Below are 57671 nucleotides of genomic sequence, written 5' to 3' on the forward strand. Positions count from 1 at the left end.
CAGAAATTCAGCAGCTCCTTGGAATACTCGAAGTTGTTCTCGAGCATGAAGCGGCCATCCCACTCCGTGGTATCGGAACATGCCCCTTCGTGGAAGATTGCCTCGATGGGCGGCAGATGCGCCTGTTCGCCGCGCAGGGCAGCCCTGACCCGAGACAGGAAGTCGTCCTTGTCGAGATAGTCGCCGAGGGTGCAGTCGGCGAGATTGATGAACTTGGTGCCGTCGCGAAGATCGTCGACCACCAAGATATCGTCATGGCCTCGTTCATTGAGAGCCTTGACCAGATTCGAGCCGATGAAGCCGGCTCCGCCTGTCACTACGATCATGGGATTCCTCTTACTCCGGGCCTGCGCCTATAACCGATCTGCCTGTGATTGTATACTTGACGGCTCGTGAATTCATGGCCAACGGTGCTTTCGCAATGACACAGTCGACGCCAGACGTGACAACCTTTCAGGGCCTGATACTGGCCCTGCAGCAGTACTGGGCCGAACAGGGCTGCGTGGTTCTCCAGCCCCTGGACATGGAGGTCGGGGCCGGGACCTTCCATACGGCCACCTTCCTGCGCTCCATCGGCCCCGAGACCTGGAACGCCGCCTACGTGCAGCCGTCCCGTCGGCCTACCGATGGTCGCTATGGAGAGAATCCCAACCGCCTGCAGCATTACTATCAGTTCCAGGTGGTCATGAAGCCTTCTCCGGCGGACCTGCAGGACCTCTATCTTGGCTCCCTGAAGTGTCTCGGCATCGATCCCCTGGTCCATGACATCCGCTTCGTCGAAGACAACTGGGAGTCCCCTACCCTGGGCGCCTGGGGGCTTGGCTGGGAGGTCTGGCTCAACGGCATGGAGGTGACGCAGTTCACCTACTTCCAGCAGGCCGGCGGGCTGGAGTGCTACCCCGTTACCGGCGAGCTGACCTATGGCCTCGAACGTATCGCCATGTACGTACAGGACGTCGACAGTGTCTACGACCTGGTGTGGACGGTCGCGCCGGACGGCACCAAGGTCACCTACGGGGATGTCTTCCTGCAGAACGAGCGCGAGCAGTCCGCCTACAATTTCGAGCATGCCGACGTTCCGGCCCTCTTCGAGGCGTTCGATCATCAGGAGCGCGAGTGCGCCAAGCTGCTCGACGCCAGCCTGCCCCTGCCCGCCTATGAGCAGACCCTGAAGGCATCGCATACCTTCAACCTGCTCGATGCCCGGCATGCCATTTCCGTGACCGAGCGGCAGCGCTACATCCTCCGCGTACGCACCATGGCCCGCAACGTGGCCCATGCCTACTATGAATCTCGCAAGGCCGCCGGCTTCCCGCTGGCTTCCGAGGCCCTGCGCCAAGAACTGCTGGCGAACGAGTCGCCTGCCGAACAGGGAGACGCTTGAGATGGCTGCCGATACCTTTCTGCTCGAACTGGGCGTCGAGGAACTCCCGCCAGGCGCGATCGACACCCTGTCCGACGCCCTGGCCGACGGGATTCGACAAGGCCTGGACGATGCCGATATCGAACATGGCGACATTCGGGCCTATGCCAGTCCGCGGCGCCTGGCCGTTCAGGTCGCCTCGCTGGCCGACAAGCAGCCGGATCGCGAAGTCGAACGCCGCGGCCCCTCCTTGGCTGCCGCCTTCAAGGACGGCGAGCCGACCAAGGCCGCCGAGGGCTTCGCCCGCTCCTGTGGCGTCAGCATCGAGTCGCTGATCCATCTCGAAACGGACAAGGGAACCTGGCTGGGCTATCGCGAACGGCAGCCGGGAGAGGCAACCACGACCCTGCTGCCCGCCATCGTCGAGAAATCCATCGACTCCCTGCCGGTGCCCAAGAACATGCGCTGGGGCGCCTCGAGAGTCGAGTTCTCTCGCCCCGCTCACTGGCTCGTCATGCTCTTCGGTGAACACGTCGTCGATGCCTCCGCCCTGGGACTCCAGGCTGGCCGCACCACCCGTGGGCATCGTTTTCACGCGCCGGATCCCATCGAGCTCGGTCACGCCGACGACTATCTGAGCGCCATGGAGAACGCCTGGGTGCTGGCGGATCGCGAGCAACGTCGCGAACGCATTCGTGAACAGGTCCTCGCCGAAGCCGAAGTCCAGGCCGCCACCGCGGTGATCGACGAGGAACTGTTGACCGAAGTCAGTGGCCTGGTCGAGTGGCCTGTCGCGCTGACCGGCAGCTTCGACGAACGCTTCCTGGAAGTCCCCGCCGAGTGTCTCATCTCCTCGATGAAGGCCAACCAGAAATACTTCCACCTGCTGGATGACGACGGCCAGCTCAGGCCCCAGTTCATCACCATTGCCAATATCGACAGCCAGGCGCCCGACCTGGTCATTCAGGGCAACGAAAAAGTCATTCGGCCGCGCCTGGCCGACGCGGCCTTCTTCTACGATACCGACCGGCAGCGTCCGCTGGCCGAGCGCACGGCGGAGCTAGCCAGCGTCGTCTTCCAGCAGCAGCTCGGCACCCTGGCCGACAAGGCCCACCGCAGCGCGGCCGTGGCGGCCTTCATCGCCGGTCGCATCGATGGCGACGTGGCCTATGCCCGGCGCGCCAGCGAACTGGCCAAGTGTGATCTCGTGACCGAGATGGTGCAGGAATTCCCCGAACTCCAGGGCACCATGGGACGCTACTACGCTACCCACGATGGCGAGGCTGCCGAGGTGGCCCATGCTCTGGAGGAGCAGTATCTGCCGCGCTTTGCCGGTGACGAGGTACCCAGCACACGTACCGGTCTGGCCCTGGCCCTTGCTGACCGTCTGGACACCCTGACCGGCATCTTCGGCATCGGCCAACGGCCCAGCGGCACCAAGGACCCCTTTGCCCTGCGTCGTGCCTCCATCGGGGTACTCAACATCCTGATCAAGGGCGAGCTGGATCTGGACCTTCGCGAGCTCCTCGAACTGGCCGCTGCCCAGCATCAGGAGCTGCCCTATTCCGAGGGTCTGGTCGACGAGGTCCTGGCCTATATGCTGGATCGTTTCCGGGCCTGGGGCCGCGATGAAGGCATCGAGGCTGAGGTCTACCTCGCCGTACGCGCCCGCCCGGTAACCAAGCCTCTGGATTTTGCTCGTCGCCTGCAAGCCGTGCACGCGTTCGCCAGTCGCGAGGAAGCCGCCGCCCTGGCCGCCGCCAACAAGCGGGTTTCCAACATCCTCGCCAAGCAGGATGTCGAGACGTCCCTCGAGATCGATGCCTCTCTGCTTGCCGAGGAAGCCGAGCGTGAACTCGCCGAGGCACTGTCCCACTGCCGGGAGAAGGTGGCCCCGCTTTTCGCTGAAGCCCGCTACAGCGATGCTCTGGATGTCCTCGCCAGTCTGCGTGAGCCCGTGGATCGCTTTTTCGATCAAGTGATGGTCATGGCCGATGATGAAGCGGTAAAACGTAACCGCCTGGCCCTGCTGGCCAATCTTCAGGCCTTGTTCCTCGAGGTTGCGGATATCGCGGAACTACAGCACTGACCGGGCGATTCACCGTGAAAGTCCGGTAAACGGCAAAGGGGCCTGTTTCACGTGAAACAGGCCCCTTCTCGTTCTGGACGTTACTCGGCCACGCGCCTCCCCCTTCACGACACGTGCCCGTATTGTTTCACGTGAAACATCTCTGTCTGGGTCACCAACCGGATCGAGAGTGCGCTGCCTCGCCGCGGTTACCTGAGAAAAGAGAGCAAGTAGCGCTTCAACAGCCGTGCATCCAGTTTCAGCTTTCCATTGACGATGGCATCTCGCAATGTGCTACGAAACCTTTTGCCCTGCTTCATGCGGTAAAGCGACTGGAGCACCGACCTTGTATCCGCCTCCAACAGCTTCTTGGCCTGCTCCTGTGTCAGCCTATTCATCAGAATTGGATTCATCTTGACGGCTTCGATGAAGCGTTCCCCCTGACGAATGATTCGTTCATGATCGTGCCGAGCGCGATGTTCCTCCACGTCTCGAACCATACAGCACGGCCCCGTGGCATAGCGTCCGTCTTCTCTTGCCAGCGCCCTCAGGAAAAACTCGACGTCTTCCTTCTTGCGCAGCTCCTCGTTGAACCCGCCTGACACCGTGAAGGCACTGCGCTTCATGAGAAAGCTGTTCGTATGCAGCCATCCCATGTCGTCAATGTATTCGCTGAGGGTAAGCGGGGCTGAATATTCCTTCTTTCCGGGAAGAAGGGAGCGGTGGGTAACGGTATCAATCGGATCGCTGAAGATGAGTCCCTCGAAGTCGGGGTCATCCTGGGCCACCTGCATTCGATTGGCCACGGCAGACTCGACGAGAAGATCATCGGAATCCAGGAAGCCGACATAGGCTGCATCGCTGAGCGCTACGCCATGATTCCTCGCAGCCGACTGTCCCTGGTTGCTCGCCAACTGGTGAAGCGATACCCGGGGCTCTGCCCTATAGTGCTCTTCCAGCTGCGCATAACTACCATCGGTGGAGACATCATCGACGACAATGCAGTGCGTGTTGAGCCAGGTTTGCGAAAGCACGGAATCGATGGCCTCGCAGACGCGGGGCCATCGATTAAAACAGGGGATGACGATAGCAACAGTGGGCTGGTGGTTACGCATGGATCGTTTACCGCGCCTTTCGTTAGATGCTGTGTTTGCAAACCTTGCCCGAAACTAGCGCTCAATCCTGACTCGAGAAGATTCGCCCGTACTGTTCCCGTGAATGAGAAGATCGCTCGTTGCACTTTGAGCGACATCACCATGAAACGCTCCCTCCCCTTGGCGCCCCTGCCCTGCACCTCGCACAAGGAGGTCAGGAGCCTGTCAGAGGGCTTCGAACTTAGGCAGCACCGTCTCCTTGAGGAATTGCTGATAGTGGCGTGGCTCGATGGTTACGGGCACCTCGTCCATGCGCCTGAGGGCTTCGGCGAGGCCGTCTTCGTCGTCCGGGGCGACGAGAAAGTCAGCCAGCTCATGGGTTAGGATTTCCCGCGGCCCACTGGGGCAGTCCGTGCTGATCACCGGCGTATGCAGCAACAGCGACTCGATCAGCACCCGCGGCAAGCCTTCGGCATCGGAGGTCAAGACCATGGCCTTCGCCTCACGGATGAAGGGATAGGGATTGCGATGATAGCCCAGCCAGATGACACGGTCCTCCAGGCCAAGCGATGCGATCTGGCGACGAACCGCTTCCTCGTGCTCTGGCTTGCCCTTGCCCATGATAGCCAGTGGTGTCGTTATATCGCTTTTCGCATAGGCACGCAGCAAGCGATCATGGCGCTTGCGAGGCTCGATGGCCGCAACACACAGCAAATAGTCGCTCTCGGGAACGGACGCCGGCTCCTCGGCCATGGCAACGAAAGGTTCCCGCTCGTAAGGATTGTAGATGGGCACGATCTTCTCGGCCTTCAGTCCGACGACCTTTTCGAGATTGTCCTTCACACCCTGAGAGACGGCGATGACCTGGCGGTCATGATAAAAGCGGCGAACCTTGTCGTAGGCTCTCTTGAGCCGCTTCGGGTCGCTGAACTTGGCCGACACGTCCGACTTGATCCAGAAATAGAGATTGGAAATGTCGAGGTGACGCGTGATCCTGTCACAGGAACAGGAGATCACGACATCCGGCTGCCAGGATTTCAAAGCACGCTTTATTCGAGACGCCTGCCACTTCTCGGTCAACACTGTGGTGGTGGCCTTGGTAAAGCGTGTCACCACGGCCAGGTTCTCGATCACCAAGCCCTCCGGCAAGCGATGCTCGATTCGCTCGCGCAGCGTGAACACCTTGACCTCGTGGCCGCGCTGGCGCAATTGGTCGGCGGTATAGAGCAGCGACTTCTCGGCACCGCCACCGTAGAGATCCCCGATGACGAAGGCAAAACGCTTTTTGGGCATGGCTGTCGATTGGCTCATGAATGTGATTCCGAAAGTGGACGAATATTGGGAACATCCCCGATGGCGAGCCTGTCGGACATGGAGCAGCAAATTCTAGCATGCTCGGTCAGCGGCTAGCGCTAGGGTACAATGCTACCTTCTCACCCCGAAAACGGATGCCAGTGTCACATCCAGGAAGCGCCAGCATAGGAGCATGCGTCACAACATGAAGCTACTGATCACGGGCATGGCCGGCTTCATCGGCCATGCCGTCGCCAAGCGTCTTTCGACGCAGTCATCATACGATATCGTTGGTGTCGACAACCTCAGCGACTACTACGACGTATCCCTCAAGAAGGCGCGCCTGGACGATCTCGCCGCGTCGGGAAACATCCGCTTCGAACGACTCGATCTGGCCGATCGTGAGGCGGTGGCCGCCCTGTTCGAGACGGAAGGCTTCGATAGCGTCATCCACCTGGCAGCACAGCCCGGGGTGCGCTATTCGCTCGAGAACCCTCATGCCTACGCCGATGCCAACCTCGTGGGACATCTCAATGTACTGGAAGGCTGTCGCCATGGCCGAGTCGAGCATCTAGTCTATGCGTCCTCCAGTTCCGTATACGGCGCCAACGACAAGACGCCTTTCGCCACGTCGGATAACGTCGATCATCCCATCAGCCTGTATGCAGCCACCAAGAAAGCCAACGAGCTGATGGCCCATACCTATTCTCATCTCTACGACCTCCCCACCACCGGATTGCGCTTCTTTACGGTGTATGGGCCTTGGGGACGTCCCGACATGGCCATGTTCAAGTTCACGCAAGCCGTGCTCGAGGGCAGGCCGATACAGGTCTATAACCATGGCGAGATGTACCGGGACTTCACCTATATCGACGACATTGTCGAGGGCATCGTTCGTATTCTGGAGATCGTGCCCCAGCGTGATGGGCAAACCCTGCCTTCCTCGCCGGAGGCGAGTGACGCGCCCTACAGGCTCTACAACATAGGCCATGGCAGCCCAGTCGCTTTGATGGACTTCGTGCGTGCCGTGGAGACGGCGACCGGTCGTGAGGCCGTATGCGACTTCCAGCCCATGCAGCCAGGCGATGTCCCTCGCACCTGGGCGGATACCGAAGCGTTTTTCACGGCCACCGGCTATCGTCCACGGGTCAAAGTGGACGAAGGGGTCTCTCGTTTCGTCGAATGGTATCGGGAGTTTTACGGCGTATAAGGCCGGCCTTGGTCCATCCTTCAATGTCATGGCGCGTCCATGTTTCACGTGAAACATGGCGCTACCTGATGCCTCCCTCCACCAGAGGTACTACCAGCCCATGTCTGCCAAACTCGTCATCCTGGATCGAGACGGTGTCATCAACCAGGATTCCGATAACTATGTGAAATCCTTGGATGAGTGGATCCCCTACCCCTCCTCCATCAAGGCAATTGCTCGCTTGTCCCAAGCCGGCTGGACGGTCGCCGTAGCCACCAACCAGTCCGGCATCGCGCGTGGCTACTACGACGAAGGCGAACTCGCGAGGATGCATGAAGCCATGGTGGCCATGATCGAGGGGGCAGGAGGCAAGATTGCCTGCATCACCTACTGCCCGCATGGCCCGAAAGATGGCTGCCACTGCCGCAAGCCACTGCCAGGAATGCTCCACGAGATTCGCCAGATGCTGGACCTTGCCTCTTTGGAAGGGAGCTGGATGGTCGGCGACAGCCTGAGAGATATCCAGGCGGGCGATGCGGCCGGTTGCCAATCGGCCCTAGTGCTGACCGGCAAGGGGAAACGCACTCTGGACAAGCACCCAGAAATCTCGGCTTCGAATGTGAAAGTCTTCGAGAACCTGGCCACCTTTGCTGACTGGTTGCTCGACACTCCCCCGGCAACAAGCTGAGTTCATCCCTCTCCCGTGACGACGGGGAGAACCGAGCCACCCTTGTGCTCTCATCATTGATGTTTCACGTGAAACGCATCTGAACAGGCAACTGCCACCTGGAGCACAACACCGCGAGGTACAGAGATGATGAGCACATATGAAAAGGGCTGCATCGATTCTCTCGATGCAGCCCTTTTTTCAGCCGGCCCCAAGCAATGTTTCACGTGAAACATCCCGAGGCGAGCCTATTGGCTAGATATCCAGGTTGGCCACCAGCGCATTCCGCTCGATAAAGTCGCGACGCGGCTCGACCTCGTCACCCATCAGGGTATTGAACATCATGTCAGCCGCCACTGCGTCCTCGATGGATACTCGCAGCATACGACGAGTATTCGGGTCCATGGTGGTTTCCCACAACTGCTCGGGATTCATCTCACCAAGCCCCTTGTAGCGCTGGATCGACAGGCCACGCTGCGCTTCATTCATCAACCATTCCAGCGCATCGTAGAAACTGCCAACCGACTTCTTGCGCTCACCGCGAGCGACGTAGGCCCCCTCTTCGAGTAGACCATCCAAAGTTTCACCAAGCCCGGCAATGGCTCGATAATCCGCACTGGTAAAGAAGTCGACCCCCCAGACATAATCCGAAGTGACGCCGTGTGCGACCAGGGACACAGCGGGCAGATAAAGGCCTCTCTCACTGTCTTCTTCCAGGCGGAATGTATAGCGAGGACCGCCCTCGTAAGAGACGATGGCATTCATCTCCGCTTGCAGGTATTCGATCCAGTTCTGCATGGTCACACGATCACGCAGGCTCTCCTCGCCTTCCAGCTTGGCTGCATGGACGATCTTGCGCAGCACGACGTCGGGATAGACGCGCGACAGACGATCGATCCGGTTCATGACGTCGCGATACTGATTGACCAGGCTTTCCAAGCCCGCGCCCTCGATGCCGGGCGCGTCGCTGTTGACATGCAAGCGAGCCCCATCGAGCGCCGTCGCAGTCAAATAGTCGGTCAGAGCCTGTTCATCCTTTAGATAGCTTTCCTGCTTGCCACGCTTGATCTTGTAAAGCGGTGGTTGCGCGATGAAGACATGCCCGCGCTCGATCAACTGCGACATCTGACGGAAGAAAAAGGTCAACAACAATGTACGGATGTGCGAGCCATCGACATCAGCGTCGGTCATGATGATAATCGAGTGGTAACGCAGCTTGTCGGGGTCGAACTCTTCCCGACCGATTCCACAACCCAGGGCGGTGATCAGAGTCCCGACCTCAGCAGATGACAGCATCTTGTCGAAGCGCGCTTTCTCCACATTGAGAATCTTGCCCTTGAGAGGCAGGATCGCCTGGGTACGGCGATCACGGCCCTGCTTGGCGCTACCACCTGCCGAATCGCCCTCGACCAGATAAAGTTCCGACAGACTGGGGTCCTTCTCCTGGCAGTCAGCCAGCTTGCCGGGCAATCCGGCGATATCCAGAGCGCCCTTGCGGCGTGTCATGTCACGCGCCTTGCGCGCTGCCTCGCGCGCCCGTGCCGCATCCAGCATCTTGTTGACGATGGCCTTGGCTTCGTTCGGACGTTCAACCAGGTATTCCGAGAACTGGCGCCCCATCTCTTGTTCCACCGCGGTCTTCACCTCGGAGGACACCAGCTTGTCCTTGGTCTGCGAAGAGAACTTGGGATCCGGGACCTTGACCGAGATGATGGCCGTAAGGCCCTCTCTGGCATCATCGCCCGACGTATTGACCTTGGCCTTCTTCAACAAGCCTTCGGCCTCGATATAGTGGTTGAGCGTCCGGGTCAGCGAGGCACGGAATCCGGCCAGGTGAGTCCCTCCATCGCCCTGTGGAATATTGTTGGTGTAACAAAAGATATTCTCGGCGAAGGTGTCGTTCCACTGCATTGCTACTTCGACACCGACGCCATCCTCGCGCTCGACGTTGAAGTGAAAGACCGGGTTGAGCACCGTCTTGTTGGTGTTCAAGTGGTCAACGAAGGCTTTCAGTCCTCCCTCGTAGTGGAAGAGCTCCTCCTTGCCGGTACGCTCGTCGGTCAAGCGGATCGCCACACCGGAGTTCAGGAACGACAACTCGCGTAAGCGCTTGGCAAGGACATCATAATGGAACTCGATGTTCTGGAAGGTCTCGGGCGACGGGCGAAAGTGTACGCGACTCCCGGTCTGCTCGGTGGTACCGACCACCGCCAGAGGTGCCACGGCCTCACCATGCCGATAGATCTGCTCGTGCACCTTCCCTTGCCGCCAGATCGTCAACTTCAGCTCTTCGGAAAGCGCGTTGACCACCGAGACACCGACACCATGCAGGCCGCCGGAAACCTTGTAGGAATTGTCATCGAACTTGCCACCGGCGTGAAGCACCGTCATGATGACCTCGGCCGCCGACACCCCTTCCTCTTCGTGGATCTCGGTGGGAATGCCACGCCCGTTGTCACGAACCGTGATCGATTCATCCGGGTGGATCACCACGCCAATCTCGCTGCAGTGTCCGGCCAGGGCTTCATCGATGGAGTTGTCCACCAGCTCGAACACCATGTGGTGCAGGCCTGTACCGTCATCGGTGTCGCCGATGTACATGCCGGGCCGCTTGCGTACCGCATCCAGGCCCTTGAGAACCTTGATGCTTGATGAGTCGTAAGCTTGCTCGCTCATTGACTACTCCATCATGAAGTCTGTCTATCCATTGGCAGCAGCTGCCCCTGCCCCACCTCTGTATGTTTCACGTGAAACATCGAAACCGGTGTATCCATATCCCACACGTCATTCAAGGCATTCGGATCGACACTGGTGATAAACGCTTGGCAACGCATGTGCGTCAACCATTCGCAGAAGACACGCCGGTGATCGCCATCCAGCTCCGCTGGCAGGTCGTCGATAAGATATATGCAGGAGCGTCCTGTAAGGCGCTCCAGCAAGCGCCCTTGCGCCAACTTGAGTGCACTGACCACCAGCTTCTGCTGTCCTCTCGACAGGATCTCGATCGCCGGACGCCGCCCCAGGCGGATGCCGAGATCCGCACGCTGAGGGCCCTGTTGCGTGAAGCCCATCTGCTGATCGGTCTCCCTGCCCTGCTCGAGAACGTCGGCAAGATCTCGCTTGCGGTCCCATCCTCGGGCATAGCGCAACTGGAGTTCGGGCAAGGCAATCAACCCATCCAGTGTTTCCTGGAACACGGGGAGAAATGCATCGATCCAGGCGCGCCGCAGCTCATCCAACCGAGCGCCCCAATGAGCCAATTCCCGCTCCCAGGCACCCATTGACGCATCGGTCATTCTACCATGTCTGAGGAGAGCATTCCGATGCTTCAACGCTCTTCGAAAACGCTTCCAGGCATCGAGGAAGTCATGTTTCACGTGAAACACTCCCCAGTCGAGAAACTCGCGGCGCCCCGCCGGGGAGCCTTCCAGGAGGCGGAAGGCATCGGGATTGATGAGTTGCAGGGGCAGGGTCTCCACCAGCTGCGACACACGGCTCACCTTTTCTCCTGCCAGGCGCATTTCCAGTTCATCGCTATCCCGGCGTCGGCGCACGCCTATCGGCAAGGGAGGCTCTCCTGACAAACGCCCATGCAGGATCACGCCGTCCTCTTCATGGGCGATGGCGTGACGCAACTGTCGCGTACGGAAGGAGCGCCCCATGCCTAGCACGTGAATCCCTTCCAGCAAGCTGGTCTTGCCGGTACCGTTATCACCGATGAACAGATTGATTCGGGGACCAGGAGACAGCTCCAGGGCCTGGAGGTTGCGCAGGCCCTGGAAAGCGAGACGATCGAGAGGCATCGAGGACAGGATCCTATTGCCGATGCTCATGGGAAGCCGAACATCGGCACGGGAAAGTCGAAGGTCGTCTTAAAGGCGCATGGGCATGACGACATAAAGCGCATCGCCACCACCCGGTTCCTCGAGCAGAGCACTGCTGTTGGGGTCGGCCAGGGTCAACTGCACGCGATCCTCGTCCAGCACGCTGAGAACATCGACCAGGTAACCGACATTGAAGCCGATCTCCATGGCCGGCCCAGCGTATTCGACGCCAACGTTCTCCTCGGCTTCTTCCTGCTCGGGATTGTTGGCCATGACGCGCAGATTGCCTTCTTCGAGATTGAGGCGTACGCCACGATACTTTTCGTTGGAGAGGATCGCAGTGCGCGACAGCACCTGGCGCAGTTCGGTCCGCTCGGCGATGAGTACCTTGTCCCCGCCCTTGGGCACCACGCGCTCGTAATCGGGGAACTTCCCGTCGACCAGCTTGGAGGTGAAAGTGAAATCCCCGGTGTGGGCACGGATATGCGTCGAGCCCAGCGTCAGGCTCACGGGATCATCGCCGTCATCGAGCAGACGAACGAGCTCCATGATCCCCTTGCGCGGCACGATCAATTTCTGAGCGGGATCCACCTGGATCTCGGCAGAACGCGATGCAACCGCCAGCCGGTGCCCATCGGTGGCCACGGCCCTGACCAGATTGGTGCCGAATTCCAGCAGCATGCCATTGAGGTAATAGCGCACATCCTGCTGAGCCATGGCGAAGGACGTCGCGTCGATGAGGCGCTTCAACGTCCCCCTCGGCAGGCTCAGCTCGACACTGCTCTGGCCATCCTCGATATTAGGGAACTCCGCCACCGGCAGGGTCGAAAGCGTGAAACGGGAACGCCCACTGCGCAGCACCGCTCGATTATCCTCGAGGGCAAGCTGGATCTCGGCCTGGTCCGGCAGTGACTTGCAGATATCCATCAGCTTTCGCGCCGGCACGGTGGCCGAGCCTGCATCGTCCACCTGACTGGCCACGGTGCGACCGATCAGCTCGACTTCCAGATCGGTGCCAGTCAGCGACACTTGATCCTGCTCGACCTGGATCAAGACGTTCGACAGCACCGGCAAGGTCTGACGCCGCTCCACCACGCCGGCGACCAGTGTCAGCGGGCGCAACAGCGCTTCTCGGGAAATGGAAAATTTCATGTCGACTCCACTTCTTGTCCTGGAGGGGTTGTGAGGCCGGCGAGCCGACCGGTCGATCGAGTCATTGGGTGAACTCAGCTCGTCAATAGACGTAGCAGGTTCTTGTAATCCTCGCGAATATCCGCGTTTTCATCCTGTAACGCCTGTACCTTGCGACATGCATGCAACACCGTGGTGTGGTCCCGGCCTCCGAAGGCATCGCCGATTTCGGGAAGGCTGTGATTGGTCAGTTCCTTGGCCAGCGCCATCGCTACCTGGCGAGGCCGAGCCACGGAGCGCGAACGGCGCTTCGACAATAGATCCGACAGCTTGATCTTGTAGTACTCGGCCACCGTTCGCTGGATGTTATCCACGCCAACCTGCTTGTCCTGCAAGGCCAGCAGATCCTTGAGCGACTCGCGGATAAAGTCCTGGGTGATTGCCTTGCCCATGAAGTGGGAGTCGGCGATGACCTTCTTCAACGCCCCCTCGAGCTCGCGGACGTTGGAACGAATCTTCTGGGCAATGAAGAAGGCTGCATCATGCGGCAGATTGACCTTGGCCTGGTCGGCCTTCTTCATCAGGATCGCTACCCGGGTCTCGAGCTCCGGAGGCTCGATCGCCACGGTCAGCCCCCAACCGAAGCGCGACTTGAGACGCTCCTCTACCCCGCTGATTTCCTTGGGATAACGATCCGAGGTCAGGATCATTTGCTGACCACCTTCAAGCAAGGCATTGAAGGTATGGAAGAATTCTTCCTGGGAACGCTCCTTGCCGGCGAAGAACTGGATATCGTCGATCAGCAAGGCATCGACACTGCGGTAGAAGCGCTTGAAATCGTTGATGGCGTTGAGTTGCAGCGCCTTCACCATATCGGCGACGAAACGCTCGGAATGCAGATACACCACCCGAGCGTTCTCGCGACGCACATCCAGGGCGTTGCCGACGGCATGCATCAGGTGAGTCTTGCCCAGGCCGACCCCACCATAGAGAAACAACGGATTATAAGCGCCTCCGGGGTTCTCGGAGACCTGCCGCGAAGCAGCCCGTGCCAATTGGTTGGACTTGCCCTCGACGAAGGTTTCGAAGGTGAAATTATGATTCAGGCCACTGTTGTGTTTGAGGCTGCCCTCGACCTGTACCTGGCGTTCGCCCGAGGAACGACGCGATGCCTCCCCTTCTTCCCTCAACTGGTCGATCTCGGATTCATCCGCCACATCGCCCCGTGGTGGCGTGTGCACGGCAGGCGCTCGAGGCGCCGCCGAGACCGGATCGCCGAGTTCCCGCGGCTGGGGAGCAGGAGCCGCTCGGCGACTGCCCACGGTCAGCACCACCTTTGGGGGCTTGGCAGGCGCCAACTCGCGCATCAGCTCACTGATGCGCTTGGCATACTTGTCACTGACCCAATCGCGCACGAACCGGTTAGGCGCCAACAGGCGCAACTGGTTGGACTCTCCCTCCTCCTCCGCCTGCAATGGGCGGATCCAGGTGTTGAACTGCTGGGAGCTCAATTCATCCTGCAGGGTAGCCAGACACTGTTGCCAGAGAGCGAGCGACACGCAACCTCACCAATCATAGTTTCAAGAACGACCGCACATTGTATCGTCCAGCCCTCGGGTTATCCACATGAAGCCGCGTTTCGATGAACTTTGTGGAAAACCTCTTCCCCCACGTCAGGAAATGACGGGGAGCGATATGGGGATGCATCAGCACTGTGGACAATTGCAGCTTCCATGCAACGGAAAGCCACAGTGGATACACCATCACCCCCAAGGATGTCCACACCACGATCAATACCGTATCCATTTGATATAAAAAATATAAATATACTTATCCACAAAATTTCTCCCCAGCTATAATAACAACCTCATCAATCTATCGTTCTAAATAATAATGATTGAGGCATGAGCCCCTCGCGTCGTGCGTTGCCCGTGAGTCAAGAGGGAATTGCGCCGAGGCCGCGAAATCACTACAATTCCCGGTCTTGAGCCGAATCTCCCCGGGTTTCCGATGGAAACCGGGTGCCTCTGAAATTATCGATCCGTTCCAAAAACCACGTGGGAATAAACAGTTATGAAACGCACTTTCCAGCCCAGCGTTCTCAAGCGCAAGCGCGCACACGGCTTCCGCGCTCGCATGGCCACCAAGAATGGTCGTGCCGTCCTGGCGCGCCGTCGCGCCAAGGGCCGCAAGCGCTTGAGCGCCTGATCGCGAGCGCGTGTCCTATCAGGGCTTTCCTCGGCGGCTGCGCCTGCTGACCGCCGAGGACTATCGACGTGTCTTCGATACGGCAGCTTTCAAGCTTCACGGCAAGGGGTTGATGGCCCTGGCCTCGCCCAACGCATTGGGTCACCCTCGACTCGGCCTCATCTTCAGCAAGAAGAACGTTCGTCGGGCCGTTGATCGCAATCGCCTCAAGCGAATCACGCGCGAATCCGTTCGGCTTCGCCAGCATCGACTCCCCGCCGTGGATATCGTTTTGCTCGCCCGGCGTGGCGTACAGGAGCTGGACAATGAGGTTGTCCATCGCCAATTGCATGGCATGTGGCGACGCCTGGAGCGCGAAGCGCAAAAATCGACGGGCGGCTCCACCAGCCCCTCGACAGACCGCCGATGACCGATGCGGCGCCTCGCCGCCGTCATCGCCCGGAGCTTGCATGCGCCTGATTTCGCCTCTTGCCGCGGAGCTTGACGCCGCCCCCTCGAAAGCGGACGCTCCGCTGACGAATGCCAGCCTGCCCTTGGCAGGCTTTCGCGTATGTCGGGAGAGCACCTCACGCCGCGCCATCGGAATGTTCACCACCCATCGGGCAGACCCCTCATGGACGTAAAACGACTACTCCTGCTGATTCCCCTGGCGATACTCGCCTACCTGATCGTCGTGCAGTGGAATCAGGACTACGGCCAGGCGACCCAAGCGCCGGAGGCCCCGGCCATCACCGACGACTCGCCAGCTTCGTCCCGGGAGACTGGGGAGGCTGACAGTGGCAACCTGTCGGTGCCGTCCGGCGGCACCGGCAACGCCGAGATGGGCAGCGAAATGCCCGGCAGCAAAGCCACCGCTAGCAGCCGTGACCTGGTGGCCGTCACCACTGACGTGCTCGATGTTCGCATCGATCCGCAAGGCGGCGACATCGTGTATGCGGCGCTTCCGCAGCATAAATACGCCGAGAACTCCGACCAGCCGTTCGTGCTGCTTTCCGATAACAGTACGCGCAGCTATGTGGCTCGCTCCGGCCTTCAGCTGGAAGGCCATCAGGGGCGCATCGCCTTCTCCCCCGAGCAGACCGAATACCGGCTGGCCGAAGGGGACGATCAGGTACAGGTGGATCTCCGCGCCACCGTCAATGGCGTGGATGTCATCAAGCGCTTCACCTTCGATCGCGACAGTTACGCCGTGAATGTCGCCTACCTGCTGGACAATCCCAGCGAGACACCGGTAACCGCGCGTTTCGTCGGCCAGCTGGTGCGCGACAACAGCAGCGATCCCTCGAGCGGTCCGAAGATGGGCATGAGCTCCTTCCTGGGGGCCGCCTTTTCCACGCCAGAAGACCGTTACTTGAAGGTCGACTTCGAAGACATCCGCGATGGCAAGTTCAACAATCGCGATGTCGAAGGCGGCTGGGTCGCCATGATCCAACACTACTTCACTTCTGCCTGGGCACCCCCGCAGAACCAGCAGAACCTCTACTACACCGCGACCGACTCGCAGAATCGCAATGTGGCGGCGTTTGCCGGCCCGACCCAGACCCTGGGCGCCCAAAGCGAAGCCACTCTGGCAGCCACGCTCTACATCGGCCCCAAGATCCAGGATCGACTGGAGGCGGTCGCCCCGAACCTTGAACTGACCGTCGACTTCGGGTGGCTATGGTTCATTGCCAACCCGCTGTTCTGGCTGCTCGATCACATCCACGACCTGATCGGCAACTGGGGCTGGTCCATCGTCATCCTGACGCTGCTGGTCAAGACCGCGCTCCTGCCGCTTTCCGCCAAGGCCTACAAGTCCATGGCGCGCATGCGCAAGCTGGGCCCTGAGATGCAGCGTCTCAAGGAACAGTACGGCGACGATCGCCAGAAGATGTCCCAGGAGATGATGAAGTTCTACCAGAAGGAAAAGATCAATCCTCTGGGCGGCTGCCTGCCCATTCTGGTACAGATGCCGGTCTTCATCGCCCTGTACTGGATGTTGCTCGAGTCGGTGGAGTTGCGCCACGCGCCCTTCATGTTCTGGATCACTGACCTGTCGGTGAAGGATCCCTACTTCGTGCTGCCTATCCTGATGGGCGCCTCGATGTTCGTGCAGCAACTACTCAATCCGACACCGCCGGACCCGACCCAGGCGAAGATCATGAAGCTGTTGCCGGTGGTCTTCACGTTCTTCTTCCTGTGGTTCCCGGCCGGGCTGGTGATCTACTGGGTGGTGAACAACATCACCTCCATCGCCCAGCAGTACTTCATCACCCGCAAGATCGAGGCCGACCCCAATGTCGGCAAGGGCATGAAGACCAAGTAGGCTCCTCCGCCCTTTCGTTTCGCCAGACCCCCGCCCTTGCGGGGGTCTGGCGTTTGAGCCCTCCGCCACCGACAATGATGTCGACCCATTCGAGGAATCACCGATGGCCGAACGCCTTTATGCTCAGGACACCATCACCGCTCTGGCGACACCGCCCGGACAAGGCGGCGTCGGCATCATCCGCGTATCGGGCCCTGCCAGCCGTTCGATTGCCGAAAGCGTACTGGGGCACTGCCCTCCCCCCCGAAAGGCCTTCCATGGTCCATTCCGGGGCGAGAACGGCATGCTCGACGAGGGTATCGCGCTGTTCTTCGAAGGCCCTCATTCCTTCACCGGTGAGGACATCCTCGAGCTGCAAGGACATGGCGGTCCAGTCATCATGGACCTGCTGCTGGAGCGCTGCGTGCGCCTGGGAGCAAGACTCGCCAGGCCCGGCGAGTTTTCCGAACGAGCCTTTCTCAACGACAAGCTGGATCTGGCCCAGGCCGAAGCCATCGCTGACCTGATCGAGGCAAGTTCCCGAGGGGCGGCAGAGAACGCCTTGCGCTCGTTGCAGGGGGAATTCTCGAAACGTGTCGAGGCGCTGGTGCAAGAGCTCATCGAGCTGCGCATGTACGTCGAGGCAGCCATCGACTTTCCCGAGGAAGAAATCGACTTCCTCGCCGATGGGCATGTGGCCGGCAAGCTCGCAGCGATTCGCACGAGACTGGCGGACGTCCGGGAAAGCGCCGGCCAGGGCGCACTGATGCGCGAAGGCATGAGCGTGGTGATCGCCGGGCGGCCCAATGCCGGAAAGTCAAGCCTGCTCAATGCCCTCACCGAGCAGGACACCGCCATCGTCACCGAGATCGAAGGCACGACCCGTGACGTATTGCGCGAGCATATCCACCTGGACGGCATGCCGCTGCACGTGATCGATACCGCCGGATTGCGCGACACGCCGGACGCGGTGGAGCAGATCGGCGTGGCCAGGGCCTGGTCGGAAATCGAGAAGGCCGACCGCGTGCTGCTGATGGTGGATGCCACGACCACCGATGCCGTGGACCCCATGCGCATCTGGCCCGAGTTCGTCCAGCGGCTCGCCGATCCGAATCGCCTCACGCTGGTGCGCAACAAGGTCGATACTAGCCAGGAAGCGCCGGGAATCGACTTATCCACAGCCACCCCCATCGTGCGCCTCTCGGCGAAGACCGGTCAGGGTGTGGATAACCTGAAGGAACACTTGAAGCACATAATGGGGTTCTCGGCGACCACCGAGGGGCGCTTTTCGGCGCGACGCCGCCATCTGGATGCCTTGGATCGCGCTGCCACGGCCCTGCAGAACGGCGACGCTCAGCTCTCCGGCCATGGTGCCGGCGAACTGCTCGCCGAAGACCTGAGAGACGCACAGCAAGCCTTGGGGGAAATCACCGGCGAATTCAGCGCCGATGACCTGTTGGGCGAGATATTCGGCAGCTTCTGCATCGGGAAGTAACCGGCGAGCCAATGATCGGCTGGGCGCGCTCGACCATGATGACGCCGACAACCGGTTCGCGGGAGTCCAGGCAATCGCTCATTGATGTATCGCGCGATTGCCGGATGACCGGTTTCACTCCGGAACCCACCAGTCGCCCCGGTAGTGGCTGTCATCGCCCAGCAAGGGCATCAAGCGCGCCATGGCATCCTCCAGACGCCGGTCCAGCCCCCAAGGCGGGTTGATCACCAGCATGCCGCTGCCGTACATCCCTCGTTCCCGCTGGGGCGAAGCCACCCTCAGCTCGCTGCGCCAGATCTTGCGCAGCCCACCGGCCTTGAGCCCCTCGAGAAGCGTCTCGTGCCGTCCCGCGGGCAGCAACGGATACCACACCAGCATCACCCCATGTCGTGCCTTGCGCATGGCTTTGAGCAACGTATCGGCGACATCGCCATATTCCGCCTTGCGCTCGTAGCTCGGATCGACCAGAACGCACAGGCGTGGCGTTGCCACCGGCAAGGCGTCGATCAACCCCGACAGGCCATCGCCGTGTACATGGCGCACCCTGTCGGGCAGCTGCTGCCTGCTCAGGTGATCGTGTTCTCCGGGGTGCAGTTCGAACAACCGAAGCGCATCCTGCTCTCGCAATCGCTGCGCCAGCCACCAGGGCGAACCAGGATAGTGGTCGAGCGCCTTCGGGTTCCGCTGACTCTGGGCGGCAGCCAACCCCTCGAGCCAATCTCCCAGCAGTGGATCTTCGACAAGGCGTTCTCGCGTCTTCCAGAGCCTTTCCGCCCCATCATGATACTCCCCTAGCCGAGCGGTCTCCTCAGCGTCGAGGGGATAACGACCACGACCGGCATGAGTATCTATGTACGTAACAGAAGACTCTTTACGTAACAAATGGTCGACGACGGCAAAAAGCACTAAATGCTTGTGAACGTCGGCGAAATTGCCCGCATGGTAGGCGTGCTGATAGGAAAGCATGGTCCTGAATCCCAAAGTGGGCAAGAAGTGATGGACAAGTAAAGGCCCGCCTCCCCAGGGGGCAGGCGGGCCAACGCAAGGTTCAAGTTCGCGATCAGTTCTGCGTGATGGGCGTCAGAGTCATCTCGACACGGCGATTCTGTGCGCGGCCGGCTTCGGTGTCGTTGCTGGCCACCGGCTGGTTCTCGCCATACCCCTGCATGTTGAGTCGACTGGCCGATACCCCGGACTGGCTCAGATATTGCCCCACTGATTGTGCACGACGCTCGGAAAGACGCTGGTTGTAGCTGGCATCCCCGGTGCTGTCGGTATGGCCAGCGATGTTGATCCGGGTATCCGTGTATTGGTTCAGCACGTTGGAGACATCGTTCAGGGCACTGGTGGCTGCCGGCGTCAGATCGCTGGAATCGAAACCGAAGGTGACGCTGCTCGGCATGTTGAGAACGATGTCGTTGCCCTGACGTTCCACTCCGATGCCGGTGCCTTCCATGCTGCGACGCAGTTGCTCTTCCTGGCGATCCATGTAGGCGCCGATCCCGCCACCGGCGGCAGCCCCCGCGGCAGCACCGATCAGGGCACGGTCGCGTCGACTGGTACTGCCATCACCGGTCAAGGCACCGGCAGCGGCCCCGATCGCCGCACCGATGGCAGCACCGGTTCCCGTCTGGTTGCGCTGCGTCTGGCCGCTGTACGGATCCGTGGTGGTGCAACCCACCAGCAGTGCGGCGGCCGACAGAGCCACGAGCGGACGAAGAGGTTTCATCATGGGATAACTCCTTGTGAAAGGGATGGCGTCCTTCATGTATCGGCTTCACTGATGAGAGCCAACAACTCGTTCAAGAATAATAGACCTCGAGGCGAGGCTTGAAGCCTTCCGGGATCTTCCACCAAAAGTCCTTTTTCCCGAGCTTGTGCCAGACGCGACGCCATGACCTCCGGCGTATACCCAGTATGGGCACGCCAGGTCGCCAGGGAAACGCCATCGACGAGCCGCAGCGCGTTCATGGCGAATTCCAGGGGAAGCTCATCGGGTTCCACCGTGGCACGACCAGCGACGAAGCCGCGAGGATCCCGGCGACGCCTCAGATACGCCTCCGGCTGACGCGCCTTCCAGCGTCGCTCGATTGCCAGCCCATTGTCGGTCCAGGTGCTCAGCTTGCCGTGAGCACCGGCACCGATACCCAGATAGTCACCGAACCGCCAGTAGTTGAGGTTGTGCCGAGCACGCCGGCCCGGACGCGCATAGGCGGATATCTCGTAACGCCCGAGCCCGGCGGTTTCCAGCCGTTCGTGCCCGATATCCTGGATATCCCAGAGCACCTCTTCCTCCGGCAGTGTCGGCGGCCGGGAGTGGAATTCGGTATTGGGCTCGAGGGTGAGTTGATACCAGGAAAGATGCTCGGGCGAAAACGTCAGGGCCCGGTCCAGGTCAGATAGCGCCAGTTCGACCGTCTGGCCGGGCAGCCCATGCATGAGATCGATATTGAGGTTATCGAAGCCGGCATCACGGGCTTCCTCGATGGCGGCTTCGGCATCGGCGCCGCCATGGATGCGTCCCAGGGCGGCAAGCTGGTCGTCCTGAAAGCTCTGGACCCCAAGCGAGAGCCGATTGATTCCCGCCTCTCGATATCCCGCGAAGCGGCCGCGCTCCAGCGTACCGGGATTGGCCTCGAGGGTGATCTCGATATCCGAGGCCAATGGCAGTCGAGCGGCCAACGCCTCGAGCAACCGCCGATAGAAGGCCGGCGCCATCAGACTCGGAGTCCCCCCGCCGATGAATACGCTGACGATCTCGCGCCCGGCGGCCAGCGACAGGTCGGCATCCAGGTCATCGATCAACGCCGCCAGGTATTCCTCTTCCGGCAAGTCGGCGCCCCGCCCCACACCGTGGGAATTGAAGTCGCAGTAGGGGCATTTGCGCACGCACCAGGGCACGTGCACATAGAGCGCCAGGGGCGGAAGACGGTCGATCATGGTGACCACGCCGTATCGGACAAGGCATCCACCAGGGCATGAAGGGCGCGGCCACGATGACTCAGGCGATTCTTCTCCGAAGCCGACAGTTCGGCTGCCGACATCTTCTGATCCGGCACCCAGAACAGGGGATCGTAACCGAAACCTCCCTCGCCGCGGGGATGGGCCAGAATCTCACCGTCCCAGTATCGCTGGACGATCAGCGGTACCGGGTCCTCGGCATGGCGCAGCAGCACCAGCACGCACCAGTAACGGGCATGGCGATACCCCTCGGGGACGTCACTCAATGCCTCCAGGAGGTACTGATTGTTGCGCTCGTCGTCCTTGGGCTCCCCGGCGAAGCGCGCGGAATAGATACCGGGACGCCCCTGCAAGGCATCGACGGCAAGCCCGGAATCATCGGCCAGGGCCGGCGCACCACTGACACGGCTGGCCTCGCGAGCCTTGAGCAAGGCGTTCTCGACGAAGGTCAATCCTGTCTCCTCGACCTCGTCGACGGCAAACTCCGACTGTGGCCTGACGTCGAAGCCCAAGGGGGAGAGAAGCTGGTGGAACTCGCGTAGCTTGCCAGCATTACCGCTGGCCAGTACCAGATGCTTGGACATGTCGTGCGCTCTTGCGAATGAAAGACGAAAAAAAGCGATGCTGCATTCTACGAGCCATGGAAAGGAGAGGAAACGCTCGCGACAGGTCGCGGAAGCTGACGCGCCAGGGAAGAAAACATTAGAAAATGATCACTTATCCCGAGATACCGACATATTATTTAACTTTGCTGGGCACCCCGTTGCATTCAGGATAGAAAACAGGGCATGAATCGACGAGCTGGCTTCCAGCGCCAGGCAGGACAGCGGTGATGACGCCGTGTTGGGACCATGCATCCTGGCCACGAGTCGAAACGATTGTTCTGTCACGCCAAGGACGCTCCCATGGACAAGGACCACCGTTCCCTGCTTCTGGTCACCGAACCCAGCCCACAGTCCCAGCTGTTCGTCGACTATCTGCGCCAACAGCTCGATTGCCCCGTTGCGCTCGTCCTTCCTCGATCGAGGCCGGTGACACCCGCGCCATCTTCCTCGTTGATATTGCTGGACGTCGATCACCTGGATGACGCCTCGCTACAGGCCTGGTACACCGATCATGCCGGCCAGCCTGGCGTGTCGCAGGCCGTATTCAACCTCAGGGACGAGGATCGGGCTGCCGAACTACTGACCACCATGCACCTGCAAGGTGTCTTCTATCGTCAGGACGACCTGTCCCTGATCTGCAATGGATTGAAAACCCTAATGGAAGGGCATCCCTGGATGTCCCGGTCATTGATGGCACGCCTGCTGGAATTCCTGCGCCAGCAGCAGCGGAACGTCTATCGTCCGACATACGGCCTCACTCAACGGGAACGGGAGATCATCGGTCTGCTGGGTTCCGGTGCCTCCAACCATGAGATCGCCGAACGCCTGGCCATCAGCGAGCACACTGTGAAGTCACACCTCTACAACACCTTCAAGAAGATCGGCGTCAACACAAGGGGGCAAGCGGTGCGCTGGGCCTGCCAGCACCTCGGTACGCCGCCCCTTTACCTCGAACGCCAAGCTGAAACCGGGCCACCTCAGCGCACGTGCTCCTGAATCAGCCCGGCCAATGTCTCGGCGGCATTGTCGGCGGTCGTATCCAGCCTGACCAGCAGCAGGCGTTCCTCGTCGGTGAAATCTTCGAAGGCCTCGCATTGGCGGGCCAGGATAGCAAGGCTCTCTTTGGCGGGGACGTCCTGACGGGCAGCCCGCTTGGTAATGCGTCGCTCCAGGGTGGCCTCATCGGCCTCGAAACTGATCAACAGCACAGGCAAACCCCGGCCTTCGGCCTGATGACGCAGCAGATCACGTTGCTCGCGCTTGAGGCAGGTGCCATCAATGCAGACCGGTAATCCGGCATCCAGCAAGGCACCGGCACACTTTGCCAGGCGGCGATAGGTGCGCTCCGTGGCGGTCCTGGAAAAGATGTCCACACCCCCTTCGCTTCTTTCCGCCTGTGGATGAATTCCATGTACCCGACGTCTCTCCACATCCGAGCACAAGCGAATCGCCCCCAGCCGACTCACCAGAGTGCGCGTGAAACGACTCTTGCCACTGCCGGCCACGCCAACGCCGATCACCAGAGGCGGAAAGCGGAACTCGGTATATCGCTCGGCAAGTTCGATATACCGACGACAGGCACTCATTGTCTCCGCCAGCAGCGCCGGCTGCTCGTCATCGCCGGCTTCCGCGCGACGCCGCAAGGCCCGGCGCGCACCGGAAAGACACTCGATGACGCGGAAGACCGGCAACAGGCGTGGCAGCTCATAGTCCCCGGAAAGACGCAAGTAGCCATCCAGGGCCTGATGTGAGAGCCGACCCTCATCGCGAACCTCGAGGCCCACCAACAGCGATGCCACGTCGCTGGCCGGATCGAGAGGCCCTTCGGCGCCGGCGCCGTCGAGATCGCGATCAATGGCATTGGCCATCAGGACGCGTCCTTCATCGAGCAATCGGCTACAGGGATGGGCACGAGCCCAGCTTTCGGGCAACAGCAAGCCATTGCGCGAGTTCAGCAACGGGTCGAGACGAGTGATGTTCTCATCGAGCCAGCGAGCCAGATCGGACAACCGGAGACGATCCTCGTCACCGCTCATCAGAGACTCCAGGGCCTGTATCTCGATATCCATCCGTTCACGGACCGCCCGAGTCGCGAGCGATGCATCGTCCTTCGTGTCCTGCCCATGCTCACCATGCCAGGCACAGAGGGACGGGAGCAGCGACGCAAGATCAAGATCGCTTTCTCGAGGCAGGGTTTCGTGGGGCTGTCGCTGGCTCATCGCCTGTCTCCTAGCTGGAACGTCGTCTCAAGCCTGGCGCATCGACGCGAAGGCCGATTCGGCGGCATCGAGGGTCGCCTGAATATCCTCGGGGGCATGGGCGCTGGACATGAAACCGGCCTCGAAGGCTGAGGGCGCCATATAGACACCATGTTCCAGCATGGCGGAGAAGAATTGTCGGAAGGCATCTCCATCACAGGCCGTGGCCTGAGCGAAGTTATCCACACGGCGCTGGCCGGTGAAGAAGATGCCGAACATGCCGCCCGCCTGCTGGGCAATCATGTCGATGCCGGCCTCCTCGGCCCTGGCCCGAAGCCCATTGCACAGTGTCTCGACACGCTGGGCCAGGGCATCGTGGAAGCCTGGTTCGCGAACCTTGTTGAGCAGGGCTATGCCCGCCGCCATGGCCAGAGGATTCCCGGCCAGGGTCCCGGCCTGATAGATCGGCCCGAGTGGCGAGATGTTTTCCATGATCGAGCGACGCCCGCCGAAGGCCCCCACCGGCATGCCGCCACCGACGATCTTGCCCAGGCAGGTCAGGTCGGGCGTGACACCGTAATGCGCCTGGGCGCCTCCCATGGCCACCCGGAAGCCGGTCATCACTTCATCGAAGATCAGGACACTCTCGTGACGGTCGCAGACCTGGCGCAATGTCTCGAGAAACCCCGGCTGGGGCGGAATGCAGTTCATGTTGCCGGCCACCGGCTCGACGATGATGCAGGCAATCTGATCCCCCATCTCCTCGAAGCAGGCTTCCACGGCATCGGCATCGTTGTAGGACAGCGTGATGGTGTGTTCCGCCAGGGAAGCCGGCACGCCCGGGGAACTCGGCTCGCCATGGGTGAGGGCGCCGGATCCGGCCTTGACCAGCAGGGAATCGGTATGACCGTGGTAGTTGCCTTCGAACTTGACGATCTTGTCGCGTCCGGTATAGCCACGTGCCAGGCGAACCGCGGACATGGTGGCCTCGGTACCGGAGTTGACCATGCGCACCATCTCGATGCTGGGCATCATCTCGCAGATCAGATCGGCCATTTCGGTCTCGATGGCGGTAGGCGTGCCGAAGGAGAGACCGGCATCAATGCGCTCGCGCACAGCTCCGAGGACATCGGGATCGGCATGGCCGGTGATCATGGGTCCCCAGGATCCCACGTAATCGATATAACGCTTGCCTTCCACATCGAACAGATAAGCGCCCTGGGCACGCTCCATGAAGACAGGCGGGCGCTCCAGCCCCTTGAAGGCACGCACCGGCGAATTGACACCGCCGGGAATGTGTCGGCAGGCACGTTCGAAGAGCTGCGCGGATGTGGTCATGTCAACCTCTTGTCCTGTTGAAGGATAACCTTGCGATCGCCTGGAGATGCGATACCCACGGCATCCAGGCTGTGGATAAATCTCTGGATAAGCTTTTGGCTAGCGGTGATCTCGCGGTGAATATCGTCGAAATACGCCTACCCAATCGGCCGATCATCGTGGTTCCATTCTCGACGCAGACGCCGGCAAAGGCCAGCCCGATGACCATCGTCGCCTTACGTCATGCCGACCGGTAGCCGCCAGAGCCGCCTCGGCAGACACTGATCCTGCCCGGGTTGCCAGCCATTCGCCAGGGCATTCCAGGTGAAGTTCTGGGCCTGCTCGCAGGCACTGGCCAAGGACTCCCCCAGTGCCAAGCGGGCCGCCAGGGCCGATGCCAGCGTGCATCCCGACCCATGGAAGACGCCATCCAGGCGCGACCATTCCCATTGGCGATCGCCATCCGGCGTATGCAGGGTATGCACGACGCTCTCGGTCGCCTCGCGAACCTCTGGTGCCTCGGTGCCCGTGACCAGTACCGCCTGACAGCCCAAGCGCATCAGGCTCACCGCCTGCTGGGTCTCGTCCTGGTCATCTCCCTCGGCCAGTCGCGACAACTCCAGGTGGTTCGGCGTCAAAATATCCACAAGCGGTAGCACTCGCGACCGATAGGCTGCGACCAGCGCCTCGGTGGATAACTCGCGGCCTCCTCCGGCCTTGAGCACCGGATCCGCCACCACCGGAACGCCAGGACGCTGCCGCACGATCTCCACCACGGCGTCCAGCGTTGCCATGTCGGCCACCAGGCCGATCTTGATGGCGGCGATCTCGATATCCACAAGCTCGGCCGCCATCGCCTTGACGAGCTCGGCTCCCACCGGATGGACCGCACTGACGTCTCGACAATTCTGGACCGTCATGGCGGTGGGAATGGTCAGCGCCCATCCACCGCAGGCCGCAATGGCCTCGGCATCGGCCACCAGGCCGGCACCACCGGTAGGGTCGTGTCCCCCCAGTACCAGCACTACCGGCAGGTGGGGGTTGGTCGTACGCGGAATCGGCATCAGAACGGCTTCAGCACGGCGAGAATGACGATCGCCAGCAAGGCAATCACGGGCAACTCATTGAAGATGCGGAAATAACGTGGGGAACGCTGGCAGCGCTCGGCAGCGAACTGCTTGAGGTAGATCAGGCAGACATGGTGGTAAGCCACCAACAAGGCCACCAGAACGAGCTTGATATGCATCCATCCCTGCCCGAGCCACGCCGGGGCCTGATAGAGCAGAATGCCGCCGAACACCAGCACGGCGATCATCGAGGGGGTCATGATGCCGCGATACAGCTTGCGCTCCATGGTGGTGAAGTACGCCATGGCCTGTCGCTCGTCCCGGTCACGCGCCGTGGCGTGATAGACGTAGAGTCGCGGCAGATAGAACATGGCGGCGAACCAGGTCACCACGGCCACAAGGTGAAGGGCCTTGATCCAGGGGTACATGTCGACTCCTCAAGTGTCGCTGAAGCGGTAGTAACGTTCGATGGCATCACGGGTGATGATACCGGAAATTCGCTTCCTTCCGGGACGATGTCCGTGTTCCACGTACAGGGCATCCACGTGCTTGGTGTTGAGCCGATCGAAGGCCTCGGAGAGGGTCGCCTGCAGATGGATCGGCGCCAGATCCAGGCGCTGACCGGGAATCTCCAGCAAGTCCAGTCGACCGTCCTTGTCGATATTGTCATTCTCATCGTGTTCCAGCATCCAGCGCGCCAGGGCCGCCGCCTTGAGCGCCAGCGTCGGCTTGTCGTCCCGGGAACGCTCGATGACCACCCACTCCGGCTTGCTATCCAGCAGGGCACTGGCCTCGGCCCGGGTCACGCGGCGCGGCGTGCGCACCAGGGCACGCTCCATGACTGCCGGTACCGAGACACGGGAAAGGGCCTGCATCAACGGCTGCTGCAAGGGGTGCAGGCCATGGCGCGTGACACTGATGAAGAAACCGTCGCAGCCGCACAGTTGCCGCGACGTCAATCCCGCCACCACCACAGCCAGCATCCCCGGCAGGATCAGGCCGGGATTATGGGTCAACTCCAGCAACGCCATCAGCGCCGCCAGGGGCGCCTGCAACACCGCACCCATCATCGCTGCCATGCCCAGCATGGCGTATACCTCGGGACCGGCAGCGATCTCGGGCAACAGCCACCCGCCGAACAGGCCACACAAGGCACCGACAGCACCACCGGCCACCAGGACCGGCCCGATGATGCTCACCGGAATGCCGCACGCCACGGTGATCGCCGTCAGCAATAGCTTGCCGATGGCCAGCGCCAGCAACACATCGAGCGACGACGTGCCATTCAGGATGGCTCCCAGGCTGTCGTACCCCATTCCCTGTACCTGGGGATACCACCAGGCCACCGCTCCCACCAGCAGACCGACCACCACCAGGCGTGCCGGAAAGGGCAGGCGCTGCATGACGTTCCCGGAACGCGCCACTCTCACGAAGAATCCCGCCAGCACGCCGATCACCAGGGCACTGAGCACAATCCAGGGCAAGTCGAAGAGCGATTCCAGCTCCACGCCGCTCATCTGGAAGGGGCGCTCGCCCCCATAAGCCACCCTCGCCACCAGAGCGCCGATCGTCGACGCCAGGATCACCGGCATGAAACCGGTGATGGTGTATTCCATCATCACCACTTCCATGGCGAAGATGACCCCGGCGATCGGGGTATTGAATGAAGCCGAGATACCGGCGGCGGTGCCGCAGGCCACCAGAACGCGCAGACTGTTGTGAGGCAGGCGCAACCGCTGGCCAAGTCCACTGGACGCTGCAGCACCGAGATGGATGGCCGGTCCCTCGCGTCCGGCGGACAGCCCGCCGAGCACCGACACCAGACCGACCCACCACTGCGTGAACCAGTTGCGCATCGGGAAGCGCCCCTGATGATAGGTCAGTCGTTCAATGACATGCGCCACGCCGATCTGGCGCCCGGCAGGCGGCTGGCGCCATAACCACAGGCCGATCAGCGTCACTGACAGCAACGGCAACGAGGCTCTGAGCGCGGGAGACAGCCCCTCGAACGCCTCGGGATCGGCATCGGGCATGAACGCCATGGCACCGACTTCCAGCATCAAGCGGAAGCCGACCATCAATCCTCCGGTGATCAATCCCGAGAAGACACCCAGAACGCACAATTGAGGCAGGGCATCGACACTGGCCAGCCGACGGCGGAAACCGTCGAGGGTGAAATCGGGTAACGGGCGTCGCGACAAGGTGACCTTCCTCTGGACCCTGGCATTATCCGAGCAATCGATGAACGCAGAGACATGTTCGACAAGGCTCTGACACTGGATGACCCCCACTGGGTAGGCCATGCTTCTCTTGTGTATCATATCCAGAGACAGAGGTCCCAGCGTCCACCATGAGGAGTCCATCGTGATCAAGGTCGGAATCGTCGGCGGCACCGGCTATACCGGAGTCGAACTGCTCAGGTTGTTGGCTCGCCATCCGCACGTCAGTGTCGAGGCCATCACCTCGCGCAGCGAGGCCGGACTGGCGGTCAGCGAGCTGTACCCCAACCTGCGCGGACATTACGACGAGCTGCGTTTCAGCGAACCCGACCCGGCGCGACTGGCCGCCTGCGACGTCGTGTTCTTCGCCACGCCTCATGGCGTGGCGCATGCCCTGGCCGGTGATCTTCTCGCCCGGGGGACCCGGGTCATCGACCTGTCGGCGGATTTCCGCCTGCGCGACGCCGAGGAATGGACGCAATGGTACGGGCAACCGCACGGTGCCCCCGAACTGCTCGACGAAGCGGTCTACGGCCTGCCCGAGACCAACCGCGAGCGCATTCGCGACGCTCGCCTGATTGCCGTGCCCGGCTGTTATCCCACTGCCGTGCAGCTCGGCCTGCTGCCACTGCTGGAGAGCGGGTCGATCGATCCGGGCAGGATCATTGCCGACTGCAAGTCCGGCGTCACCGGCGCCGGACGAGGCGCCAAGGTGCCCTCGCTGCTGGCCGAGGCCAGCGAATCGATGAAATCCTACGGCGCCTCGGGGCATCGTCATCTGCCGGAGATCCGCCAGGGACTCGGCGACGCGGCGGGCAGCACGGTGGGCTTGACCTTCGTGCCACACCTGACGCCCATGATCCGCGGTATCCACGCCACCCTGTATGGCCAGCTCCATACCGATACCGAGGATCTCCAGGCGTTGTTCGAGCGCCGCTTCGCCAATGAACCCTTCGTCGACGTGATGCCGGCGGGCAGCCATCCCGAGACTCGCAGCGTCAAGGGTGCCAACATGTGCCGCCTGGCCGTGCATCGTCCCGGCGACGGCGACACCGTGGTCGTGCTCTCGGTGATCGACAATCTGGTCAAGGGCGCATCCGGCCAGGCGGTGCATAACCTCAACCTGATGTTCGGCTTCGACGAAACCGCCGGGCTCGACGCCCCGGCGATGATGCCCTGACACCACCGCACTCTCATGGGCCATTTCGCCACAATAGTTGACCCTTTTACTGGGTGGTGTGGATAATCGTGGCATGAACCACATCCACCGATTACGAGGAGGTCACCGATGAGCGGTGTCGCATCCTTCGTTCCTACACCGCTGTTGCTGTCCGACAGCGCCAAGGCGCGCCTCAAGAGCCTGATCGAAGAAGAGGGCAACCGCGAGCTCAAGCTGCGGGTCTACGTGACCGGCGGCGGGTGCTCGGGTTTCCAGTACGGCTTCGATTTCGCCGACTCGGTCGCAGAGGACGATACGCTGGTAGAGTTCGATGACGTGGCTCTGGTGGTCGATCCCCTTTCCTACCAGTATCTGGTCGGTTCCACCGTGGATTTCGAGGAAGGCCTGGCCGGGGCACGCTTCATGATCCAGAACCCCAACGCCACCACCACCTGCGGCTGTGGCGCCTCCTTCATGGTCTGAACGAGACCGTTGATCTGGCGCTAAATGGCGCCACCGGCCCGGACTTGACGCTTTCACGACAACTCGCCATGGTGGATGAGTATTCCACAATAATTGCTTCCATGGGGAAACGTATGAAACGTCAACTGAAGGCGGTCTCGCTGGCATCCTGCATCGGCCTAGGTCTGAGCGTCTCCGGCCTGGCCGTCGCTCAGGAACAGACCCTCGACGTGGCTACCGACCCGAGCTTCGTGCCCTTCGAGATGATGGATCAGGAAACCGGCGAGATGGTCGGTTTCGACATGGACATCATCAAGGAAATCTCCGAACGGGCCGGGTTCGACTATGATCTCCGGACCATGGACTTCAACGGCATCATTCCTGCCGTTCAGACCGGTAACATTGATATCGCCATCGCCGGTATCACCATTACCGACGAACGCGCCGAAATCGTCGACTTCTCCGATCCCTACTACGACAGCGGCCTGAAACTGCTGGTCAATGCCGACGACGACAGCATCCAGACCGTCGAGGACCTGGAAGGCAAGAAGGTCGGTACCAAGGTCGGTTCCACCAGCTACGACTATCTCGAGGAAAACCTCGGCGACAGCGCCGACATCACTCCCTATCCGGGCTCCAGCGACATGTACATGGCGCTGCTCGGCGGCAGTGTCGATGCAGTCTTCTACGATGCGCCCAATGTCGGCTACTTCTCCCAGACCAAGGGGGAAGGGCGCGTCAAGACGGTCGGTCCGCTCTACGAAGGCCAGCAATACGGCCTTGCCATCGCCAAGGGCAGCGAATGGGTCGAACCCATCAACGAGGCACTGGCCGCCATGAAGGAAGACGGCACCTACGATGACATCCACGCCAAGTGGTTCGGATCTTCATCGGACGAGGAATGATCCGTCTGCCTTGCTGAAACACGGGGTTGGGTCCCAGGGCCCGACCCCGTTGCGTTGTGCCTGTACCCAAGCACTCAGGAAACGCTGAATAAATCACCGAGCATGGCAAAGCGCAGGGCACGCGAAGCACAGAAAGCGAGACATAACGGAAAGTTTGGCGAGCTTTCGACCGGGCTGGCGCACCAGCACCGCGCACAGATTCGCCGGGAGCGAATTTGAACCGTCTTGCGACGGGACCGCAGGCTAGCCGCCACCCCTGGCGGCCATGGCGAAGCGCGTTGCATGCTCAGGCATTTAGGCAGTGTTTCCCTCACCCAGGAAACGCTGACGGGAGACCCCCAAGTGGACTTTCAATTCGACTGGCAGGCGGCCTTCGCCTCCATTCCGCATCTTGCACCGGGTATCCCCTACACCCTGCTCATTTCCTTCGGTGGCCTGGCCATCGGCTTCATCATCGGCATCATCTTCGGCTTGCTGCGCATCAGTCCGACGGCCTGGCTGCGAATGCCCGCCGTGGCCTATATCGAAATCTTTCGCGGAACCCCTGTACTGGTACAGGTCCTGTTCATCTTCTACGGCCTGCCGCAACTGCTCGGCGGCCCGATCAATGCCCTGGTCGCCGGCATCGCAGCCATCGCCGTCAACTCCGGCGCCTACATCTCGGAGATCGTACGCGGAGGCGTCCAGTCCATCGAACGAGGCCAGCGCGAAGCCGGGCTTTCCCTGGGGCTGTCGAGGGTCCAGACCTTCCGCTACATCATCTGGCCCCAAGCCTTCCGACGCATGATCCCGCCGTTGGGTAATCAGGGCATCATCAGTATCAAGGACACTTCGCTGTTCTCAGTCATCGGCGTCGGTGAACTGGTCCGCCAGGGACAGATCTACATCGCCACCACCTTCACCGCCCTGGAGGTCTACCTGATGGTCGCCATGCTCTACCTGGCGATCACCCTGACGCTCTCGCTTGCGTTGCGCTTGCTCGAGCGCAAGGGCCTGGTCGGACAATGAAAGGAATGCACGACATGAATCACGAGAAGTCCACGTCCGATGGCGAGGCCATCGTGCGGCTGAACAAGCTCAACAAGCACTTCGGCGACTTTCACGTTCTTCAGGACATCGACCTGACGGTAACGCCAGGTGAGGTGGTAGTGATCATCGGTGCCAGCGGCTCCGGCAAATCGACCCTGATCCGCTGCATCAATGGCCTCGAGGAGTTCCAGCAAGGCGAACTGGACGTCGATGGCAATCCCCTGCTGCCCGACGGCAAGGCAACTCAGGCGCTGCAGAAGATCCGTACCGAAGTCGGCATGGTCTTCCAGCAATTCAACCTGTTCCCGCACCTGAGCGTGCTCGACAACGTGATCCTGGCGCCGATGAAGGTCCGTGGCCTGAGCCGTGATGCCGCCGTCGAGACAGGGGAACGCCTGCTGGCTCGGGTCGGCATCAGCGACCAGATAGACAAGTACCCCACACAGCTGTCCGGCGGCCAGCAGCAGCGGGTGGCACTAGCACGCGCCCTGGCCATGGAACCTCGGCTGATGCTCTTCGATGAGCCCACCTCGGCGCTGGACCCGGAAATGATCGGTGAAGTGCTCGATGCCATGCGCGAGCTAGCCAACGAGGGCATGACCATGATGATCGTGACCCACGAGATGGGGTTTGCCCGCGAGGTGGCCGATCGGGTCATCTTCATCGACAAGGGTCGGATCGTCGAGGAAGGCCCGCCCGAGACGATCTTCGATTCCCCCTCTGAAGCGCCCACGCAAAGCTTCCTGTCTCGCGTGCTCAAGCACTGATATCACCTCTCTCAGCATACCTTGAAAGGCCCTGTCGTTACCGACAGGGCCTTTTTTCTGCCTGTGGAAAACCCAAGCGGCACAAGCGCTTTTATCACGCCACGACGCCCGCCATTGGCGGGATGTGGAAAAATAGGGTGGGTTGTTCACAGTCACGGTGACAATCACGGTAGACATCGGTGGAAAAGCCGTGCTCGCGCTCGCCTGTGGGCAACACGATCTTTCATCCACAGGCCCCGAACACATCGTCCGCAGGCCGCCAGCGTCTTTTCCTACCTTCGATCAACACTGCAATCTATTGAAAGAAAAGAAATAAAACGGTTTATCCACGGAAAACGTCCACACCAGTAGTTACTACAGCAACAGAACTTCTTATTCTTATATTGTTTATGTAATAGGTAATGACTCAGCAGAAGGGCGAGGATGAAAATCTGGGTGTGGAAAACCCTGACGATTACCCACAGGAGGGTTATACTGGCTGGCTGATTTCATCCCCGATCCGCAATATCGGCGCCTGGCGCCGAACGAGGTGAACCTTGGAGTACCCCGACCGTTTCGATGTCATCGTCATCGGTGGTGGTCACGCGGGCACCGAAGCCGCATTGGCCTCGGCCCGCACGGGCTGCCGGACACTGCTTCTGACCCACAACATCGAGACCCTCGGTCAGATGTCGTGCAATCCCGCCATTGGCGGGATCGGCAAGAGCCACCTGGTCAAGGAAATCGATGCCCTGGGGGGCGCCATGGGGCTGGCCACCGACATGGGCGGTATCCAGTTTCGTGTGCTCAACGCTCGAAAGGGACCAGCCGTGCGCGCGACTCGTGCCCAGGCGGATCGCGTTCGCTACAAGGCCGCCATTCGCGGCATGCTGGAAAACCAGCCCAACCTGACGCTCTTCCAGCAGGCAGCCGGCGATCTCATCGTCGAGGGCGACCAGGTTCGCGGTGTATGCACCGAAACGGGGATTCGCTTCATGAGCGAGACCGTGGTGTTGTGCACAGGCACCTTCCTCGGCGGCGTTATCCACATCGGCCTGGACAACAGTCGTGGAGGCCGTGCTGGCGATCCGCCCTCCAATGCCCTGGCCGAGCGCTTGCGTGCCTTGCCGTTTCGCGTCGATCGCCTGAAGACCGGCACCCCACCGCGTCTCGATGCCAAGAGCGTGGACTTTTCGAAGCTCGACGAGCAGCCTGGTGATGAGCCAACGCCGGTCATGTCCTATCTCGGCGAACGCAGCCAGCATCCGCGCCAGGTGAGCTGCCATATCGCGCACACCAACGAGCGGACCCACGAGATCATCCACGCCAATCTGGAGCGTTCGCCGATGTTCTCCGGGGCCATCGAGGGTGTCGGTCCCCGCTACTGCCCCTCCATCGAGGACAAGGTGCATCGCTTCGCCGACAAGGCAAGCCACCAGATCTTCGTCGAGCCGGAGGGACTGGACACGCACGAGTTGTATCCCAATGGCATCTCCACGTCCTTGCCGTTCGACGTCCAGCTGCAGGTGGTCCGCTCGATCCGAGGGCTGGAAAACGCGCACATCACGCGTCCCGGTTACGCCATCGAATATGATTTCTTCGATCCGCGTGACCTGAAGCATTCCCTCGAGACGAAATTTATCCACAACCTGTATTTCGCTGGGCAGATCAACGGCACCACCGGTTACGAGGAAGCAGGAGCCCAGGGGCTTCTGGCCGGGCTCAATGCCGCACGGCGGGCTCGGGGGCTCGATGCCTGGTGGCCGCGTCGCGACGAGGCTTATCTCGGGGTTCTGGTCGACGATTTGATCACTCTCGGCACCCGGGAGCCTTACCGGATGTTCACCTCTCGCGCGGAATACCGTCTGCTGCTGCGTGAGGACAACGCCGACATGCGCCTCACCGAGACGGGTCGAGAACTGGGGCTGGTCGATGATCGACGCTGGGCAGCGTTCAGTGCCAAGCGAGAGGCTGTGGAGCGTGAGACATCGCGCCTCAAGGCCTGCTGGATTCAACCGGGCAGCGAGGCCGCCAAGCGTGTCACCGAAACCACCGGTCAGGCGCTGAAGCGCGAATACAATCTGCTCGAGCTGCTCAGGCGCCCCGAACTCGGCTATCGGGATGTGGCCGGGCTGGTCGGGGAACCCGTCGACGACGATCGGGTTGCCGACCAGGTCCAGATCCAGGCCAAGTATCAGGGTTACATCGATCGTCAGCAGGAAGAGATCGACAAGCTCAAGCGCCATGAGGCCACGCCGCTGCCTGACGACCTTGACTATGACCAGGTCGAAGGACTCTCCAACGAGATTCGCCAGAAACTCGTCGAGGCTAGGCCCGAGACGCTGGCCCAGGCATCGCGCATCTCCGGTGTCACGCCAGCGGCGGTATCGATCCTGCTGATTCACCTGAAAAAGCGACGTCTGCTCGACGATAGCCGGGTGGCCAACGGATGACCCAGGATAATCATGGGCTGCGCGAACGCCTGGAACGAGGCCTGAGCGAGCTCGGTATCGATGCCGGGCCAAGACCTCGGGAAGGCCTGTTGTCCCTGTTGACGCTGTTGCACAAGTGGAACCGCGCCTATAACCTCACCGCGGTACGGGCACCAGAAGAGATGGTCTCCCGGCATGTGCTCGACAGCGCGGCCGTGGCGCCTTTCGTGACGGGATCGACATTGCTCGATGTTGGCGCCGGCCCCGGCTTGCCAGGACTGGTACTGGCGATCCTGGAGCCTGCGCGTCGGGTGACCCTGCTCGACAGCAATGGCAAGAAGGTGCGCTTCCAACGCCAGGCGGTAATGGAGCTGGGTCTGACCAATGTCACGCCAGTCCAGGCTCGGGTCGAGGCCTTCGAAGGGCCGGAGAACGGCTACTGCGAGGTCATCTCCCGCGCTTTTGCCAGTCTCGGCGATTTCGTCTCGCTGAGTGCCGACCTGGTGGCCGATGAGGGACGGTGGCTGGCCATGAAGGGCCCCGCCGTGGATGATGAACTGAGCGGGTTGCCCGAGAACGTGGCACCGGTCGCCAGCCATGAGCTGACCGTGCCCTTCGAGACCGGCCAGCGTCGGCTCGTGATCCTCGAGCGTACCGATTCCACCCAGGGTCGCCCCTGAGGCGTCCGTCACTCGCAAGGAAGTCGCCGTGACCAAGATCATCGCCTTGACCAACCAGAAGGGCGGCGTAGGCAAGACCACCACCGCCGTCAACCTGGCTGCCAGCCTGGCCGCCCTGGATCGACGCGTGCTGCTGGTCGACCTTGATCCCCAGGGGCATGCCACCATGGGCAGTGGCGTCGACAAGCACGAACTCGACGGCAGCGTCCTCGATGTCGTGCTAGGTGAACGCAAGCCCAGTGAGGTGATCCTCGATTGTCCCGAGGCCGGTTTCGCCCTGTTGCCCGGCAATGGTGACCTGACCGCCGCCGAGGTGGAGCTGCTGGAACGCGACGAGGGGCGCGAGCGTTGCCTGGTCAAGGCATTGGAGGATGTGGCGGCCGAGTACGACGTGGTGCTGATCGATTGCCCGCCATCGCTGAACATGCTCACCGTCAACGCCCTGACGGCCGCCGATGGCGTGCTCATCCCGCTGCAGTGCGAGTTCTATGCCCTCGAGGGACTCTCGGCTCTGCTCGATACCATCGAGCAGATCAAGGATAGCGTGAATCCCTCACTCGAGATCTTCGGCATCCTGCGCACCATGTTCGACAGTCGCAACAGCCTGACCCGTGATGTCAGCAAGCAGCTGCGCGATTATTTCGGCGATGCGCTGCTCAAGGCCACCATCCCGCGTAACGTGCGGGTCGCCGAGGCGCCGAGCCATGGCCTGCCGGTGACCAAGTACGCTCGTTTCTCGCGAGGCAGCCAGGCCCATCGGGTGCTGGCCAAGGAATTGATTCGTCGCCTGTCGTTGTAACCGTATAGCCCTGGAAATGAGGGAAGCTCGATGACGCGCAAACAACGCGCCCTGGGACGTGGCCTGGATGCCTTGATCGGCGCCAACGCTCGACGCCGTGACAGCCTTGATCTGCCCGAGGTCGATACGTCACTGGAGGGAGCCGAACGCGACGGTGGCGCCCAGGCACTGCCGGGATCGGAGGAACGACTCGAACGCCTGCCGCTTGGTCAGCTGACGCGAGGCCGCTACCAGCCACGTCGTGACATTCAGCCCGAGGCACTGGAAGAACTGGCCGACTCGATTCGTGCCCAGGGGGTCATGCAGCCGATCGTGGTGCGTCCCATCGACGAGGAGCGCTACGAGATCGTTGCCGGCGAACGTCGCTGGCGGGCGGCCCAGCTGGCGGAGCTCGATGTCATCCCGGCGGTGATCCGCGAGGTCTCCGACGAAGTGGCCCTGGCTCTGGCGTTGATCGAGAACATCCAGCGCGAGAGCCTCAACCCGGTCGAAGAAGCCATGGCCATGAAGCGCCTGCTCGACGAGTTCGAGCTGACGCAGCAACAGGCCGCTGACGCCGTCGGCCGTTCACGGGCCCAGGTGGCCAATCTGCTGCGTCTGTTGTCGCTGGACCCCGAGGTGCAGACCTTGCTCGAGCGGGGCGATCTCGACATGGGACATGCTCGCGCACTCCTGGCGCTGTCCGGCGCCAAGCAGCGCAAGGCCGCGCATGAGGTGGTCAACAAGGATCTGACGGTGCGTGCCACCGAGGCCTTGGTGAAGCAACTGGCCTCCGGAGGACGCAAGAAGGCCGAGAAGGCCGAGCCGAGCCCGGATGTGGCCAGGCTGGAGTCCCGCCTGGGCGAGCTGCTCGGCGCACCGGTGAAAATCCAGCATGGCCAGAGCGGCAAGGGACGAGTGACCATCCGCTATGCCAGTCTCGAAGAGCTGGATGGCATTCTCGAACACATACGTTGAGGCGTGGACGCCATTTAGCAGGCTAAAGAAGTTCGCGCTTTTTCATCGACTTTTAGTCGTAAGCTAGCGCGATATCGCGCATATTCGCCCCTTATCCGGTTGAAGCCGACGGGTCGCTTCCCTATAATCGCGCCGGACCGCCGACGTTGTCGGACGCGGTGGTCATTGAGGCGGCCTGGGTGCCACGACAAGGTTGATAAACGGAGACCTCATGGCAGCCAGGATCAAGCGCCCCGGCATTTGGCGACTGTTACTTGCACAATTGGTCGTGATAGTCATGATGACGGGGGTTGGCGCCTTGTCGGGAGGAAGTCCCAGCGCCTACTCAGCTTTCGTGGGCGGGGTCGTGGCCTTCTTGCCCAATGCCTTTTTTGCCTGGCGAGCCTTCCGCTATCGGGGAGGACGTCACGCCAAGAACATCGTGAGTGGCTTCTATCGAGCGGAAGCCGGCAAGTTTGGTTTGACGGTGGCTCTTTTGACCGTGGTGTTCGTCGCAGTGCCCCCCTCAAATCATGCTTTCTTCTTTGGCGCTTATGTGGTGATGCTGTTCGTTCACTGTCTGGCCGCCGTGCTGGGCACACGACCATCACCCAACTGAAATCGAGGCAGCTCATGGCAGGCAACAACCCGACTCCCACGGAGTATATTCAGCATCACCTGCAGAATCTGACATACGGCTACCACCCCGAGAACGGTTGGTCCATCGCGCACTCCAGCACCGAGGCCCAGGAAATGGGCTTCTGGGCTATCCACCTGGATACCATGGGCTGGTCGCTGGCCATGGGGGTGTTGTTCATCTGGCTGTTCAGAAAGGTGGGCAAGGCCGCTACCACCGGGGTGCCGGGCAAGCTGCAGAACGCCATCGAAATGGTCTTCGAGTTCATCGAAGGCACCGTGCGTGGCGCTTTCCATGGCAAGAACTCCCTGATTGGCCCGCTGGCATTGACGCTGTTTGTCTGGATCTTCCTGATGAACCTGCTCAAGCTCGTGCCAGTCGATCTGGCCCCTGCGTTGTTCGCCCGTCTCGGGGTCGAATACATGAAGCTGGTGCCTACTACCGATCCTAATGCCACCCTGGGCATGGCGCTGGGCGTGTTCTGCCTGATCATCTACTACAGCATCAAGGTCAAGGGACTCGGCGGCTTTGCCAAGGAGCTTTCACTGACGCCCTTCAACCATTGGTTATTGATCCCCTTCAACCTGGTGATGGAAATCATCAGCTTGCTCGTCAAGCCGCTCAGTCTGGGGCTGCGACTCTTCGGCAACATGTTCGCAGGCGAGGTGATCTTCATCCTGATTGCTCTGTTGCCGTTCTGGGTTACCTGGACGCTCAACGTTCCCTGGGCCATCTTCCATATCCTGGTCATCACCCTACAGGCATTCATCTTTACCGTCCTGACGGTGGTCTACCTGAATGCGGCCCATGAGCATCACTGAATCACGCAGCATCTGATAAACCCTTGAACCTTAACCTCAACTCGATAGGAGTATCACCATGGAACTCGTCTACATCGCCGCCTCTCTCATGATCGGTCTGGGCGCTCTGGGCACTGGTATCGGCTTCGCACTGCTGGGGGGCAAGTTGCTCGAGACGACTGCCCGTCAGCCGGAGCTGGCCAACCAGCTGCAGACCAAGACCTTCCTGATGGCTGGCCTGCTGGACGCCGTGCCGATGATCGGTGTGGGTATCGCGATGTACCTGATCTTCGTTGTTGCCGGCTAACGAATTGCACACCGAGCGCGCTGCGCTCGGTTTGCTTGTTTCCGGTCGCCACGAATCTGTCAGAGGTACGTCCTTGTGAATATCAACATGACGCTTATCGGACAAATGATCGCCTTCGCGATCTTTGTCTGGTTTTGCATAAAGTACGTGTGGCCACCGATCAACAATGCGCTTCACGAGCGCCAGAAAAAGATCGCCGATGGCCTGGACGCTGCGAGCCGTGCTGCACGTGACCTCGAATTGGCCGAGCAACAGGCCGAGGAGACGCTGCGTGAGAGCAAGGAGCAGGCGGCTGAGATTCTGGAAAACGCCCATAAGCGGTCCAACCAGATGATCGACGAGGCACGTGAGCAGGCCCGCCAAGAAGGCGAGCGCATGATCGCCAATGCCAAGACCGAGATAGATCAGGAAGTCAACCGCGCGAAGGAAGAGCTGCGTGGACAGGTATCGCGGCTCGCTATCGTGGGGGCAGAGCGCATTCTGGAATCCTCCATTGACGAGAAGCAGCACGCGAAGCTCGTCGACAAACTCGCTGAAGAGCTTTGAGGAGGTGACCCATGGCGCAACTGTCAACTGTCGCTCGCCCCTATGCCAAGGCAGTCTTCGAGTACGCCACTGAACACCAAGCACTCGAAGACTGGGCCGGCATGCTCGACAGCGTGGCGCAGGCCGTCGGCAACGATGACCTGCGTCGGCAGGTGCTCGGCAACCCGCGGCTGACCAGCGCGCAGAAGGTGGACCTGCTCGTCGATATCTGCGGTGATGCCGTGAACGACGAGCTGCGCAACTTCCTTTTCCAGGTCGGTCAGAAGGGCCGCCTGGCGGCTCTGCCGGCCATCGCCGAGCAGTTCGCACTGCTCAAGGCCCAGCAGGAGGAGCGTATGGACGTGGACATCGTCTCCGCCTTCCCGCTGGACGACGCGCAGCAACAAACGCTCGCGAGTGCGCTGGCCAAGCGTTTGAACCGCGAAATCTCCATTACCACTCAGGTGGATAGCAGCCTTCTGGGCGGCGTTGTCCTGCGTGCCGGCGATACCGTCATCGACGGATCGGTGCGTGGTCGACTGAATCGCCTCCGTGAGGCCCTTTCCGCCTGAGTCTGAGGGACATGGCATGCAGCAACTGAATCCTTCCGAGATCAGCGACATCATCAAGCAGCGTATCGAGAAGCTGGATGTCGCATCCGAAGCCCGCAATCAGGGCACCATCGTCAGCGTGTCTGACGGTATCGTGCAGATCCACGGTCTTGCCGACGCGATGTTCGGCGAGATGATCGAGTTCCCCGGCGGCATCTATGGCATGACGCTGAACCTCGAGCGCGACAATGTCGGCGCCGTGGTACTGGGGGATTATCTGCAGCTCGAAGAGGGCATGACCGCCCAGTGCACCGGGCGCATCCTTGAAGTGCCGGTAGGCCCGGAACTGCGTGGTCGCGTGGTCGATGCCCTGGGCAACCCGATCGATGGCAAGGGTGAGCTGGGCACCGACAAGACCGATGCGGTCGAGAAGGTGGCACCGGGCGTCATCACCCGTCAGTCCGTCGACGAGCCGATCCAGACCGGCTTCAAGTCGATCGATTCCATGGTGCCGATCGGTCGTGGTCAGCGTGAGCTGATCATCGGTGACCGCCAGATCGGCAAGTCCGCCATCGCCATCGATGCCATCATCAACCAGAAGGGCAAAGACGTCACCTGCGTCTACGTGGCCATCGGTCAGAAGCAGTCGACGATTGCCAACGTGGTGCGCAAGCTCGAAGAGCATGGCGCCATGGAGCACACCATCGTGGTTGCCGCCGGCGCCGCCGATCCGGCCCCGATGCAGTTCCTCGCGGCCTATTCCGGCTGCACCATGGGCGAGTACTTCCGCGATCGCGGTGAAGACGCCCTGATCGTCTATGACGATCTCTCCAAGCAGGCCGTGGCCTATCGTCAGGTTTCCCTGTTGCTGCGTCGTCCGCCGGGCCGCGAGGCCTTCCCGGGTGATGTCTTCTACCTCCACTCGCGCCTGCTCGAGCGTGCCGCTCGCGTGAATGCCGATTATGTCGAGAAGGCCACTAACGGCGAGGTGAAGGGCAAGACCGGTTCATTGACCGCGCTGCCGATCATCGAGACCCAGGGCGGCGACGTCTCCGCGTTCGTACCGACCAACGTGATCTCCATCACCGACGGTCAGATCTTCCTGGAAACCGATCTGTTCAACTCGGGCGTCCGTCCGGCGATCAACGCCGGCCTGTCGGTATCCCGCGTGGGTGGCTCGGCGCAGACCAAGATCATCAAGAAGCTCGGCGGCAGCGTGCGTCTGGCCCTGGCCCAGTATCGTGAGCTGGCGGCCTTCGCCCAGTTCGCTTCCGATCTGGATGAGGCCACCCGCAAGCAGCTGGAGCACGGCCAGCGGGTCACCGAGCTGATGAAGCAGCATCAGTACGCGCCGATGTCCGTGGCCGAAATGGCCGTTTCCCTGTATGCCGCCAACGAAGGCTATCTGGAAGATGTCGAGGTCAAGAAGGTACTTGATTTCGAGCGTGCCTTGCAGGACTTCATGAAGTCCGAGTACGCCGAACTGCTCGACAAGATCAACCAGAGTGGCGACTACAGCGACGAGATCAAGAGCGGCTTGAAGGAAGGTCTCGACAAGTTCAAGGCGACTCAGAGCTGGTAATCCGCCGGCCCGCTCTTCGGAGCGGGCCATGGAGCTTTCTGAGTCCACGAACAAGGGTAGATCGCTATGGCAGCCGCAAAAGAGATTCGCTCCCAGATCGGGAGTATCAAGAACACGCAGAAGATCACCAGCGCCATGGAAATGGTCGCTGCGTCGAAGATGCGCAAGGCGCAGGACCGCATGCGGGCCAGCCAGCCCTACGCCAAGCAGATCCGCAAGGTCGTGGGCCATCTCGCCGATGCCAACCCGGAATACAAGCATCCGTGGATGGAAGAGCGCGAGGTCAAGCGTGTCGGTTTCATCGTGGTGTCCAGCGACCGCGGACTGTGCGGTGGCTTGAACGTCAACCTGTTCAAGTCCGTCGTCAAGGAAGCCAAGGCCTGGCATGACCAGGGGGCAGAGCTTGATTTCTGCACGCTTGGCAGCAAGGCGAGCACGTTCTTCCGCAAGTACGGCGGTAACCTCGTGGCGGCCAAGAGCGGGCTGGGCGAGGCGCCCCGGGCCGAGGATCTGATCGGCAGCGTCAAGGTGATGCTGGATGCCTACGACGAGGGCAAGCTGGACCGCCTTTATGTGGTGTTCAACGAATTCGTCAACACCATGACCCAGAAACCGGTGGTCCGTCAGCTGTTGCCGCTGTCTACCGACATGGGTACCGAGGCGCAGGACGACGAGGAATTCGAGCGTCCCAGTAGCTGGGACTACCTGTATGAGCCGGATGCCAAGGCGCTACTGGATAGCCTGCTCGTGCGCTTCGTCGAGGCGCAGGTCTATCAGGCGGTGGTCGAGAACGTGGCCTGCGAGCAGGCCGCACGCATGATCGCGATGAAGAGTGCCACCGACAACGCCGGCAACCTGATCGACGACCTGGAACTGGTGTACAACAAGGCCCGTCAAGCGGCCATTACCCAGGAAATTTCCGAGATCGTCGGTGGCGCCGCCGCCGTATAGCGCCAGGCATACAGGTTTCATTTGCAGGTACTTTGAGAGGAACCAAGATGAGCGGACGTATCGTACAAATCATCGGCGCGGTGATTGACGTAGAGTTTCCGCGGGACGAAGTGCCCAAGGTCTACGACGCGCTGACGGTCTCGAACAGTGAGACCATCCTTGAGGTCCAGCAGCAGCTGGGCGACGGCGTGGTGCGCACCATCGCCATGGGCTCCACCGAGGGGCTCAAACGCGGTCTCGAGATCGACAACACCGGTGCCGCCATTTCTGTGCCGGTAGGCAAGGAGACACTGGGCCGCATCATGAACGTGCTGGGCGAGCCGATCGACGAGGCTGGCGAGATCGGTGAGCAAGAGCGCATGCCGATCCACCGCAAGGCGCCCGGCTACGCGGATCAGGCGGCCACCGAAGAGCTGCTGGAGACCGGCATCAAGGTCATCGACCTGGTCTGTCCCTTCGCCAAGGGCGGCAAGGTCGGCCTGTTCGGCGGCGCCGGCGTCGGCAAGACCGTCAACATGATGGAGCTGATCCGCAACATCGCCACCGAGCACAGCGGTTACTCCGTCTTTGCCGGTGTCGGTGAGCGGACCCGTGAGGGCAACGACTTCTATCACGAGATGCAGGAGTCCAACGTTCTCGACAAGGTCTCCCTGGTCTACGGCCAGATGAACGAGCCGCCGGGCAACCGCCTGCGCGTGGCGCTGACCGGTCTGACCATCGCCGAGAAGTTCCGCGATGAAGGCCGCGACGTGCTGCTGTTCGTCGACAACATCTACCGTTACACCCTGGCCGGTACCGAGGTGTCCGCACTGCTGGGCCGCATGCCGTCCGCGGTGGGCTATCAGCCGACTCTGGCCGAGGAGATGGGTGTCCTGCAGGAGCGCATCACCTCCACCAAGACGGGCTCCATCACGTCCGTGCAGGCGGTCTACGTTCCCGCGGACGACCTGACCGACCCGTCGCCGGCGACCACCTTCTCGCACCTTGACGCCACCGTGGTACTGGCGCGTTCTATCGCCGAGCTGGGTATCTACCCGGCCATCGACCCGCTGGATTCCACCTCTCGTCAGCTGGATCCGCTGGTCATCGGCGAGGAGCACTACAAGGTCGCTCGTGGTGTACAGGGCGTGCTGCAGCGCTACAAGGAGCTCAAGGACATCATTGCCATCCTGGGCATGGACGAGCTGTCCGACGAGGACAAGCTTTCCGTGGCTCGGGCGCGCAAGATCCAGCGCTTCCTGTCGCAGCCGTTCTTCGTTGCCGAGGTGTTCACCGGTTCTCCCGGCAAGTATGTCTCTCTCAAGGAGACTATCCGCGGGTTCCAGGGTATCCTCGACGGCGAGTACGACGAGCTGCCGGAGCAGGCCTTCTACATGGTCGGCACCATCGACGAGGCCGTCGAGAAAGCCAACCAGATGAAGTAATCCCTCCACCTGGGAGACGTCATCATGACGAAAAGCATCAGATGCGAGGTCGTCAGCGCCGAGGCGTCGATCTACTCCGGCGAAGCCGAGCAGGTCGTGGCGGCCGGCTGCATGGGGGATCTCGGTATCCTCGGTGGCCACACGCCGCTGCTGACCGAGTTGGCGCCCGGGCCGGTACGTATCGTCCGAGGCGGGGGTGAGGAGGATCACTTCTACGTCTCGGGGGGCTTCCTCGAGGTGCAGCCCGATGTGGTCACCGTGCTGGCCGATACCGCCGTGCGTGCCGATGATCTTGACGAGGCCGCCGCCGAGAAGGCCCGCCAGGAGGCGCTTCAGGCCATGAACGACAAGACCGCGGAGCTGGACTATACTCGCGCCGCGGCCGAGTTGGCCGAAGCCATGGCCCAGTTGCGTACCATCCAGCAGCTGCGTCGCAAGGCGGGTCGCGGCTGACGCCAGCGCCACGCCGAGCGTGATTGACGAGGGCGCCTCCCGGATTCATTTCGGGAGGCGTTTTCGTGTTCGTATCGTGTCGTGCCGACGGAGACACTATCCATGCCACTCAGCGAGTCCCTCGAGCAACACAAGGAAGAACTGCTCCATGCTCTGGAAATGGACGATCAGGGGCAGCTGAACGCCCAGTTGCCCGAACTGCGTTCGGCGGATATCGCCGAGATTCTGCAGGAACTGCTCGATCAGGATGATGAGCTGCGCGGCCGAGCCTTGCTGGATAGCCTGCCTCTGGAACGCCAGGCCAGCGTGCTTGGCCATTTGCATGGCGAGGAACAGCTCACCTTCACGGCTGCCATGCGCGATGACAAGTTGCAGGCAGTGCTCGAGGAGATGGGGGCCGACGAGCGAGCCGACCTGTTCAAGGTACTCGGCGAGGATCGCCGCGAGGTTCTCCTGCGCCGCATGGCACACCGGGAACGGGAAGAACTCATGCGCCTGGCCAGTTACGAGGAGGGAACTGCCGGGGCCTTGATGACGTCCGACTATGTGGCGATTCCCATGGGCATGACCGTCTCGCGGGCGATGATGCGTGTCCGTCAGACCGCACCTGACGCGGAGACGGTCTATCAGCTCTATGTGCTGGATGCCGAGGGTCGCCCGGCCGGCACCATGTCGTTGCGCCAGTTGATGGTGGCCCGCCCCGGGGCTCGGGTCGATGAGTTGATGATCCGTGATGTCATTCACGCCACCGTGGATACGCCCCAGGAAGAGGTGGCCCGGCTCGTGGCGCGTTACGACATGCTGGCGGTGCCGGTGGTCGACGAGGAACATCGGCTGGTCGGTATTGTCACTCACGATGATGCGCTGGACGTGGTCGAGTCCGAGGCCACCGAAGATATCCACAAGGGGATGTCCATCGGCCAGCTTGAAGACGGTGTCAGTCGAGTCCCTCTGCTCAGCCTCTATCGCAAGCGAGTGACCTGGCTGGTGCTGCTGGTATTCGGCAATCTGCTGTCGGGAGCCGGCATCGCGCACTTTGAGGAGACCATCGCCGCTCAGGTCGCCCTGGTGTTCTTCCTGCCGCTGTTGATCGGCAGTGGCGGCAACGCCGGCGCTCAGGCCGCGACCCTGATGGTGCGGGGCATGGCGACCGGGGATGTCGGGGTTCGTGACTGGGGCAAGCTGCTGGGACGCGAGCTGCTGGTCGCGGGGTCGCTGGGGCTGACCATGGCCCTGGCGGTGGCGCCGATCGGCGTGATGCGCGGCGGTGAAGCGGTGGCGCTGGTGGTGGCGGTGAGCATGATCTCGATCGTGCTGTTCGGCAGTCTGCTCGGCATGTGCCTGCCTTTCGTGCTTGATCGGTTCGGCTGGGATCCGGCAACTGCCTCGGCGCCCTTGGTCACCACCTTGATCGATGCGTCCGGCGTGTTGATCTACTTCAGTTTTGCCACCTTGATCCTTTCTGGTGGCTGATAGGGCGGACAGTGGGAGGTGGGATGTGTATCCTCAAGCCCCGATTGCCCGCGGGCGACGCTTCCCACCCTGAGATAGAGTGCCTCATGGATTGGCTACAGATCGTTCTGCTTTCCATTGTCCAGGGACTGACCGAGTTCCTGCCGGTTTCCAGTTCCGCTCATCTGATCCTGGTTCCGGTGTTGACCGACTGGCCGGACCAGGGATTGGCGTTTGATGTGGCACTGCATCTCGGCAGCTTGACGGCAGTGGTGCTGTATTTTCGCGACGAGCTCACGGCCATGACGAAAAGCTGGTGCGGCAGTCTGGCCGGTCGCGGCACCGATGAGGACGCTCGCCTGGCCTGGTGGGTGGTGCTGGCGACGATTCCGGTCTGTGTGGTTGGCCTGGCATTCAAGGATGTCATCGAGGACGCGATGCGTTCTCCGTTGGTGTTGGCCGGCGGCCTGATCGTCTTCGGTGTGGTGCTCGGCTACGTCGACTGGCGTCATCGTGGCCGGCGCAACGAGTATCGGATGGGCTGGCGCGATGCATTGTGGATCGGACTGGCGCAGGCCCTGGCGTTGATTCCCGGCACCTCGCGTTCCGGTATCACCATGACCGCTGCACTGATGCTGGGGCTGACCCGGGAAGCCGCGGCACGCTTTTCCTTCCTGTTGTCGATTCCGGTGATCGTGCTGGCCGGGGGGCTCGAAGCGCTGGAGCTGATCCGTTCACCGTTGCCGGTAGACTGGATAGCCATGCTGGTGGGGGCAGTGCTGTCGGGGATCAGTGCCTACCTGTGTATCCACTTCTTTCTGGCCTTCATCAAGCGAATCGGGATGCAGCCCTTCGTGATCTATCGTCTCATTCTGGGGTTTGCCCTGATCTGGCTGTTTGGATGAGTCAGTACTTCATCGAGCCGGAGATAGGATAAGCTGTTCCGGCGACAAGTCTTCGCGAGGGCGCTGTAAACCCATCCCTGGGCGCTACATCCGTCACTCCCTGGCGGATGACCCTCGCTCTGCCTTGTCCCCGGCGCTCATCCTGTTCGCTGGTTAGGTTCCTTCTGGAGTTTTGTCATGTCACTTTCCAAACGTTACCTGGCTTTCCTGATAATGCTGCTGGCCATCTTGCTGGCCGGTTGCTCGGAACGGAAGCTGGAAGCGCCCGTCACCTTGCAGGGCGATATCTTCGGTACCTTCTATCAGGTGACCATTGCCGATCCGATCACTGCCGAGCGTCGTGATGCACTGGAGCAGGGCATTCTCGACGAACTGGAGGCGGTGGACGCCTCGATGTCGACCTATCGCGATGACGCCGAACTGGTGGCTTTCAACAAGTCGCCGGTGGATGAGTGGCAGACGCTTTCTGCACCGCTGATCCACGTGATGGATATCGCCCGGTCAGTGGGCGAAGCCAGTGGCGGTGCCTTCGATGTCACCGTGGGTGGGCTGGTCAACCTGTGGAGTTTCGGTCCCGAGGCACGTCCCGAGGAAGTGCCCTCCGATGCCCTCATCGAGCAGCGTCTTGCCGAGGTCGGCATGGAGACGCTGGAGCTCGATGTGGCCTCGAATCGTGCACGGCGTTTGAAGGATGTCTTCGTCGATCTTTCCGGCGTGGCCAAGGGGTATGCCACTGACCGTGTCGCGGCCTATCTGGCCGATCAAGGGGTGGAGAACTACCTGGTCAATCTGGGAGGCGAGGTCAAGGTGGATGGCCATCGCGATGGAGCGGACGAGCCTTGGCGCATCGGTGTCGAAGTACCGCGCAATGGCCGCCCCCAGGCGGAGCACGTTTTGCCCCTGGAGGACACCTCGGTGGCCACCTCGGGCGACTACCGCAATTACTTCGAGGCGGATGGACGTCGCTACTCGCATACCATCGATCCGCGTACCGGCCGACCGATCCAGCATCGTCTTGCCTCGGTGACGATCATTGATCCTTCCAATGCCCGGGCCGATGCCTGGGCCACGGCCATGACGGTGCTCGGCGAGCGTGAGGGCATGACCTTGGCCCAGCGACACGACCTTGCGGTGTTGATGCTGGTGCGTCAGGGAGATGGCTGGCAGAGTCTGGCAAGCCCCGCCTTTGCGGCACACTTCGGCCAAGACCTGGTCGACAGGCTGGGAATCGAGGTGGTGAAGGCCTCCGACAACGCAAGCATGGCCGCCGATGAAGGCAAGGGAAAGAACCAGATGGCCAGTGACATGGCCGACGCCTAGAATGAACCGGATCTGATGAGTGGACAAGGAGTCACGATGACCCTCGATGTGGTGATACTCGCGGCGGGCAAGGGGACGCGCATGCGCTCTTCACTGCCCAAGGTACTGCACCCGCTGGCCGGCAAGCCGATGGTGCGCCATATACTCGATACCACCTCGGGACTCGAGGCCGAACGGACCCACGTGGTGGTCGGACATGGCGCCGAACGGTTGCGCGAGGCGTTGGCTGAGTGTCCGGTACATTTCGTCATGCAGGCCGAGCAGAAGGGTACCGGCCATGCCGTCGCCCAGGCACTCGATGGACTCGGTGATGGCAAGGTGCTGGTGCTCTATGGTGATGTTCCCTTGATCCGGCGCGATACGCTGCGTGCTCTGCTGGCGCCTGTCGATGAACAGCACATGGGGCTATTGACGGTGACCCTGGAGGATCCCACGGGTTATGGGCGGATCCTGCGTGACGAGGCCGGCGAGGCAGTGGCCATCGTCGAACAGAAGGATGCCGATGAACAGCAACGTGCGGTACGTGAGTGCAATACCGGCATCATGGCCATGACCGCCGCCCAGCTGCACCGCTGGTTGCCTCGTCTGTCGGCCGAGAACGCTCAGGGCGAATACTATCTCACCGATGTCATCGCCATGGCTGCTGCCGAGGGTGTGAAGGTGACCACTGCCCAGCCATCGCGACCGGTCGAGGTGGAAGGGGTCAACGACCGCAGCCAGATGGCCCGGCTGGAGCGCGTCCTGCAGAGCGACATTGCCGAGTCGTTGATGGCACAGGGCGTGGCCCTGCGCGACCCGTCGCGTCTGGATGTCCGGGGTAGCCTCAAGTGCGGCCATGATGTCGAGATCGATGTCGGCTGTATCTTCGAGGGAGACGTCGAACTGGGAGAAGGGGTGCGCGTCGGCCCACACTGCGTGATTCGCGACAGCCATATTGGTGCCGAGACGATCATCGAATCCCATAGTGTCGTCGAGGGGGCCGTGGTGGCTGGCCACAATCGGCTCGGGCCCTTTGCTCGCCTGCGTCCGGGGACTCGCCTGGCGGTCGGCGCCAGGATCGGCAATTTCGTCGAGACCAAGAATGCCGAGGTCGGCGAAGGCTCCAAGATCAACCACTTGAGCTATGTCGGCGACGCTCGCCTCGGGCGGGGTGTCAACGTGGGAGCGGGGACCATCACCTGCAATTACGACGGCGCCAACAAGCACCGCACCGAGATCGATGATGATGCCTTCATCGGTTCCAACACCGCCCTCGTGGCTCCCGTCAGCGTGGGCAAGGGAGCCACCGTGGGGGCCGGTTCCACCATTGATCGCGATGTTTCTGACAATACCCTGGCGGTCGAGCGGTCGAGGGTGATCAGCAAGGCTGACTGGAAACGTCCCGACAAGCGCAGGGATGATTGAGGAGAAGTTATGTGCGGCATCGTCGGCGCCGTGGCGCAACGCAATGTGCAAGGCATCCTGCGAGAGGGGCTCAAGCGCCTGGAGTATCGCGGTTATGATTCGGCAGGCATGGTCGTGCGGGGCCCCGACGGGCGCCTGCAGCGACGCCGTGCCCTGGGCAAGGTCGCGGCGCTCGAGGAAAAGCTGGAGGCGTCACCGCTCAGTGGTTACAGCGGCATCGCGCATACCCGCTGGGCGACCCATGGGCGTCCCAGCGAGGAAAATGCCCATCCCCACCAGTCGGGTGAGCGTCTGGCGGTGGTGCACAATGGCATCATCGAGAACCATGAGTCCCTGCGTGCCGAGCTGGAGAGTGCCGGTTACGACTTCACCTCCCAGACCGATACCGAGGTCATTGCGCATCTGATCGAGCGCGAAGCCCGTTCGAGGGATCTGCTGACGGCGGTACAGCGCGTGATCGCGCGACTCGATGGCGCCTATGCCCTGGGGGTGATCCATGCCGACGAGCCGGACGTGGTGATCGGTGCGCGCCAGGGCAGTCCCCTGGTGGTCGGGGTCGGGATCGAGGAAGCCTTCCTGGCCTCGGATCCGTTGGCTCTGCTGCAGGTCACCGATCGCTTCATCTACCTTGAGGAGGGCGATGCGGTACGGCTCTCTGCTGGCGGTGGTATCGAGATCTTCGATGCCTCGGGACAGGCCGTCGAGCGCGAGGTCCGGACCTTCGAGCATGGTGATGGCAGTGCCAGCAAGGGCGAGTATCGCCATTTCATGCTCAAGGAAATCCACGAGCAGCCGGCGGTCATTGCCGAGACCCTAGAGGGGCGGCTCGGCGATCGCTCGGTGCTGGTGGAAAGTTTCGGACCCGATGCCGAGGCGTTGTTGGCACAGGTTGCCCAGATCCATCTGGTGGCCTGCGGAACCAGCTATCATGCCGGTCTCGTGGCCCGCTACTGGCTCGAGCGTTATGCCGGCATACCGGTACAGGTGGAGGTCGCCTCCGAGTATCGCTATCGCCGCGTGGTGGTGCCCGAGAACACGCTGTTCGTGACGCTTTCCCAATCCGGCGAGACTGCCGATACCCTGGCGGCACTGCGTTTTGCCAAGGCAAGGAATTACCTGGGCAGCCTGGCGATCTGCAACGTGCCGGGCAGCTCCCTGGCACGGGAGTCCGACCTGACACTGATGACCCGAGCCGGACCGGAGATCGGTGTGGCCTCGACCAAGGCTTTCACTACCCAGTTGACTGCCTTGATGTTGCTGACCCTGGCCCTCGGCCGCGTTCATGGCCAGGATGCCGAGGAACAGGCGAGCCTGGTCGAGGCCTTGCGCGGTCTTCCTGCGCGGGTCGAGCGGGTCCTGGCGCTGGATGCGGAGATCGAAGACTTATCCACGGCCTTCGCCGAGAAGCACCATGCTCTCTTCCTCGGCCGTGGTGCCCACTTCCCGGTGGCGCTGGAAGGGGCGCTCAAGCTCAAGGAAATTTCCTATATCCACGCCGAGGCCTACCCGGCGGGAGAGCTCAAGCATGGCCCCCTGGCGCTGGTCGACAGCGACATGCCGGTAATCTCGGTGGCGCCCAATGACGAGTTGCTCGATAAGCTGAAGTCGAATCTCCAGGAGGTCAGGGCGCGTGGTGGCGAACTCTTCGTCTTTGCCGACGAAGGCGTCGGCCTGGCCAACGATGATGGTATCCGGGTGCTGCACCTGCCACCCATCGAAGATGCGCTGGCGCCGATTCTCTACACCCTGCCGCTGCAGCTGTTGTCCTACCATGTCGCGGTGCTCAAGGGCACTGACGTGGATCAGCCCCGTAACTTGGCCAAGTCCGTCACGGTGGAGTAGGCCGAGCCTGGTCGCATGGCCAACGCGGTATTGGGGGTTCCTCATGCAAGAACGCCGGGGTAGAAGCCCCGGCGTTACTATTTTGGTGAAGAGCCTTCCGTCACCGTGAGGGTTAAAAGGCCCAGTCTTCGTCCTCTGTCCGCTCGGTACGGCCGATCACATAGGAGGAACCGGAGCCCGAGAAGAAGTCGTGATTCTCTTCGGCACCCGGCGAGAGTGCGGCCAGGATGGCCGGGTCGACGGCCTCGGTGGCGTTCGGGAACAGCGCTTCATATCCCAGGTTCATCAACGCCTTGTTGGCGTTGTAGTGCAAGAATGCCTTGACGTCCTCGGTCAGGCCGACGTCGTCGTAGAGAGACTCGGTGTACTGAACCTCGTTGTCGTAGAGGTCGAGCAGCAGATCGTAGGTGGTGTCCTTGATCTGGCGCTGGCGCTCGGCGGATTCCTTCTCCAGGGCGAGCTGGAACTTGTAGCCGATGTAATAGCCATGCACCGCTTCATCGCGGATGATCAGGCGAATCAGGTCGGCGGTATTGGTCAGCTTGCCGCGGCTCGACCAGTACATCGGCAGGTAGAACCCCGAGTAGAACAGGAAGGACTCGAGGAACACGCTGGCGACCTTGCGCATCAGCGGATCGTCGGTGCGATAACGTTCCAGGATCAGTTCCGCCTTGTTCTGCAGGTGCGGGTTTTCCTCGCTCCAGCGATAGGCGTCGTCGACATCGCGGGTCGCGCACAGCGTCGAGAAGATCGAGCTGTAGGAACGCGCATGCACTGATTCCATGAAGCTGATGTTGGTGAACACGGCCTCTTCATGAGGCGTCACGGCATCATTGATCAACACCGGTGCGCCGATCGTGCCCTGGATGGTGTCGAGCAGCGTCAGGCCGGTGAAGACCCGGATGGTCAGTTGCTGCTCGCGTTCGCTGAGGGTATTCCACGATGGCACGTCGTTGGACAGTGGAATCTTTTCCGGCAGCCAGAAGTTGCTGGTGAGCCGGTTCCAGACCTCGAGGTCCTTGTCGTCCTGGAGGCGGTTCCAGTTGATGGCATCGACGCGTTTCAGTCGAGCGGTCATGGCGTTCATCTCATCCGGTTGTCATGCGAGGCGTGGTAGCGCCCCGAGAGAAGTAAAAAACCATCAGGAGGCGGCTTTCCGGGGACAAGGCGAAGCGAGGCCTTGCCTCCGGCGCCGACTGTCATCGAGAGTTTGTCAAAGCTCTCTCAGAGGGTGCAGGACACACACCCTTCCACCTCCGTGCCTTCCAGGGCCGCCTGGCGCAGCCGAACGTAGTAGATCGTCTTGATGCCCTTGCGCCAGGCATAGATCTGGGCGCGATTGATGTCCCGCGTGGTGGCGGTATCGCGGAAGAACAGTGTCAGCGACAGGCCCTGATCGACGTGCTGGGTGGCTTCGGCATAGGTATCGATGATCTTCTCGGGACCGATCTCGTAGGCGTCGCGATAGTAGTCCTGGTTGTCATCGTTCAAGTAGGGAGCCGGATAGTAGACGCGGCCCAGCTTGCCTTCCTTGCGGATCTCGATCTTCGACACTACCGGGTGAATGCTCGAGGTGGCGTGATTGATGTAGGAAATCGAGCCGGTCGGCGGTACCGCCTGCAGGTTGCGGTTGAACAGGCCGTGGCGCATGACCGAGGCCTTGAGCTCGCGCCAGTCCTCGCGCGTGGGTATCCGGATGCCGGCCTTGTCGAACAGCTCGCGGACCCGCTGAGTTCTGGGTTGCCACTCGCGGTCGGTGTACTTGTCGAAGTAGCTGCCGCTGGCGTAGGCCGAGTCCTCGAAGCCGGCGAAGCTCTCGCCGCGCTCGATGGCCAGCCGGTTCGAGGCGCGTACGGCATGATAGGTAACGGTGTAGAAATAGAGGTTGGTGAAATCCAGACCTTCTTCGGAACCGTAATGGATGTGCTCGCGGGCCAGGAAACCGTGCAGGTTCATCTGCCCCAGGCCGATGGCATGGGAGCGGGCATTGGCCTCGGCGATCGAGGGGACCGAACGGATATCGCTCATCTCGGAGACCGCGCTCAGCGCACGCACGGCGGTTTCGACACTGGCGCCGAAATCCGGCGAGTCCATGACCCGCGCGATGTTGAGCGAGCCCAGGTTGCAAGAGATATCCTCGCCGGTTTGGCGATACCCCAGATCATCGTCGTACACACTGGGCGAATTGACCTGCAGGATCTCCGAACACAGGTTGCTCATGTTGATGCGCCCGGCGATGGGATTGTCGCGGTTGGCGGTATCCTCGAACAGCACATAGGGGTAGCCGGACTCGAACTGCAGTTCGGCGAGTGTCTGGAAGAGTTCCCGGGCATTGGTCTTGGTCTTGCGGATGCGCGCATCGTCGACCATTTCCTGGTACTTCTCGGTCACGCTGATATCGCCGAAGGGCACGCCATAGACACGTTCGACATCATAGGGCGAGAACAGGTACATCGACTCGTTGCGCTTGGCCAGCTCGAACGTGATGTCGGGAATCACGACCCCAAGCGACAGTGTCTTGATACGGATCTTTTCGTCGGCATTCTCGCGCTTGGTATCCAGAAAACGCAGGATGTCGGGATGGTGCGCATTGAGGTAGACCGCCCCGGCGCCCTGGCGTGCGCCCAACTGGTTGGCGTACGAGAAGGCATCTTCCAGCAGTTTCATGATCGGGATGACGCCCGACGACTGGTTGGCGATGCGCTTGATGGGAGCGCCGGCCTCGCGCACATTGCTGAGCGAAAAGGCCACCCCGCCGCCACGCTTGGACAACTGCAGCGCGGAGTTGATGGCGCGGCCGATCGATTCCATGTTGTCCTCGATTCGCAGCAGAAAGCACGAGACCAGCTCGCCGCGCTGACGCTTGCCGCAGTTGAGGAAGGTCGGAGTGGCGGGCTGGAAGCGGCCATGGAGGATCTCGTCGACCAGGGTCCGGGCCAGCGCCTTGTCGCCGCGGGCCAGGGTCAGGGCAACCATGCAGACGCGATCCTCGAAGCGTTCCAGGTAGCGCTGACCATCGAAGGTCTTGAGCGTGTAGCTGGTGTAGTACTTGAAGGCGCCGAGGAAGCTCTGGAAGCGAAACTTCAGGGCATAGGCCTGATCGAACAACGACTTGACGAAGCTCGCCTCGTACTGCGCGAGCACATCGCCTTCGTAGTAGCCTTCCTCGACCAGGTAATCCAGCTTCTCTTCCAGGGTGTGGAAGAACACCGTGTTCTGGTTGACGTGCTGGAGAAAGTACTGACGCGCCGCTTCCTTGTCGGCTTCCAGTTGCAGACGACCGTCGGCGTCATAGAGGTTGAGCATGGCGTTGAGCGCGTGAAAGTCCAGTACCTTCGGCGTCTCGGCGGTGGCCATTGCCTTTTCCTCTGTTTGGTCGGGGTGGGTCAGGGTGTCATCCAGCATCGTTGATCTCCGTGGCCAGGCATTCGCGTACCTTGGCGACATCCTCGGGGGTGCCCATCAGCTCGAAGCGATGAAGCAACGGTACCTGGCACTTGTGGGCAATGACGTGGCCCGCCAGGCAGTAAGCGCTGCCGAAGTTGGTATTTCCGCCCGCCACCACGCCGCGAATCAGAGCGCGGTTATGCGCATCGTTGAGAAAGCGGATCACCGGAGCCGGCACAGCCGTGCGTGGATCGCCATCGCCATAGGTGGGGACCACTAGCACGAAAGGGCGATGCACGCGCAGGGCCTGTTCATCGCGGCTCAACGGTATCCGTTGGGCGGGCAAGCCGAGCTTCTCCACGAAACGCCGTGTGTTGCCCGATCGCGTCGAGAAATAGACCAATTCGCTCACGCTTGTCTCCGCTGTCAGCTGGCCAACTGACGAATGCGCTCTGGGCGGAAGCCGGACCAGTGCTCGTCAGCGGCGACCACCACGGGTAACTGGCGATAGCCGAGTTCCCGGACAGTGTTGGCGGCCTCGGGCTCCTTGCTGATGTCCACGACGGTGTAGTCGAGGCCTTGCTTGTCGAGGGCGCGGTAGGTGGCGTGGCACTGCATGCAATCGGGTGAGCTGTAAATCTTAATGAACATGATATAGATTCTCGCTTAAAACAGTTTCAACACAACCCATCTGGTCGGAATCCGACACGTCGCTACCATGGCAGCGACCCTTCAATTATACAACATATGGTAAGAAAATAGCACACGATCTGGATATATGGTGTCGTGCGACAATTTGTACCATCAGAAAGCCGCACCAATGAAGCCCCGGGAAGGGCGGCATGGCGGGAGGGGAAGCCGGCACATCAAAGGAAAGGGTGATCGAGGGCGTGGTGGCTCGGTATAGTATGCCGCTCGGTGTATGCACCGAGAAGGATCGATCCCAACGAGGGCCTGGGTGGACATGCAACGATGAGCGGACAACTTCACCTGGGGCTGCCGATGTGGGCCAACGATGCCTGGCGGGGCAGCCTGTATCCACCCCATGGAGGCACGGATGGTCATCTCGGCGATTACGCCAGGATATTTTCTGCCGTCGAGGGGAACACGACCTTTTATAGCGGGACCCCGAAGGCGGAAACCGTGGCGGCCTGGGCTCGCCAGGTACCAGCCGATTTCCGATTCTGCTTCAAGCTGCCGTCAAGCTTGACGCATGAACGTCGTCTGGAAGACATCGAGGCCTCATTCGACGCCTTTCTCGAGGCGCTCTCGCCCCTGCAAGGAAGGCTTGGCCCGTTGATGGTTCAGTTGCCACGGGACTTCGGCGCCGAAGAACTCCCCAAGCTGCAGGCATTGCTGTCACGCTGGCCAAGCGACATTCCCTGCGGGGTCGAGGTTCGCCACAGTGAATTTTTCCACAAGGGGACGGCTGAGCAAGAACTCAACAGGTTGTTGATAAGTCAAGGTGCCAATCGTGTCATGCTCGATGTTCGCCCTCTGTTCTCTACATCGCCACAGGGCCATCCCGGCATGATCAAGGCTCAGGGTGAAAAGCCAAAGCGTCCGTTACACGTGATTTCCACAGGAAATTTTCCTGTCGTACGATTCATTGGTCATGTCGATGCCGAGATCAATGCACGTTACTTCCAACCCTGGATCGACAGGTTGGCGTTGTGGATAAAACAGGGGATAACCCCTTTTCTCTTTGTGCATACCGCCGATAATCGACATGCGCCACAGATGGCGCGACGGCTCCACGATGCCCTTGCCGCACAGATCGGATCGCCACTCCTGCCTGAGTTTCCCGGAGAGCGGCAGGTCGAGCTGTTCTGAGCGTTTTCGACAAGCGACACGGCATGTCGATGGCTGGCCATCAAGCGTATGATCGGATATTTTTACGGCTTGATCGTCACTTGCCACGGGGTATTGCGGGCATTCACTCTTATCCAGGGTGATCTTGTCTGCGCCCCTCGAGGTTCCCGTTACGTTGTACGAACGGT

General features: G+C 61.3%; 53 protein-coding genes (1 of these 53 only partly in view). 33 read left to right on the forward strand and 20 right to left on the reverse strand.

What is annotated here, in order from left to right:
* On the reverse strand, positions 1-326 hold the 5' end (the start) of the coding sequence (gene rfaD, locus A9O65_RS08230) for an ADP-glyceromanno-heptose 6-epimerase (protein ID WP_064699898.1). It extends 631 nt beyond the left edge of the window; only the first 326 of its 957 coding nucleotides appear in the window; it begins with the start codon at positions 324-326; the stop codon falls past the left edge of the window.
* A 95-nt stretch (positions 327-421) separates the two neighbouring features.
* Between rfaD and glyQ the strand changes: the two genes are divergently transcribed.
* Together glyQ and glyS are read left to right on the forward strand one after the other, a co-directional pair.
* Entirely contained in the window at positions 422-1384 is a 963-nt protein-coding gene (gene glyQ / locus A9O65_RS08235; RefSeq protein WP_064700010.1) for a glycine--tRNA ligase subunit alpha, read from the forward strand.
* 1 nt (position 1385) lies between these two features.
* Positions 1386-3452, forward strand: a complete 2067-nt coding sequence (glyS, locus tag A9O65_RS08240) for a glycine--tRNA ligase subunit beta (RefSeq protein ID WP_064701844.1) — start codon at positions 1386-1388, stop codon at positions 3450-3452.
* 188 nt (positions 3453-3640) lie between these two features.
* Here the strand turns inward: glyS and A9O65_RS08245 are convergent, their stop codons facing one another.
* A complete protein-coding gene (locus A9O65_RS08245) occupies positions 3641-4546 on the reverse strand; it encodes a glycosyltransferase family 2 protein (protein ID WP_064701845.1) in 906 nt (301 codons plus the stop codon).
* 204 nt (positions 4547-4750) lie between these two features.
* Positions 4751-5836 carry a glycosyltransferase gene (locus tag A9O65_RS08250; protein WP_082920145.1) on the reverse strand — a complete coding sequence of 362 codons (1086 nt, stop codon included), beginning with the start codon at positions 5834-5836 and terminating at the stop codon, positions 4751-4753.
* A gap of 187 nt (positions 5837-6023) precedes the next feature.
* Here A9O65_RS08250 and A9O65_RS08255 point away from each other — a divergent pair, with 187 nt between their 5' ends.
* Together A9O65_RS08255 and gmhB are read left to right on the forward strand one after the other, a co-directional pair.
* Positions 6024-7028, forward strand: coding sequence for an NAD-dependent epimerase (locus A9O65_RS08255; protein WP_064700011.1), 1005 nt, complete (start codon positions 6024-6026; stop codon positions 7026-7028).
* A gap of 100 nt (positions 7029-7128) precedes the next feature.
* Complete coding sequence (gene gmhB / locus A9O65_RS08260) at positions 7129-7695, forward strand: D-glycero-beta-D-manno-heptose 1,7-bisphosphate 7-phosphatase (RefSeq protein ID WP_064701899.1); 567 nt, start codon at positions 7129-7131, stop codon at positions 7693-7695.
* A 234-nt stretch (positions 7696-7929) separates the two neighbouring features.
* Here gmhB and gyrB read toward each other — a convergent pair whose 3' ends face one another.
* The 4 genes from gyrB to dnaA form a co-directional block, all read right to left on the reverse strand.
* A complete protein-coding gene (gyrB, locus tag A9O65_RS08265; protein ID WP_064701847.1) occupies positions 7930-10350 on the reverse strand; it encodes a DNA topoisomerase (ATP-hydrolyzing) subunit B in 2421 nt (806 codons plus the stop codon).
* A gap of 11 nt (positions 10351-10361) precedes the next feature.
* Positions 10362-11477, reverse strand: coding sequence for a DNA replication/repair protein RecF (gene recF / locus A9O65_RS08270; protein ID WP_064701900.1), 1116 nt, complete (start codon positions 11475-11477; stop codon positions 10362-10364).
* 69 nt (positions 11478-11546) lie between these two features.
* Positions 11547-12650, reverse strand: a complete 1104-nt coding sequence (gene dnaN / locus A9O65_RS08275) for a DNA polymerase III subunit beta (RefSeq protein ID WP_064701848.1) — start codon at positions 12648-12650, stop codon at positions 11547-11549.
* Between the two features lie 74 nt (positions 12651-12724).
* Positions 12725-14188 (reverse strand): chromosomal replication initiator protein DnaA, encoded by a 1464-nt coding sequence (dnaA, locus tag A9O65_RS08280; protein ID WP_064699906.1) that lies wholly within the window; start codon positions 14186-14188, stop codon positions 12725-12727.
* A gap of 514 nt (positions 14189-14702) precedes the next feature.
* Between dnaA and rpmH the strand changes: the two genes are divergently transcribed.
* The 4 genes from rpmH (at position 14703) to mnmE (ending at position 18616) form a co-directional block, all read left to right on the forward strand.
* The gene (gene rpmH / locus A9O65_RS08285) at positions 14703-14837 is read left to right on the forward strand and encodes a 50S ribosomal protein L34 (RefSeq protein WP_008959105.1); all 135 of its coding nucleotides are present in this window, start codon (positions 14703-14705) and stop codon (positions 14835-14837) included.
* Positions 14838-14847: 10 nt separating this feature from the next.
* Positions 14848-15246, forward strand: a complete 399-nt coding sequence (gene rnpA / locus A9O65_RS08290) for a ribonuclease P protein component (RefSeq protein ID WP_073292198.1) — start codon at positions 14848-14850, stop codon at positions 15244-15246.
* Between the two features lie 204 nt (positions 15247-15450).
* Positions 15451-17142, forward strand: a complete 1692-nt coding sequence (yidC, locus tag A9O65_RS08295) for a membrane protein insertase YidC (protein WP_064699907.1) — start codon at positions 15451-15453, stop codon at positions 17140-17142.
* 103 nt (positions 17143-17245) lie between these two features.
* On the forward strand, positions 17246-18616 hold the full coding sequence (gene mnmE / locus A9O65_RS08300; RefSeq protein WP_064699908.1) for a tRNA uridine-5-carboxymethylaminomethyl(34) synthesis GTPase MnmE: 1371 nt from the start codon (positions 17246-17248) through the stop codon (positions 18614-18616).
* 114 nt (positions 18617-18730) lie between these two features.
* On the opposite strand, the gene A9O65_RS08305 is transcribed toward mnmE, so the two are convergent.
* From A9O65_RS08305 to rdgB, 4 genes are all read right to left on the reverse strand, one after another.
* Complete coding sequence (locus A9O65_RS08305) at positions 18731-19582, reverse strand: 23S rRNA (adenine(2030)-N(6))-methyltransferase RlmJ (protein WP_064701849.1); 852 nt, start codon at positions 19580-19582, stop codon at positions 18731-18733.
* A gap of 94 nt (positions 19583-19676) precedes the next feature.
* Positions 19677-20348, reverse strand: a complete 672-nt coding sequence (locus A9O65_RS08310) for a YiaD family glycine zipper/OmpA-like lipoprotein (protein ID WP_425292857.1) — start codon at positions 20346-20348, stop codon at positions 19677-19679.
* Positions 20349-20380: 32 nt separating this feature from the next.
* Entirely contained in the window at positions 20381-21556 is a 1176-nt protein-coding gene (gene hemW, locus A9O65_RS08315) for a radical SAM family heme chaperone HemW (RefSeq protein WP_064701850.1), read from the reverse strand.
* Complete coding sequence (rdgB, locus tag A9O65_RS08320; RefSeq protein ID WP_064701851.1) at positions 21553-22161, reverse strand: RdgB/HAM1 family non-canonical purine NTP pyrophosphatase; 609 nt, start codon at positions 22159-22161, stop codon at positions 21553-21555. Before rdgB ends, hemW begins: the two co-directional genes overlap by 4 nt.
* 321 nt (positions 22162-22482) lie before the next feature.
* Between rdgB and A9O65_RS08325 the strand changes: the two genes are divergently transcribed.
* The gene (locus A9O65_RS08325) at positions 22483-23178 is read left to right on the forward strand and encodes a LuxR C-terminal-related transcriptional regulator (RefSeq protein ID WP_064701852.1); all 696 of its coding nucleotides are present in this window, start codon (positions 22483-22485) and stop codon (positions 23176-23178) included.
* On the opposite strand, the gene A9O65_RS08330 is transcribed toward A9O65_RS08325, so the two are convergent.
* From A9O65_RS08330 to A9O65_RS08350, 5 genes are all read right to left on the reverse strand, one after another.
* Complete coding sequence (locus tag A9O65_RS08330; RefSeq protein WP_064701853.1) at positions 23160-24401, reverse strand: P-loop nucleotide/nucleoside kinase family protein; 1242 nt, start codon at positions 24399-24401, stop codon at positions 23160-23162. The two genes, A9O65_RS08325 and A9O65_RS08330, sit on opposite strands and share 19 nt — an antisense overlap.
* Positions 24402-24428: 27 nt before the next feature.
* Positions 24429-25718: a glutamate-1-semialdehyde 2,1-aminomutase gene (hemL, locus tag A9O65_RS08335; protein WP_064699914.1), complete on the reverse strand. Its 1290-nt coding sequence runs from the start codon at positions 25716-25718 to the stop codon at positions 24429-24431.
* Positions 25719-25933: 215 nt separating this feature from the next.
* Positions 25934-26761 carry a bifunctional hydroxymethylpyrimidine kinase/phosphomethylpyrimidine kinase gene (gene thiD / locus A9O65_RS08340; RefSeq protein WP_064701854.1) on the reverse strand — a complete coding sequence of 276 codons (828 nt, stop codon included), beginning with the start codon at positions 26759-26761 and terminating at the stop codon, positions 25934-25936.
* Positions 26761-27192, reverse strand: a complete 432-nt coding sequence (gene hemJ, locus A9O65_RS08345) for a protoporphyrinogen oxidase HemJ (protein ID WP_064701855.1) — start codon at positions 27190-27192, stop codon at positions 26761-26763. The genes thiD and hemJ overlap by 1 nt, the downstream gene beginning before the upstream one ends.
* 9 nt (positions 27193-27201) lie before the next feature.
* The gene (locus A9O65_RS08350; RefSeq protein ID WP_064701856.1) at positions 27202-28965 is read right to left on the reverse strand and encodes a chloride channel protein; all 1764 of its coding nucleotides are present in this window, start codon (positions 28963-28965) and stop codon (positions 27202-27204) included.
* A gap of 163 nt (positions 28966-29128) precedes the next feature.
* Between A9O65_RS08350 and argC the strand changes: the two genes are divergently transcribed.
* The 23 genes from argC to glmS all read left to right on the forward strand — a co-directional run bounded on the left by argC (position 29129) and on the right by glmS (position 52284).
* On the forward strand, positions 29129-30163 hold the full coding sequence (argC, locus tag A9O65_RS08355) for an N-acetyl-gamma-glutamyl-phosphate reductase (protein ID WP_064701857.1): 1035 nt from the start codon (positions 29129-29131) through the stop codon (positions 30161-30163).
* A gap of 108 nt (positions 30164-30271) precedes the next feature.
* Positions 30272-30625 (forward strand): iron-sulfur cluster insertion protein ErpA, encoded by a 354-nt coding sequence (erpA, locus tag A9O65_RS08360; protein WP_064701858.1) that lies wholly within the window; start codon positions 30272-30274, stop codon positions 30623-30625.
* A gap of 113 nt (positions 30626-30738) precedes the next feature.
* Positions 30739-31509, forward strand: a complete 771-nt coding sequence (locus tag A9O65_RS08365) for a transporter substrate-binding domain-containing protein (protein ID WP_064699920.1) — start codon at positions 30739-30741, stop codon at positions 31507-31509.
* A gap of 282 nt (positions 31510-31791) precedes the next feature.
* On the forward strand, positions 31792-32517 hold the full coding sequence (locus tag A9O65_RS08370) for an amino acid ABC transporter permease (protein ID WP_064699921.1): 726 nt from the start codon (positions 31792-31794) through the stop codon (positions 32515-32517).
* A 14-nt stretch (positions 32518-32531) separates the two neighbouring features.
* Positions 32532-33305, forward strand: a complete 774-nt coding sequence (locus A9O65_RS08375; RefSeq protein WP_064699922.1) for an amino acid ABC transporter ATP-binding protein — start codon at positions 32532-32534, stop codon at positions 33303-33305.
* Positions 33306-33841: 536 nt separating this feature from the next.
* Positions 33842-35737 carry a tRNA uridine-5-carboxymethylaminomethyl(34) synthesis enzyme MnmG gene (gene mnmG, locus A9O65_RS08380; RefSeq protein WP_064701859.1) on the forward strand — a complete coding sequence of 632 codons (1896 nt, stop codon included), beginning with the start codon at positions 33842-33844 and terminating at the stop codon, positions 35735-35737.
* On the forward strand, positions 35734-36396 hold the full coding sequence (gene rsmG, locus A9O65_RS08385; RefSeq protein ID WP_064701860.1) for a 16S rRNA (guanine(527)-N(7))-methyltransferase RsmG: 663 nt from the start codon (positions 35734-35736) through the stop codon (positions 36394-36396). Before mnmG ends, rsmG begins: the two co-directional genes overlap by 4 nt.
* Positions 36397-36424: 28 nt before the next feature.
* The gene (locus A9O65_RS08390; RefSeq protein WP_064699925.1) at positions 36425-37195 is read left to right on the forward strand and encodes a ParA family protein; all 771 of its coding nucleotides are present in this window, start codon (positions 36425-36427) and stop codon (positions 37193-37195) included.
* Positions 37196-37225: 30 nt separating this feature from the next.
* A complete protein-coding gene (locus A9O65_RS08395; protein WP_064701861.1) occupies positions 37226-38152 on the forward strand; it encodes a ParB/RepB/Spo0J family partition protein in 927 nt (308 codons plus the stop codon).
* Positions 38153-38363: 211 nt separating this feature from the next.
* Positions 38364-38750 (forward strand): ATP synthase subunit I, encoded by a 387-nt coding sequence (locus A9O65_RS08400; RefSeq protein WP_064701862.1) that lies wholly within the window; start codon positions 38364-38366, stop codon positions 38748-38750.
* Positions 38751-38764: 14 nt separating this feature from the next.
* The gene (atpB, locus tag A9O65_RS08405; protein ID WP_064699928.1) at positions 38765-39589 is read left to right on the forward strand and encodes a F0F1 ATP synthase subunit A; all 825 of its coding nucleotides are present in this window, start codon (positions 38765-38767) and stop codon (positions 39587-39589) included.
* 58 nt (positions 39590-39647) lie between these two features.
* Entirely contained in the window at positions 39648-39875 is a 228-nt protein-coding gene (gene atpE, locus A9O65_RS08410) for a F0F1 ATP synthase subunit C (protein ID WP_064699929.1), read from the forward strand.
* Positions 39876-39950: 75 nt separating this feature from the next.
* Positions 39951-40421: a F0F1 ATP synthase subunit B gene (locus A9O65_RS08415; RefSeq protein ID WP_064699930.1), complete on the forward strand. Its 471-nt coding sequence runs from the start codon at positions 39951-39953 to the stop codon at positions 40419-40421.
* 11 nt (positions 40422-40432) lie between these two features.
* Positions 40433-40972 carry a F0F1 ATP synthase subunit delta gene (locus tag A9O65_RS08420; protein ID WP_064699931.1) on the forward strand — a complete coding sequence of 180 codons (540 nt, stop codon included), beginning with the start codon at positions 40433-40435 and terminating at the stop codon, positions 40970-40972.
* Positions 40973-40988: 16 nt separating this feature from the next.
* Positions 40989-42533 carry a F0F1 ATP synthase subunit alpha gene (gene atpA, locus A9O65_RS08425; RefSeq protein WP_064699932.1) on the forward strand — a complete coding sequence of 515 codons (1545 nt, stop codon included), beginning with the start codon at positions 40989-40991 and terminating at the stop codon, positions 42531-42533.
* A gap of 66 nt (positions 42534-42599) precedes the next feature.
* A complete protein-coding gene (atpG, locus tag A9O65_RS08430; protein ID WP_064699933.1) occupies positions 42600-43484 on the forward strand; it encodes a F0F1 ATP synthase subunit gamma in 885 nt (294 codons plus the stop codon).
* Between the two features lie 47 nt (positions 43485-43531).
* The gene (atpD, locus tag A9O65_RS08435) at positions 43532-44908 is read left to right on the forward strand and encodes a F0F1 ATP synthase subunit beta (protein WP_064699934.1); all 1377 of its coding nucleotides are present in this window, start codon (positions 43532-43534) and stop codon (positions 44906-44908) included.
* A gap of 24 nt (positions 44909-44932) precedes the next feature.
* Positions 44933-45361: a F0F1 ATP synthase subunit epsilon gene (locus A9O65_RS08440; protein WP_064699935.1), complete on the forward strand. Its 429-nt coding sequence runs from the start codon at positions 44933-44935 to the stop codon at positions 45359-45361.
* A gap of 102 nt (positions 45362-45463) precedes the next feature.
* Entirely contained in the window at positions 45464-46834 is a 1371-nt protein-coding gene (gene mgtE / locus A9O65_RS08445) for a magnesium transporter (protein WP_064699936.1), read from the forward strand.
* A gap of 86 nt (positions 46835-46920) precedes the next feature.
* Complete coding sequence (locus A9O65_RS08450; protein ID WP_064699937.1) at positions 46921-47718, forward strand: undecaprenyl-diphosphate phosphatase; 798 nt, start codon at positions 46921-46923, stop codon at positions 47716-47718.
* Between the two features lie 177 nt (positions 47719-47895).
* On the forward strand, positions 47896-49038 hold the full coding sequence (locus A9O65_RS08455; RefSeq protein WP_064701863.1) for an FAD:protein FMN transferase: 1143 nt from the start codon (positions 47896-47898) through the stop codon (positions 49036-49038).
* A 36-nt stretch (positions 49039-49074) separates the two neighbouring features.
* Positions 49075-50442 carry a bifunctional UDP-N-acetylglucosamine diphosphorylase/glucosamine-1-phosphate N-acetyltransferase GlmU gene (gene glmU / locus A9O65_RS08460; protein WP_064699939.1) on the forward strand — a complete coding sequence of 456 codons (1368 nt, stop codon included), beginning with the start codon at positions 49075-49077 and terminating at the stop codon, positions 50440-50442.
* Positions 50443-50451: 9 nt separating this feature from the next.
* The gene (glmS, locus tag A9O65_RS08465) at positions 50452-52284 is read left to right on the forward strand and encodes a glutamine--fructose-6-phosphate transaminase (isomerizing) (RefSeq protein ID WP_064699940.1); all 1833 of its coding nucleotides are present in this window, start codon (positions 50452-50454) and stop codon (positions 52282-52284) included.
* 112 nt (positions 52285-52396) lie between these two features.
* Here the strand turns inward: glmS and nrdF are convergent, their stop codons facing one another.
* The 4 genes from nrdF to nrdH all read right to left on the reverse strand — a co-directional run bounded on the left by nrdF (position 52397) and on the right by nrdH (position 56322).
* Complete coding sequence (nrdF, locus tag A9O65_RS08470; RefSeq protein WP_064699941.1) at positions 52397-53371, reverse strand: class 1b ribonucleoside-diphosphate reductase subunit beta; 975 nt, start codon at positions 53369-53371, stop codon at positions 52397-52399.
* A 137-nt stretch (positions 53372-53508) separates the two neighbouring features.
* Entirely contained in the window at positions 53509-55689 is a 2181-nt protein-coding gene (nrdE, locus tag A9O65_RS08475; RefSeq protein ID WP_254783113.1) for a class 1b ribonucleoside-diphosphate reductase subunit alpha, read from the reverse strand.
* Positions 55679-56083, reverse strand: a complete 405-nt coding sequence (gene nrdI / locus A9O65_RS08480; RefSeq protein WP_064699942.1) for a class Ib ribonucleoside-diphosphate reductase assembly flavoprotein NrdI — start codon at positions 56081-56083, stop codon at positions 55679-55681. Before nrdI ends, nrdE begins: the two co-directional genes overlap by 11 nt.
* A 14-nt stretch (positions 56084-56097) precedes the next feature.
* Complete coding sequence (gene nrdH / locus A9O65_RS08485; protein WP_064699943.1) at positions 56098-56322, reverse strand: glutaredoxin-like protein NrdH; 225 nt, start codon at positions 56320-56322, stop codon at positions 56098-56100.
* A gap of 321 nt (positions 56323-56643) precedes the next feature.
* Here nrdH and A9O65_RS08490 point away from each other — a divergent pair, with 321 nt between their 5' ends.
* Positions 56644-57504, forward strand: a complete 861-nt coding sequence (locus tag A9O65_RS08490) for a DUF72 domain-containing protein (RefSeq protein ID WP_064701864.1) — start codon at positions 56644-56646, stop codon at positions 57502-57504.
* Positions 57505-57671 lie beyond the last annotated feature (167 nt).

Source organism: Halomonas caseinilytica (assembly GCF_001662305.1).
Lineage (GTDB): Bacteria > Pseudomonadota > Gammaproteobacteria > Pseudomonadales > Halomonadaceae > Halomonas > Halomonas caseinilytica.

Bases quoted from the DNA above. Each gene is read 5' to 3' on its own strand.
- glyQ (WP_064700010.1), top strand. From the start codon at position 422: ATGACACAGTCGACGCCAGACGTGACAACCTTTCAGGGCCTGATACTG.
- glyS (WP_064701844.1), top strand. From the start codon at position 1,386: ATGGCTGCCGATACCTTTCTGCTCGAACTGGGCGTCGAGGAACTCCCG.
- A9O65_RS08245 (WP_064701845.1), bottom strand. From the start codon at position 4,546: ATGCGTAACCACCAGCCCACTGTTGCTATCGTCATCCCCTGTTTTAAT.
- A9O65_RS08250 (WP_082920145.1), bottom strand. From the start codon at position 5,836: ATGAGCCAATCGACAGCCATGCCCAAAAAGCGTTTTGCCTTCGTCATC.
- A9O65_RS08255 (WP_064700011.1), top strand. From the start codon at position 6,024: ATGAAGCTACTGATCACGGGCATGGCCGGCTTCATCGGCCATGCCGTC.
- gmhB (WP_064701899.1), top strand. From the start codon at position 7,129: ATGTCTGCCAAACTCGTCATCCTGGATCGAGACGGTGTCATCAACCAG.
- gyrB (WP_064701847.1), bottom strand. From the start codon at position 10,350: ATGAGCGAGCAAGCTTACGACTCATCAAGCATCAAGGTTCTCAAGGGC.
- recF (WP_064701900.1), bottom strand. From the start codon at position 11,477: ATGCCTCTCGATCGTCTCGCTTTCCAGGGCCTGCGCAACCTCCAGGCC.
- dnaN (WP_064701848.1), bottom strand. From the start codon at position 12,650: ATGAAATTTTCCATTTCCCGAGAAGCGCTGTTGCGCCCGCTGACACTG.
- rpmH (WP_008959105.1), top strand. From the start codon at position 14,703: ATGAAACGCACTTTCCAGCCCAGCGTTCTCAAGCGCAAGCGCGCACAC.
- yidC (WP_064699907.1), top strand. From the start codon at position 15,451: ATGGACGTAAAACGACTACTCCTGCTGATTCCCCTGGCGATACTCGCC.
- mnmE (WP_064699908.1), top strand. From the start codon at position 17,246: ATGGCCGAACGCCTTTATGCTCAGGACACCATCACCGCTCTGGCGACA.
- A9O65_RS08305 (WP_064701849.1), bottom strand. From the start codon at position 19,582: ATGCTTTCCTATCAGCACGCCTACCATGCGGGCAATTTCGCCGACGTT.
- A9O65_RS08310 (WP_425292857.1), bottom strand. From the start codon at position 20,348: ATGATGAAACCTCTTCGTCCGCTCGTGGCTCTGTCGGCCGCCGCACTG.
- hemW (WP_064701850.1), bottom strand. From the start codon at position 21,556: ATGATCGACCGTCTTCCGCCCCTGGCGCTCTATGTGCACGTGCCCTGG.
- rdgB (WP_064701851.1), bottom strand. From the start codon at position 22,161: ATGTCCAAGCATCTGGTACTGGCCAGCGGTAATGCTGGCAAGCTACGC.
- A9O65_RS08325 (WP_064701852.1), top strand. From the start codon at position 22,483: ATGGACAAGGACCACCGTTCCCTGCTTCTGGTCACCGAACCCAGCCCA.
- A9O65_RS08330 (WP_064701853.1), bottom strand. From the start codon at position 24,401: ATGAGCCAGCGACAGCCCCACGAAACCCTGCCTCGAGAAAGCGATCTT.
- hemL (WP_064699914.1), bottom strand. From the start codon at position 25,718: ATGACCACATCCGCGCAGCTCTTCGAACGTGCCTGCCGACACATTCCC.
- thiD (WP_064701854.1), bottom strand. From the start codon at position 26,761: ATGCCGATTCCGCGTACGACCAACCCCCACCTGCCGGTAGTGCTGGTA.
- hemJ (WP_064701855.1), bottom strand. From the start codon at position 27,192: ATGTACCCCTGGATCAAGGCCCTTCACCTTGTGGCCGTGGTGACCTGG.
- erpA (WP_064701858.1), top strand. From the start codon at position 30,272: ATGAGCGGTGTCGCATCCTTCGTTCCTACACCGCTGTTGCTGTCCGAC.
- A9O65_RS08365 (WP_064699920.1), top strand. From the start codon at position 30,739: ATGAAACGTCAACTGAAGGCGGTCTCGCTGGCATCCTGCATCGGCCTA.
- A9O65_RS08370 (WP_064699921.1), top strand. From the start codon at position 31,792: ATGCTCAGGCATTTAGGCAGTGTTTCCCTCACCCAGGAAACGCTGACG.
- A9O65_RS08375 (WP_064699922.1), top strand. From the start codon at position 32,532: ATGAATCACGAGAAGTCCACGTCCGATGGCGAGGCCATCGTGCGGCTG.
- rsmG (WP_064701860.1), top strand. From the start codon at position 35,734: ATGACCCAGGATAATCATGGGCTGCGCGAACGCCTGGAACGAGGCCTG.
- A9O65_RS08395 (WP_064701861.1), top strand. From the start codon at position 37,226: ATGACGCGCAAACAACGCGCCCTGGGACGTGGCCTGGATGCCTTGATC.
- A9O65_RS08400 (WP_064701862.1), top strand. From the start codon at position 38,364: ATGGCAGCCAGGATCAAGCGCCCCGGCATTTGGCGACTGTTACTTGCA.
- atpB (WP_064699928.1), top strand. From the start codon at position 38,765: ATGGCAGGCAACAACCCGACTCCCACGGAGTATATTCAGCATCACCTG.
- atpE (WP_064699929.1), top strand. From the start codon at position 39,648: ATGGAACTCGTCTACATCGCCGCCTCTCTCATGATCGGTCTGGGCGCT.
- A9O65_RS08420 (WP_064699931.1), top strand. From the start codon at position 40,433: ATGGCGCAACTGTCAACTGTCGCTCGCCCCTATGCCAAGGCAGTCTTC.
- atpA (WP_064699932.1), top strand. From the start codon at position 40,989: ATGCAGCAACTGAATCCTTCCGAGATCAGCGACATCATCAAGCAGCGT.
- atpG (WP_064699933.1), top strand. From the start codon at position 42,600: ATGGCAGCCGCAAAAGAGATTCGCTCCCAGATCGGGAGTATCAAGAAC.
- atpD (WP_064699934.1), top strand. From the start codon at position 43,532: ATGAGCGGACGTATCGTACAAATCATCGGCGCGGTGATTGACGTAGAG.
- A9O65_RS08440 (WP_064699935.1), top strand. From the start codon at position 44,933: ATGACGAAAAGCATCAGATGCGAGGTCGTCAGCGCCGAGGCGTCGATC.
- mgtE (WP_064699936.1), top strand. From the start codon at position 45,464: ATGCCACTCAGCGAGTCCCTCGAGCAACACAAGGAAGAACTGCTCCAT.
- A9O65_RS08450 (WP_064699937.1), top strand. From the start codon at position 46,921: ATGGATTGGCTACAGATCGTTCTGCTTTCCATTGTCCAGGGACTGACC.
- A9O65_RS08455 (WP_064701863.1), top strand. From the start codon at position 47,896: ATGTCACTTTCCAAACGTTACCTGGCTTTCCTGATAATGCTGCTGGCC.
- glmU (WP_064699939.1), top strand. From the start codon at position 49,075: ATGACCCTCGATGTGGTGATACTCGCGGCGGGCAAGGGGACGCGCATG.
- glmS (WP_064699940.1), top strand. From the start codon at position 50,452: ATGTGCGGCATCGTCGGCGCCGTGGCGCAACGCAATGTGCAAGGCATC.
- nrdF (WP_064699941.1), bottom strand. From the start codon at position 53,371: ATGAACGCCATGACCGCTCGACTGAAACGCGTCGATGCCATCAACTGG.
- nrdE (WP_254783113.1), bottom strand. From the start codon at position 55,689: ATGCTGGATGACACCCTGACCCACCCCGACCAAACAGAGGAAAAGGCA.
- nrdH (WP_064699943.1), bottom strand. From the start codon at position 56,322: ATGTTCATTAAGATTTACAGCTCACCCGATTGCATGCAGTGCCACGCC.
- A9O65_RS08490 (WP_064701864.1), top strand. From the start codon at position 56,644: ATGAGCGGACAACTTCACCTGGGGCTGCCGATGTGGGCCAACGATGCC.